The organism is Ottowia thiooxydans, assembly GCF_040548795.1.
Lineage (GTDB): Bacteria > Pseudomonadota > Gammaproteobacteria > Burkholderiales > Burkholderiaceae_C > Ottowia > Ottowia thiooxydans_A.
Window position 1 is genome coordinate 1 of the sequence record NZ_JBEPSH010000011.1, and the last position, 57,671, is coordinate 57,671.

49 protein-coding genes and 1 pseudogene (1 of these 50 running past the window's edge) are annotated in these 57,671 nt (G+C 59.1%); 26 read left to right on the forward strand and 24 right to left on the reverse strand.

The window, feature by feature from the left end; all coding sequences use genetic code 11:
• Positions 1 to 357 (forward strand): alpha/beta fold hydrolase (locus ABIE13_RS23365; protein WP_354447981.1); only part of this gene is annotated, 357 nt, incomplete at its 5' end.
• A 101-nt stretch (positions 358 to 458) separates the two neighbouring features.
• Here the strand turns inward: ABIE13_RS23365 and ABIE13_RS23370 are convergent.
• Positions 459 to 1,313 (reverse strand): LysR family transcriptional regulator, encoded by an 855-nt coding sequence (locus ABIE13_RS23370; protein ID WP_354447982.1) that lies wholly within the window; start codon positions 1,311 to 1,313, stop codon positions 459 to 461.
• 113 nt (positions 1,314 to 1,426) lie between these two features.
• Between ABIE13_RS23370 and ABIE13_RS23375 the strand changes: the two genes are divergently transcribed.
• Entirely contained in the window at positions 1,427 to 2,968 is a 1,542-nt protein-coding gene (locus ABIE13_RS23375; protein WP_354447984.1) for an MFS transporter, read from the forward strand.
• Between the two features lie 47 nt (positions 2,969 to 3,015).
• On the opposite strand, the gene ABIE13_RS23380 is transcribed toward ABIE13_RS23375, so the two are convergent.
• Both ABIE13_RS23380 and chrA read right to left on the reverse strand, forming a co-directional pair.
• On the reverse strand, positions 3,016 to 4,158 hold the full coding sequence (locus tag ABIE13_RS23380; RefSeq protein WP_354447986.1) for a hypothetical protein: 1,143 nt from the start codon (positions 4,156 to 4,158) through the stop codon (positions 3,016 to 3,018).
• Between the two features lie 356 nt (positions 4,159 to 4,514).
• Positions 4,515 to 5,681: a chromate efflux transporter gene (chrA, locus tag ABIE13_RS23385; RefSeq protein ID WP_354448251.1), complete on the reverse strand. Its 1,167-nt coding sequence runs from the start codon at positions 5,679 to 5,681 to the stop codon at positions 4,515 to 4,517.
• Between the two features lie 265 nt (positions 5,682 to 5,946).
• On the opposite strand from chrA, the gene ABIE13_RS23390 reads away from it, so the two are divergent.
• The 5 genes from ABIE13_RS23390 (at position 5,947) to ABIE13_RS23410 (ending at position 8,955) form a co-directional block, all read left to right on the forward strand.
• A complete protein-coding gene (locus ABIE13_RS23390) occupies positions 5,947 to 6,513 on the forward strand; it encodes a GbsR/MarR family transcriptional regulator (RefSeq protein ID WP_354447988.1) in 567 nt (188 codons plus the stop codon).
• A gap of 86 nt (positions 6,514 to 6,599) precedes the next feature.
• Positions 6,600 to 7,073 (forward strand): thiol-disulfide oxidoreductase DCC family protein, encoded by a 474-nt coding sequence (locus ABIE13_RS23395; RefSeq protein WP_354447990.1) that lies wholly within the window; start codon positions 6,600 to 6,602, stop codon positions 7,071 to 7,073.
• A 20-nt stretch (positions 7,074 to 7,093) separates the two neighbouring features.
• On the forward strand, positions 7,094 to 7,999 hold the full coding sequence (locus ABIE13_RS23400) for an NAD-dependent epimerase/dehydratase family protein (RefSeq protein ID WP_354447992.1): 906 nt from the start codon (positions 7,094 to 7,096) through the stop codon (positions 7,997 to 7,999).
• A gap of 3 nt (positions 8,000 to 8,002) precedes the next feature.
• Entirely contained in the window at positions 8,003 to 8,473 is a 471-nt protein-coding gene (locus tag ABIE13_RS23405) for a DoxX-like family protein (RefSeq protein WP_436278467.1), read from the forward strand.
• A gap of 5 nt (positions 8,474 to 8,478) precedes the next feature.
• Positions 8,479 to 8,955 (forward strand): DUF2269 family protein, encoded by a 477-nt coding sequence (locus tag ABIE13_RS23410; protein WP_354447994.1) that lies wholly within the window; start codon positions 8,479 to 8,481, stop codon positions 8,953 to 8,955.
• Positions 8,956 to 9,013: 58 nt separating this feature from the next.
• Here ABIE13_RS23410 and ABIE13_RS23415 read toward each other — a convergent pair whose 3' ends face one another.
• On the reverse strand, positions 9,014 to 10,108 hold the full coding sequence (locus tag ABIE13_RS23415; RefSeq protein ID WP_354447996.1) for a helix-turn-helix transcriptional regulator: 1,095 nt from the start codon (positions 10,106 to 10,108) through the stop codon (positions 9,014 to 9,016).
• 125 nt (positions 10,109 to 10,233) lie between these two features.
• On the opposite strand from ABIE13_RS23415, the gene ABIE13_RS23420 reads away from it, so the two are divergent.
• Entirely contained in the window at positions 10,234 to 10,674 is a 441-nt protein-coding gene (locus ABIE13_RS23420) for a hypothetical protein (RefSeq protein WP_354447998.1), read from the forward strand.
• Positions 10,675 to 10,714: 40 nt separating this feature from the next.
• Here the strand turns inward: ABIE13_RS23420 and ABIE13_RS23425 are convergent, their stop codons facing one another.
• A complete protein-coding gene (locus ABIE13_RS23425; protein WP_354448000.1) occupies positions 10,715 to 11,815 on the reverse strand; it encodes a helix-turn-helix transcriptional regulator in 1,101 nt (366 codons plus the stop codon).
• A 284-nt stretch (positions 11,816 to 12,099) separates the two neighbouring features.
• On the opposite strand from ABIE13_RS23425, the gene ABIE13_RS23430 reads away from it, so the two are divergent.
• Together ABIE13_RS23430 and ABIE13_RS23435 are read left to right on the forward strand one after the other, a co-directional pair.
• A complete protein-coding gene (locus ABIE13_RS23430) occupies positions 12,100 to 15,333 on the forward strand; it encodes a kelch repeat-containing protein (RefSeq protein ID WP_354448002.1) in 3,234 nt (1,077 codons plus the stop codon).
• A 157-nt stretch (positions 15,334 to 15,490) separates the two neighbouring features.
• On the forward strand, positions 15,491 to 18,676 hold the full coding sequence (locus tag ABIE13_RS23435) for an IPTL-CTERM sorting domain-containing protein (protein ID WP_354448004.1): 3,186 nt from the start codon (positions 15,491 to 15,493) through the stop codon (positions 18,674 to 18,676).
• A 36-nt stretch (positions 18,677 to 18,712) separates the two neighbouring features.
• On the opposite strand, the gene ABIE13_RS23440 is transcribed toward ABIE13_RS23435, so the two are convergent.
• Positions 18,713 to 19,669, reverse strand: a complete 957-nt coding sequence (locus ABIE13_RS23440) for a LysR family transcriptional regulator (protein ID WP_354448006.1) — start codon at positions 19,667 to 19,669, stop codon at positions 18,713 to 18,715.
• Between the two features lie 162 nt (positions 19,670 to 19,831).
• Between ABIE13_RS23440 and ABIE13_RS23445 the strand changes: the two genes are divergently transcribed.
• The 4 genes from ABIE13_RS23445 (at position 19,832) to ABIE13_RS23460 (ending at position 24,811) form a co-directional block, all read left to right on the forward strand.
• Positions 19,832 to 20,815: a Bug family tripartite tricarboxylate transporter substrate binding protein gene (locus ABIE13_RS23445; RefSeq protein WP_354448008.1), complete on the forward strand. Its 984-nt coding sequence runs from the start codon at positions 19,832 to 19,834 to the stop codon at positions 20,813 to 20,815.
• Positions 20,816 to 20,838: 23 nt separating this feature from the next.
• Positions 20,839 to 22,377: an amidase gene (locus tag ABIE13_RS23450; protein ID WP_354448010.1), complete on the forward strand. Its 1,539-nt coding sequence runs from the start codon at positions 20,839 to 20,841 to the stop codon at positions 22,375 to 22,377.
• Positions 22,378 to 22,457: 80 nt separating this feature from the next.
• Positions 22,458 to 23,768 (forward strand): aspartate aminotransferase family protein, encoded by a 1,311-nt coding sequence (locus tag ABIE13_RS23455; protein WP_354448012.1) that lies wholly within the window; start codon positions 22,458 to 22,460, stop codon positions 23,766 to 23,768.
• Between the two features lie 89 nt (positions 23,769 to 23,857).
• Complete coding sequence (locus ABIE13_RS23460; RefSeq protein WP_354448014.1) at positions 23,858 to 24,811, forward strand: 3-keto-5-aminohexanoate cleavage protein; 954 nt, start codon at positions 23,858 to 23,860, stop codon at positions 24,809 to 24,811.
• A gap of 10 nt (positions 24,812 to 24,821) precedes the next feature.
• Here the strand turns inward: ABIE13_RS23460 and map are convergent, their stop codons facing one another.
• Positions 24,822 to 25,598 (reverse strand): type I methionyl aminopeptidase, encoded by a 777-nt coding sequence (map, locus tag ABIE13_RS23465; RefSeq protein WP_354448016.1) that lies wholly within the window; start codon positions 25,596 to 25,598, stop codon positions 24,822 to 24,824.
• A complete protein-coding gene (locus ABIE13_RS23470; protein WP_354448018.1) occupies positions 25,595 to 25,807 on the reverse strand; it encodes a ParD-like family protein in 213 nt (70 codons plus the stop codon). Before ABIE13_RS23470 ends, map begins: the two co-directional genes overlap by 4 nt.
• 288 nt (positions 25,808 to 26,095) lie before the next feature.
• Here ABIE13_RS23470 and ABIE13_RS23475 point away from each other — a divergent pair, with 288 nt between their 5' ends.
• Positions 26,096 to 26,836 carry an META and DUF4377 domain-containing protein gene (locus ABIE13_RS23475; RefSeq protein ID WP_354448020.1) on the forward strand — a complete coding sequence of 247 codons (741 nt, stop codon included), beginning with the start codon at positions 26,096 to 26,098 and terminating at the stop codon, positions 26,834 to 26,836.
• Positions 26,837 to 26,918: 82 nt separating this feature from the next.
• On the opposite strand, the gene ABIE13_RS23480 is transcribed toward ABIE13_RS23475, so the two are convergent.
• Complete coding sequence (locus tag ABIE13_RS23480) at positions 26,919 to 27,809, reverse strand: LysR family transcriptional regulator (protein WP_354448022.1); 891 nt, start codon at positions 27,807 to 27,809, stop codon at positions 26,919 to 26,921.
• A gap of 98 nt (positions 27,810 to 27,907) precedes the next feature.
• Here ABIE13_RS23480 and ABIE13_RS23485 point away from each other — a divergent pair, with 98 nt between their 5' ends.
• Positions 27,908 to 28,711: a carbon-nitrogen hydrolase family protein gene (locus ABIE13_RS23485; protein WP_354448024.1), complete on the forward strand. Its 804-nt coding sequence runs from the start codon at positions 27,908 to 27,910 to the stop codon at positions 28,709 to 28,711.
• Between the two features lie 125 nt (positions 28,712 to 28,836).
• Positions 28,837 to 30,123, forward strand: coding sequence for an MFS transporter (locus ABIE13_RS23490; RefSeq protein WP_354448026.1), 1,287 nt, complete (start codon positions 28,837 to 28,839; stop codon positions 30,121 to 30,123).
• A 113-nt stretch (positions 30,124 to 30,236) separates the two neighbouring features.
• Here the strand turns inward: ABIE13_RS23490 and ABIE13_RS23495 are convergent, their stop codons facing one another.
• From ABIE13_RS23495 to ABIE13_RS23525, 7 genes are all read right to left on the reverse strand, one after another.
• Positions 30,237 to 31,214, reverse strand: a complete 978-nt coding sequence (locus ABIE13_RS23495; RefSeq protein ID WP_354448028.1) for a tripartite tricarboxylate transporter substrate binding protein — start codon at positions 31,212 to 31,214, stop codon at positions 30,237 to 30,239.
• 16 nt (positions 31,215 to 31,230) lie between these two features.
• Positions 31,231 to 31,575, reverse strand: a complete 345-nt coding sequence (locus ABIE13_RS23500; RefSeq protein WP_354448030.1) for a DUF4387 domain-containing protein — start codon at positions 31,573 to 31,575, stop codon at positions 31,231 to 31,233.
• Positions 31,576 to 31,600: 25 nt separating this feature from the next.
• Positions 31,601 to 32,962, reverse strand: coding sequence for an acyclic terpene utilization AtuA family protein (locus ABIE13_RS23505; protein WP_354448032.1), 1,362 nt, complete (start codon positions 32,960 to 32,962; stop codon positions 31,601 to 31,603).
• Positions 32,963 to 33,131: 169 nt separating this feature from the next.
• A complete protein-coding gene (locus ABIE13_RS23510; RefSeq protein ID WP_354448034.1) occupies positions 33,132 to 34,130 on the reverse strand; it encodes a sigma-54 interaction domain-containing protein in 999 nt (332 codons plus the stop codon).
• 142 nt (positions 34,131 to 34,272) lie between these two features.
• Complete coding sequence (gene trxC, locus ABIE13_RS23515; RefSeq protein ID WP_354448036.1) at positions 34,273 to 34,716, reverse strand: thioredoxin TrxC; 444 nt, start codon at positions 34,714 to 34,716, stop codon at positions 34,273 to 34,275.
• Between the two features lie 27 nt (positions 34,717 to 34,743).
• A complete protein-coding gene (locus ABIE13_RS23520; protein WP_354448038.1) occupies positions 34,744 to 35,073 on the reverse strand; it encodes a hypothetical protein in 330 nt (109 codons plus the stop codon).
• 66 nt (positions 35,074 to 35,139) lie between these two features.
• Positions 35,140 to 36,330, reverse strand: coding sequence for a PLP-dependent aminotransferase family protein (locus ABIE13_RS23525; RefSeq protein WP_436278473.1), 1,191 nt, complete (start codon positions 36,328 to 36,330; stop codon positions 35,140 to 35,142).
• Between the two features lie 165 nt (positions 36,331 to 36,495).
• Here ABIE13_RS23525 and nth point away from each other — a divergent pair, with 165 nt between their 5' ends.
• The 8 genes and pseudogenes from nth to ABIE13_RS23565 form a co-directional block, all read left to right on the forward strand.
• On the forward strand, positions 36,496 to 37,134 hold the full coding sequence (gene nth, locus ABIE13_RS23530) for an endonuclease III (RefSeq protein ID WP_354448042.1): 639 nt from the start codon (positions 36,496 to 36,498) through the stop codon (positions 37,132 to 37,134).
• A 190-nt stretch (positions 37,135 to 37,324) separates the two neighbouring features.
• Positions 37,325 to 38,674 (forward strand): NtaA/DmoA family FMN-dependent monooxygenase, encoded by a 1,350-nt coding sequence (locus ABIE13_RS23535; protein WP_354448044.1) that lies wholly within the window; start codon positions 37,325 to 37,327, stop codon positions 38,672 to 38,674.
• A complete protein-coding gene (locus ABIE13_RS23540; protein ID WP_354448045.1) occupies positions 38,667 to 39,530 on the forward strand; it encodes an ABC transporter ATP-binding protein in 864 nt (287 codons plus the stop codon). The genes ABIE13_RS23535 and ABIE13_RS23540 overlap by 8 nt, the downstream gene beginning before the upstream one ends.
• A 19-nt stretch (positions 39,531 to 39,549) precedes the next feature.
• Complete coding sequence (locus ABIE13_RS23545) at positions 39,550 to 40,332, forward strand: class II aldolase/adducin family protein (protein ID WP_354448047.1); 783 nt, start codon at positions 39,550 to 39,552, stop codon at positions 40,330 to 40,332.
• Positions 40,333 to 40,340: 8 nt separating this feature from the next.
• Complete coding sequence (locus ABIE13_RS23550; protein ID WP_354448049.1) at positions 40,341 to 41,162, forward strand: ABC transporter permease; 822 nt, start codon at positions 40,341 to 40,343, stop codon at positions 41,160 to 41,162.
• Between the two features lie 79 nt (positions 41,163 to 41,241).
• On the forward strand, positions 41,242 to 42,348 hold the full coding sequence (locus ABIE13_RS23555) for an ABC transporter substrate-binding protein (protein WP_354448051.1): 1,107 nt from the start codon (positions 41,242 to 41,244) through the stop codon (positions 42,346 to 42,348).
• A 194-nt stretch (positions 42,349 to 42,542) separates the two neighbouring features.
• A complete protein-coding gene (locus ABIE13_RS23560) occupies positions 42,543 to 43,868 on the forward strand; it encodes an LLM class flavin-dependent oxidoreductase (protein WP_354448053.1) in 1,326 nt (441 codons plus the stop codon).
• Positions 43,869 to 43,968: 100 nt separating this feature from the next.
• Positions 43,969 to 44,070: pseudogene (locus ABIE13_RS23565) on the forward strand (5-carboxymethyl-2-hydroxymuconate isomerase); the annotation flags it as partial.
• A gap of 77 nt (positions 44,071 to 44,147) precedes the next feature.
• Here ABIE13_RS23565 and rlmD read toward each other — a convergent pair.
• The 4 genes from rlmD to surE all read right to left on the reverse strand — a co-directional run bounded on the left by rlmD (position 44,148) and on the right by surE (position 48,585).
• Positions 44,148 to 45,641, reverse strand: a complete 1,494-nt coding sequence (gene rlmD / locus ABIE13_RS23570) for a 23S rRNA (uracil(1939)-C(5))-methyltransferase RlmD (protein WP_354448055.1) — start codon at positions 45,639 to 45,641, stop codon at positions 44,148 to 44,150.
• Positions 45,642 to 46,017: 376 nt separating this feature from the next.
• The gene (locus ABIE13_RS23575) at positions 46,018 to 46,959 is read right to left on the reverse strand and encodes a peptidoglycan DD-metalloendopeptidase family protein (protein ID WP_354448057.1); all 942 of its coding nucleotides are present in this window, start codon (positions 46,957 to 46,959) and stop codon (positions 46,018 to 46,020) included.
• 22 nt (positions 46,960 to 46,981) lie between these two features.
• Complete coding sequence (locus ABIE13_RS23580; protein ID WP_436278468.1) at positions 46,982 to 47,800, reverse strand: protein-L-isoaspartate(D-aspartate) O-methyltransferase; 819 nt, start codon at positions 47,798 to 47,800, stop codon at positions 46,982 to 46,984.
• Positions 47,800 to 48,585 carry a 5'/3'-nucleotidase SurE gene (surE, locus tag ABIE13_RS23585; RefSeq protein WP_354448059.1) on the reverse strand — a complete coding sequence of 262 codons (786 nt, stop codon included), beginning with the start codon at positions 48,583 to 48,585 and terminating at the stop codon, positions 47,800 to 47,802. Before surE ends, ABIE13_RS23580 begins: the two co-directional genes overlap by 1 nt.
• Before the next feature lie 145 nt (positions 48,586 to 48,730).
• On the opposite strand from surE, the gene ABIE13_RS23590 reads away from it, so the two are divergent.
• Complete coding sequence (locus ABIE13_RS23590) at positions 48,731 to 49,705, forward strand: NADPH:quinone oxidoreductase family protein (protein ID WP_354448061.1); 975 nt, start codon at positions 48,731 to 48,733, stop codon at positions 49,703 to 49,705.
• 525 nt (positions 49,706 to 50,230) lie between these two features.
• Here ABIE13_RS23590 and ABIE13_RS23595 read toward each other — a convergent pair.
• The 4 genes in view from ABIE13_RS23595 to ABIE13_RS23610 are tightly spaced (at most 49 nt apart) and all read right to left on the reverse strand, a layout consistent with a single transcriptional unit that may run on beyond the window.
• Positions 50,231 to 51,496 carry an MFS transporter gene (locus ABIE13_RS23595; RefSeq protein WP_354448063.1) on the reverse strand — a complete coding sequence of 422 codons (1,266 nt, stop codon included), beginning with the start codon at positions 51,494 to 51,496 and terminating at the stop codon, positions 50,231 to 50,233.
• Positions 51,493 to 52,926, reverse strand: a complete 1,434-nt coding sequence (locus ABIE13_RS23600) for an efflux transporter outer membrane subunit (protein WP_354448065.1) — start codon at positions 52,924 to 52,926, stop codon at positions 51,493 to 51,495. Before ABIE13_RS23600 ends, ABIE13_RS23595 begins: the two co-directional genes overlap by 4 nt.
• 49 nt (positions 52,927 to 52,975) lie before the next feature.
• Complete coding sequence (locus ABIE13_RS23605) at positions 52,976 to 56,356, reverse strand: efflux RND transporter permease subunit (protein ID WP_354448067.1); 3,381 nt, start codon at positions 56,354 to 56,356, stop codon at positions 52,976 to 52,978.
• A protein-coding gene (locus ABIE13_RS23610; protein WP_354448069.1) for an efflux RND transporter permease subunit crosses the window boundary here: on the reverse strand, positions 56,353 to 57,671 show its 3' portion. 1,861 nt of this gene lie beyond the right edge of the window; only the last 1,319 of its 3,180 coding nucleotides appear in the window; the start codon falls outside the window, past its right edge; it ends in the stop codon at positions 56,353 to 56,355. The genes ABIE13_RS23605 and ABIE13_RS23610 overlap by 4 nt, the downstream gene beginning before the upstream one ends.

A 57,671-nucleotide genomic window follows, 5' to 3' on the forward strand; every position in this document is an offset into this window, starting at 1 on the left:
CAATTCAACACCCTCCCCGTCGAGTTCAAGGAGTTGCACCCCTCTTACCGCGCCGGCAACCCCGCAGGCATGGCGGAGTGGCTCAGATTGAGCAAAGAATCGTTGGTGGAAAAAATCACGCCCACGCGTCCGTTTGCGCTCACGTGGGCAAGATTGGAGAGCATCAAGACACCTACCCTACTGATGACTGGCGATGGCGATTTGTACACACCGCCCGCGCTTCTTCGCATGCAGGCCTCGCATATGCCGCATGCAGATGTAGTGATCATCAAAGAAGCGGGACATTGCTCGAACTGGGAGCAGCCGGCAGCGTTCAACGAGGCAGTACTGGCGTTTATTAGACGGCACAAGGCTTGACCGACACACACCTGACGATCAACAGCTCACGTCTGTGGGTAACATAGCCTTCCACTGACTTCAAGTGAGTCTCTTGAATCAGGCGAGGCGAATAGATAGGACTAAGGGGTCCGCGCGAATGCGGACACGAGCCGCCCTAGTTCAGCGACTGCTGGACTAGGGTGCTCTTGTTCAGAATCAGACAGCACCAAGGTGTAATCAAGTTCTGGCAAAGGGGGCAGCCCATGCTTGACCCCTAGCGTCGTCATACCGGGTCGCAAATTGTCTTGGGTGAATGCCGTCACCGCCAGTCCGCTCAGCGCGACCGAGCGCATGTCCTGCAGGCTCGGTGAACTGAACGCACCATGCCAGGCAATCCCCGCGGCATTGAGTGAATCCACAGCGATATGCCTGCACACGCATGGTGGCGGCGAATAGGCCAGCGGCAAAGTACCTGACCATACAAAGTCTTCCGCTCCCGCCCACACCATGGGAACACGCCGAAGCAGTTGCCCTTGCCCGGTCCCTGCAGGCGATACCAAGACGGCAAGATCCAGCTCCCTATCACGCAGCATGGCGGGCAAATCCTGCGTCAAACCAACGCTGACCTCCAGCCGAACGCTGGGACAGCTGCGTGAAAACTGGCGAAGCAGCCGAGGCAAGCTCTCGCTGAGAAACCCCTCCGGCAAGCCGAAACGGACCGTTCCTTCTATGGGAGAGCTGCGAAAGTGTTGAGCCAGTGCGTCCTGGGCTTTCAGGATGCGCTGTGCAAGCCTCAGGAAATCCTCACCGTCTGCCGTCAAGCTGAGACGCCTGGTGGTGCGGTGAAGGAGCGGCCGCCCGACGATTTCTTCCAGCCGACGTATCTGGTGACTGACGGCCGATTGTGTGAGATGAAGCTGTTCGGCCGCGCGAGTAAAGCCCCCGGCCTGATGTACGCAGACGAAGGTATGCAGAAGGCTGGAGTCAAAAGTCATGGCCGCCTATTAATGAATCATGTAAATGAATACGGCGAAATTTAATCATTTGCGCCATGAGTTGAGAGTCTACAGAATGGCGGACTTTCCTTCTCATGCTCCTGCAAAAAAACATGCACCCCGCCCGAAACTCGCTGCTCACCCTCATGGCTGTTTGCCTGGCAGCCTTGATGTTTGGATTGGAAATATCCAGCGTGCCCATCATCCTGCCCGTATTGGAAGCAAAGCTCCACGCCAATTTTCAGGACCTGCAATGGATCATGAACGCCTACACCATCGCATGCACCAGTGTGCTGATGGCCACGGGGACACTGGCAGACCGCTATGGCCGTCGCAGGGTCTTCGCCCTCACGGTGCTGGCCTTCGGCTTGACGTCGCTGCTGTGTGGAATAGCCACCGAAACAACCACACTGATAGTGGCTCGCTTCCTTCAAGGGATGGCAGGCGGAGCCATGTTCATCTGCTCCATTGCGATCCTGTCATTCCAGTTCCCCGCGGGCCGTGAACGTGCACGTGCATTCGCAGTGTGGGGGGTGGTGGCGGGAATTGGCCTGGGCTTCGGCCCGGTCATTGGTGGCGCGATCGTGGCCCTTTCCAGTTGGCACTGGGTCTTCGTGGTTCATGCACCGTTGGCCGTGGTTTGCCTGGCCATGATCTGGACAGGGGTGGCGGAATCCCGTGATGCGCAGGCGAGGCATCAACCACTGGATATAGGCGGCATTCTGACGCTGAGCATCGCAGTGCTGGGGCTGACATCGCTCATCACGCAAGGGCAAAGTCTGGGTTGGGGCAGCCCAATAGCCTTGGGGCTGATGGTTGTCACAGCGATGAGCGTGGTCGGCTTCATCATCGCTGAGCGCACACATACACACCCTATGTTCGACTTCTCGGTGTTCAGCATTCGTGACTTCACCGGCGCAATCCTGGGCTGCGTCGGAATGAATTTCAGCTACTGGCCTTTCATGATTTATCTACCGCTGTATTTCACAGCTGGGTTCGGTATGGATGTCACTTCCGCCGGGCTGGCCCTGTTGGCCTATACCGTGCCCTTCCTGGTGATGCCACCGGTCGCCCAGTGGCTGCTGTTGCGCTATGACGCGCGTGTGGTGATTCCGGGGGGCCTCTTCTTGATTGGTCTGGGGTTTTTCCTGATGAAACTGGGCAGCCATTTCACCGGGCAGGGGCCATGGCCTGTACTGCCAGGCGCACTGTTGGCCGGTCTAGGCCTGGGTCTGACAACCACCCCAGCCACCAGCATGACAACCTCTGCGGTCCCCTCCCATCGCGCAGGCATGGCATCGGGCATGGATGTGAGCGCACGTCTCATCACCCTCGCACTCAATATTGCCGGGATGGGGTTGGTCTTGGTCGCAGGTCTGACAGCCGCCCTACAGAAAAATTTGGGGCTATCAATGGATGCAGCGCAAGTTCGCACCATTGCCGAACGTCTGGCTGGGGGCGACACAACCGCGGCCATGCAGGCGATGAGCGCGTTTGCGGATGCAGAGCACGCTAGCGTGATCGTCCAGGGGGCGATCACCCAAGGTTTCGGTTGGGTCATGCTGTACGGCGGTGTAGCGGCATGGATCACTGCAGCACTCAGCTGGGCGGTATTTCAAGGAACACGTGAAGTAACTGCCACCGGTGGTGCATAAGGCCGCTTGAGTTTTCGGCTGACGGCCATGCGCGGGGTTATAGCGAGTCACGGCGGACTCAGTGAATGAGGTGCCGTACGAAGTGCCGAATCAACAACTTCGATTGCGGCGCCCACGAGCGCACCGCGTGGCAGGTCGTCGTGGAAAAGGGCGGCAAGCGCTGGCACTTGCTTTGCAAGCGGCATTGCCATGACCCAGTGATCGGCATTGATGTATCCGAGTAACGCACTACCTGGCACGACTGCATCATCGGCGAGCAGTTGGCTGTCGTTATTGACGTCCCGCTCCGCCAGGCGGCTGTGGTTAAGGCGTAGCAATGGTGAGACCTTCTCGGGTAGCGGCGCACCAACGAGCGAGAAAAACGGTATGCGCGTGTCACGAAGCTTCTGGTGATGAGTAGTCCACCAAGCGTGCCGTACGCCGGGTCGAAGCGCTTCGAGTTCAGCGCCGTTGCCCACCGCGCAGCCGCCTATCGGCAGGCGCGTGACAAACGCGTCATAGATATCACGTAGCTCATCCGCCAGAGGACTGCCGCGCGCGGCACCGGCATAGCTGACGACCGCAGCGACGCGCTGTCGCGCGGGTGGGTGACGGACCAGCAGATCGAATACGTCGGGCAGACCCTTCGAGTACGCAAACACGATCAGGTGTTTGCCGTCGTGCGGCAGTGCGGCGATCTCTCCTGCGAGTTGCGTGGCATTTTGTTCGGTGCCGGCGCGCCCCTGGACACGCAGCAGATTAACCTCGAAGCCAGCGGCACTCAGTTCGTCGGCCACGTCAGCGAACGGCACAAGCCACTTCTCGGCGCAATCAGAGAACAAGCCGGGAACGAAAGCAATGCGGTAACGCGCTGCGAGGGACGCTGCGTTGCTGGCCGCATGGTGGCGCGCTACGGGTTCACCGGGCAAGCGCAAAAGTACATCTTCGCAGGCGCGTTCACCCGTGAGACGCGGGCACAACGCGTGCCTATACTCACCGCGCAGATCGCGGACGTGACCTTGTTTGGCGCGTGCGATGAGCTGCAAATCATCGCTCATGGATGCGGTTTGCACTGGGGCGCACCCAGTGAGCACCAAAGCGACAAGGCCAACGGAAAAACGCGCTGCGCTGCGCTTGATCCCACCCAGCAGGCCTGCTTTCCCTAGAAACAGCTTCAGACCGGTGTGGCCATCAGAACCTGTGCGGCTCATGACACCACGATCCCGCGTACTGCTGAAGTGTTTAATCAGCTTTGCCGCCGAATCCATGTCCAGCGAAACCCATGTTTTCACAGGTTCGGCACTGATTTTCCCCGAATGAATTGCGCGTGCCATCTCTAAGATACGACCGTGAAAAAATTGATCGGGTGTTCTGGTTTGCTCCATCATACCCATGCACTGAAGGTCAATTCATACGCGAACAGTCACAGAACCAACATGTGTCTGCATCGTCGGGGATGTACCGGGGCCAAGGTCATGCTTTATGCATGCGACTCAGTCGTTTGGCGCTGTGGTCGTTTGAATTCAATCTCCAACAATGAATTCACTGGCCCCCAAAAACCCGAGGCTCAATGCATCAACATCCACCCCACCCCCGCAGCAAGGACCACGACCAACGCCGGTGACAGGCGTCCATAAACCAGCAGGCCAAAGGCTGCGAGCGCCAATCCAAAATCGGCTCGGGAGTGAATGGCACTGGTCCATACCGGGTCATACAGTGCTGCCGCCAGCACACCCACGACGGCTGCGTTGATACCAGCCATAGAACGTTGCACGCCTGGACGCTGTCGCAGCGTCTCCCAGAATGGCAAAGCCCCGGCCACCATCAGGAACGCTGGAACAAAAATGACGACAAGCAGCGCCAAGCCGCCCCACCAGCCTTTCAAAGGACCCGTCATGACCGCCCCCAGATAGGCGGCGAAAGTGAACAAGGGGCCAGGCACGGCCTGAGCCGCGCCGTAACCGGCCAGAAAGGCATCGTTGGTGACCAGCCCGTCCGACACAACCGTTGTTTGCAGGAGGGGTAGCACCACATGTCCTCCTCCAAAAACGAGTGCCCCCGCCTGGTAGAACGAAGAGATGATTGAAACCGTGGGCTGCCGAACTATGGCAGCCAGAACGGGCAGCAGCAAGAGCAACAGGCCAAACACTAACAGCAGCAGAGCCCCTACCCGTTTACTGACACCATAGGAGCGGTGCTCGGCACTTGGAAAACTACCGAGTTGCAAGAACCACCTTCCCGCGATGGCCCCCACAACAATGGCGCTCACCTGACCCAAGGTGGTCGGCACTGCAAGCACCAGCAAGGCCGCAATGATGGCAATACACGCTCTTGATCGATCCGGACAAAGCGTCACTGACATGCCCCACACGGCCTGTGCAACCACAGCTACCGCCACAACCTTGAGCCCGTGTATCACACCGGACTGCGCCAGCCCGGCCCATTGCGTGACACCGAGAGCGAAGACGATGAGAAAGACGGCAGACGGAAGCGTGAAACCAAGCCATGCGCCAAGCGCCCCTGGCCAGCCCGCTCGCCCCAGCCCCAAAGCCATACCCACTTGGCTGCTCGCGGGGCCAGGCAAGAACTGGCAGAGTGCGACCAGATCCGAGTAACTCTTGTCGTCCAACCATGCCCGTCGCTCCACAAACTCTGTGCGGAAATAGCCAATGTGGGCCACAGGGCCGCCAAATGAGGTAAGGCCGAGCTTCAAGAACACCAGCAGCACCTCCATGAACGATCCTGGACGACGTGAGGATGCAGTGGCCGAGAGCGGCTGAAGCCTTAAATTGGCTTGATCTTCTCGCTCTTTGCTTTGGCTCATCGGGTCTCAGGGGGAATGCTGGTGACAACGCGGCATCTTACCCATGAGCTTTTACGAAGTCTGGTGTTCGGAAGAATCCAGCGCAACATGTGAACAAGCATCCGCTATCGACTCAGATACTGAGATTAATATAAATTTCTGTCTTGACAGAAATTTATGGAATAGAATTTCTCGCATGGAACTGAGTACGATTCAAAGGCAGTTTGTCCTGCACTGGGGTGAAATGGGTTCGCGCTGGGGCGTCAATCGCACCGTGGCACAGATTCACGCCTTGCTGTTCGTTCATGGGCAGCCGCTCAACGCAGAGCAACTGAGCGAAACCCTTGGGGTTGCTCGCTCGAACGTGAGCAATAGCCTGAAGGAATTGCAGGCCTGGGACTTGATCCGCGTTACGCATGTACTGGGCGACAGGCGCGACTTCTTTGAGACCAGCGTGGATGTATGGGAGCTTTTTCGCACCATAGTGCGAGAGCGCAAGGAGCGGGAATTTGATCCCACCATCCGCATGCTCTCCACTCTGGTGAAAAGCCCCGAATTCGATAGCGAAACTGCCGATGCACAAGACCGTATCCGCTCTACCCTGGATCTGATGAACAAGCTTGGAGCCTGGGCAGATGAAATGCTGCGCCTGTCGCCAGGCACGCTGGACAAGATCCTGGGCCTCGGCGCCAGCGTGCAGCGCTTTGTGCGCGGCTCATCGCCGTCCTCTGAGAAAGAAAGCAGCACTACCCTAAAACCTTAAGGTCCTACTCATGGCGGGATTCGTCCTGCCTATTTTTTCAGTGATAATTTCTGTTAATACAGAAATAACGAACAAAGGAAACTACCATGACAAATGCCATCACCTCGTTCCCTCTGACCTTGTACTACGACGCCAGTTGTCGTTTCTGCAATGCGGAGATGACCAACCTGATGCTGCGCAATACGCAAGGACGCCTTTGTTTCATCAACTGCGCAGAACCCGGCTTTCAAGGTGGTCCCGCTCCGCAGGAGCATTTGATGCGTTCCATTCACGGGGTGGATGCACAAGGCAGGGTCTTTGTCGGTGTGGACTGCCTGGCTCGCGCCTATGAGGGCATTGGCTGGACTTGGGCGCCTGGCGTATTCAAGTGGCCGGTGATTCACAGCTTAGCCAACCGCCTGTACCCTGTGATTGCGCGCAACCGCTACCGTATGCCTAAATGGCCGGTGGTGTGGATCCTTGAATCAGCCGCTCGGCGCGCCGCTGAACGTACTGCGCGCCACAGTGCCCGATGCCAAGGCGGGCGCTGTGACCTCGACGACCACATCCCTCACCATTGAGACAGCTTGAAGGAACCATCATGGCAGACAACCTTTCCTCCACTGGCCGCACTGTCTTGTTGTGCGGTGCCCAAGGTTTCATTGGACAAGCCCTGGCCCAACGGCTGAAAGCCAAAGGCTGGAACGTACGCGCTGGAAGCCGACGCAGCCAGCCACCTGTGGACTATGGTCGTCAGCTCAAGCCCGCTGATTGGTTTGCTCACCTTCAAGGGGTTCATGCGGTCATCAATGCAGTCGGGCATCTGCGCGGAAGCGCGCAGGCGCCGCTGGAGAGCATTCATGCCCAGGCCCCCATGGCCTTGTTCGATGCTTGCGCCGAGATGGGGATACGCCAGGTCATGCAACTCTCAGCCTTGGGAGTGGATGGCAACGAAACGCCCTATGCACGCACCAAGCGCGCCGCTGATCAGCATCTGCAAGCGCTGACGAATGCCGGTCGACTGGATGGGGTCATTGTGCGGCCGAGCGTCGTCATAGGTGCAGGGGGTGCCAGCACGCAGCTTTTCATGCGACTCTCACTGCTGCCCGTGCTGGCACTTCCGAAGCCCATGTTTGATCACCTCATTCAGCCGCTATGGGTGAATGACCTTGCCGACGCCATGCAGGCTCTGATGCAATCCGGCCAGACTGGGATCGTGGAATTGGGTGGTGCCGAGCGCTTGAGCATGGCCGCCATGATTGCCGGCCTTAGAGCTCAACGCGGCCTGCGCCCTGCCTTCGTGAGAGCCTTGCCCGACTGGGTGAGCCAGGCCAGCGCACGGCTTGGCGATGCCGTTCCGGCATCCCCCTGGTGCAGCGCCTCCCTTGTGTTGGCTTCGCATGACAACTGCTGTGATCCATCGGTGCTGCCGACCTGGCTGGGTCGTGATCCGGTCGCTGTAGAACACATGTTGCGTCATATCCAAGCGCAGTCCGGAAAGGATTGAGCTGTGAATCGAACTTTGTCCGGACGCCCCCAAGATGCGCAGTCGCAAGAACGGCTGCAGAGTGATTCACTTCACGCGCGGGTAACAAGTGGCGAGGTGCACCCTCTGCCCGCCTTGAGATGGGTTCGCTGGAGTCTGGTGTTTGTATGGCTGTTCACTGCTGTAGTGAGCGTTCATCAATGGAATGGGCAAAGCAGCGATCTTTTGCGTTCCGCAGGCGTTCCACTGGGGCCCTGGCATGACTGGTTGATCGGTGCTGGCGCCGCAATGGATCTTGTCATCGGGTTCTGGCTGTGGCTTCGCCCGTCGAAGATGGCCTATGCGATTGCCCTGACGGGCATGCTCGTGATGACGCTGGCGGCCACCGCGCTGCTGCCCGCCCTTTGGCTGCACCCCTTGGGGCCCTTGAGCAAGAACCTGCCTATCGCCGCGGCATTGTTGCTGTTGATGCAGGTGCACACCCCTAAGAAGTAAGCACCATGAACACCTATCTGGTTCTCAAGACCATTCACATTCTCTCCAGTGTTCTGTTGGTGGGCACAGGCTTTGGTTCAGCTTTCTACATGTTCTTTGCCAACCGCAGTGGCTCTGTACAAGCCCAGGCGGTGGTCAGCCGATTGGTGGTGCGCGCGGATTGGTGGTTCACGACTCCGGCAGTGATCATTCAGCCGCTATCTGGCTTGGCGATGATGCATATGGCAGGTTGGGCTTGGCACACTCCGTGGCTACTGCTGTCCATGGCGCTGTATGTACTTGCAGGCGCGTGCTGGATTCCCGTGGTGCTGATGCAGGTTCGGATGTCTCAGCTGGCAAGCGTAGCAGCCGAACAGGGCACGCCCATACCAGCTGCTTACGCGCAACTCGCACGGCGCTGGGAAGCGCTGGGCTACCCAGCGTTTATCGCCATGATGGCAGTGTATGCACTCATGGTAAACAAGCCGGCTCTGTGGAGTTAAAGGTTTTCGGCAGATCCGCCTTTAAGCGAGGGAGCCATTCTGCCCCTTGCTTCCATCATCAATTTGCCCACCCTAGCTGAGACAGAAACTCCTCGCGCCCCATGACTCCCAGGCGGTTGTAGAGCTGCCGTCGGTGGTACACAACTGTGTTGATACTGATGTCCATGCGCGCGGCAATCTGGGTTTCAGACAAGCCATACGCCAGCCACCAAGCCAGTTCCTGCTGACGCTGCGGAAGGCGCAACGCCTGCAACGCCCGCATCAAGCGCGTGCCGCGCGTCACACGCTGAGTGACGTGTATCGCTGCGGCATCTTCTGCACCATGCGCAGCTGCCAAGCGTGTAGCTTGCAACAAAAACCAACCATGGCTGTTGCGCACCTCAAGCTGAGGCTTCTGCTGCTGGGGGATGAAGGACTGAGGCGTGAGCCTGCGCAGCAACTCTTGCAATGCTGCAGGCAGTTCGGCACCGCGCCGCCAGCGCCATCCAAATGCCAGTGGCATCAACGCTTCGGCTTCGGGCGATATCCACAAAGGCTGGCCCTGCTGGGTAGCGATCAGCAGGCCCTGCGCATGCACTTCGCTGTCCTTGGTGTCGAGGTCGCAAGGCTCAAGGATGGCTGCCAGGCTGGCTTCAAGTGGGGCCAGAGAGGCCACCTCGTCCTGTGCGAAAGGCCTTGACCCCGCATGACGGTAAAAGATGAGGGTACCAATGCCCCGACCTTGCGGAGTACGCAGCACCAAACTGACCCAATGCGCCACATCGGCCGGGCGCAGCAGCACGTTATAGAAATCGCTGCGCAACAGTTCCCGGTAAGGCACTTTCAGCAGCTGTTCCAGCTGGTGCGGTCCATGTTCATGGCGCACGGCTTCGCCGAATTGGCGCAGGCTGCGTTGAAACAACCGGCGCTCGTCCTGCAGCATACGGGGATCGTAATAATCCGCCATCGCCGCCTGCAAAGCCGGGTTTTCCAGATAGGTCTCCAGCACACCTTCGCCGCCTTCATCCACGCCGGGATGGACGTAGGCCCCAGCGTCAAATCCTATCGACGGACGCAACGTTTGCAGCAGGGAGACGATGTGCTGCGGACCGCCGCCTGACAGGCTCGCCATGGTCTGCAGGCGTGCGAGGGATTGGAACGTAGATGAATTCACGGCCATGCAGAGCATGGTAATCCATTGTCATTGCCAGGTGCTTCCAAACCCTACCCCTGCGAGGTGGGGTGCAAACGCCCGTTGAAGATTAGGCTGGTTGATTTCCATTCTTGAACCCATCTCTCATGACTCTCTTCGCTCTTCTACGTTCGGTTTTCACCCTGACCATTGGCGTGGGCCTCTGGATGGCTGGTCAGGCCTTGGCCGCAGGTGGCACAGACCCGGCTCGTTTTCGGCTCACCCCTGCCCTGCTCGACAGAATGAACGCGCTGGAAGCTGAACTGAAGCACTCTGGCACAGCCGACAAACAGGGCGATGACGACGATGAAGCAGACGCTGAGTCCGTACAGGACATCGCGCGCAAGCTCGATGCGCAACCGCGCATACGCGCTGCGCTAGCGCGCCACAAGCTCACGAGTACTGAATATGCCACCGCTATGCTTGCGGCTTTGCATGCAGGGATGTATCTGGCCGTGGAAAAGGCCGCTGATCCGCGGGCCGCAGCCGCTATGACGCCAGAGCAACGCGCGAATATCGAGGTGATGCGCGTACGCCGCAAGAAGTAGCGATGGCATCGTTCAGATGCAGATGAGTCATCAGCATGGCCTAAGCCCGCCCCAGCTTACCCAGCAATTCTTGTCTATCCATCACCCCTAGCCGGTTGTAGAGCTGGCGTCGATGGTAGACCGCTGTATGAATACTGATGCCCATGCGCTGAGCGGTCTGCGTTTCTGACAAGCCACGCGCCAGCCACCAGGCCAGCTCATGCTGGCGCTGAGGTAAATCCAGCGCAAGTAGCGCTGCAAGCAGGCGCGTCCCCCGCGCCACACGGCGGGTGATGTGCAAGGCCACTGCCTCGGGGCTTTGTGTGTGGTCCGCAGCAGCCATGCGAGTCGCACGCACCGAAAACCATCCTTGCGCAGTCTGAAGCTCCAGTGCTGGCACCTCAAGAATCTCCGTCGTGTTCAAGCGCCGCAGCAGTTCGAGCAAGGCTGGAGGTAGCCCCATACCGTTGCGCCAACGCCACCGCCAACCGAACGCCATGGCCAGCAAGGCCTCCGTCTCTGGTGATAGCCAGAGTGGTTTCCCCGCTGGCGTGACCACCAGTAGCCCCTCGCCGTGGATTTCGCTTTGGTCTGAGTCGCATTCACCGCTTTGCAAGATGCGCGCCAGGTGGGGTTCCAGTCGCGCAACATTCGCCACGTCGTGAGGCGTGAACAAAGGTGACGTAGCTTCACGAAACAGGAACAGTGTGCCCACGCCAGCACCCTGCGGCGTGCGCAGGGTCAACTTCAAATACTCCGTGCCTTCGCCCGGGCGGGCCACCACATTGAAGAAATCGCTGCGCTGGAACTCGCGCAGGGGCACCTGGATCAACTCGCGCAGCAGCTTGGGACCATATTCATGGGCCACCGCGCCCGACAGGTCATGCGAACTCCGTCCCAGAACATGCCGCTCGCTTTGCAAGATGTGCGGCTCAAAGCTGTCAGCCACTACGTCAAGCAGTGGACCGTCCTGGACATAAGCGGCCACCGCGCCGTCGCTGCTGGGATAAAGCAGACCGCCAAAGTCAAATCGCACCACATGTGCCAGTTCGGCAAGCATGGGCTCAATAAGCCACACTCCCCCCATCTCGAGACTGGACATGCGATGCAGCCGTGCAAGTGCATGGCGAGCGGCTTGGCGGGTCGATCGTGAGGCAGGCATGACCCCAATCTAAAAGTTGCTGCAGCGTGCGTCAACGTCCCCCCCTCCCCCTGCGGGCCGTCTGCAACACCTACCCCCATCAGGTGGGGCGCCGTCGGGAAATCCTGAGTACCTTGTGCGGCCGGCATCTGATTCGCAGAGATTTCACCCCTTCATAAGCAGCTTCAAACGCCTGATGCAGGAGCTCTCAGGGCTTTATGAAGTACCCCGTTGTGGTAACCAGGAGCTGGCATCGACATAACGGCAAGGTGAATTTTTGCTCTGGACCCATCCAACAATTTTTCATGAGTTTTCTCCGCATGACCGTAGTAACCACGCCCCGCTTGAGCTTCGCGGCACTGATCATCACGCTGTTCGCAGTCACATCCGCCCAGGCGCAATGGGAAGGCGCAAATCCGATGCCTGAGATCCGCGCTCAACACACCGCCACCGTGCTGTCCAACGGCCAGGTGCTGGTAGTCGGCGGCAGTGCCAACCTGGTCAATCTGTCCGTATATGCCACGACCTCGCTTTACAACCCCGCTACGGGGCAATGGCGCGCCGGCCCGGATCTGGCTCAAGCCCGCCGAGCACACACGGCCACGCCGCTGCCCAATGGCACTGTGTTACTGGTGGGCGGCCTCACCAGCAGTGGCGGGCAAGTACCCCTGGCGAGCTCGAGCGTCCTCTTTGACCCGGGCGCAGGCGAACCGGGCGTTGGCGGATTCACCCCAACGACGACGACCCCCACCCTGCGCCGTGCGCGCCACACGGCCACGCTGCTGCCGAATGGGCAAGTTCTGGTGGTCGGCGGTCAGGGCATTGCGGGCCAGGCGGCACTGACCAGCACCGAGCTGTACGACCCCGCCACCGGCACCTGGACCAATGCCCCCTCGCTGCCCGGCAGCAGTTTTGGCAAACGCGATCACACGGCCACATTGCTGCGCGATGGGCGCGTGCTCGTCGTGGGCGGCGAAAGCAATCACGAGACCCCCACTCTCGACGCCTACCTGCGCGAGCTTGACGGTAGCTGGACCGGCGTTCCGCTACCTGCAGGCAACCATCGCACCCTGCACAGTGCCACCTTGTTGCCCGATGGCCGCGTGTTCGTGGCTGGCGGTTTAGACAACAACGGCGAAGCTCTGCGTACCAGCCATTTCTTCCACCCCTTGACCAACTCCTGGACGCAAGGTCCGCTGCTACTCGCAGCGCGTAGCCGCCATAGCGCCACTCTTCTGCCTGATGGCCGTGTTCTTTTAGCGGGTGGTCTGGGAACGGGCGCAGCGGCCATAGGCACCGCCGAAGTGCTTTCAACCGACGGCAACGCCATCACGCCAGCACCCACCACACTCGCGCTACAAGCCCGCCACAGCCATCACGCCCTGTTGCTGCCTGCCGGCGAAGTGCTGGTCACGGGCGGGGCCGATGCTTCCGGGGCCGCGCTGGGTAGCAGCCAGCGTTATGCCCCCCAGCCCCAGCCCACCGTCGCCAACGCGGGCGGTCTGGCAGGCTCGCAGTGGCGACTTTCCACAACACTGTCAGATGGCAGTGTGCTTGTCACCGGAGGTTCGCGCCCTGACGGCAACACCCCTATGCCAGCCCAGCGCTATGACCCGTCGACCAACACCTGGGCCAGCGTGGGCGCACCTTTCGTTGATGGCCGCGTCGAGGGCACCCAAACCCTGCTGGCCGATGGCCGCGTGCTGCTCACTGGCGGCCAACCAGGCCATGTCGGAAACGGTGTCTATGAGGCCGATTTATACAATCCCACCACCAGCGCCTGGAGCCGAGCCGCCACCGCCCCCCGGCGGCGCTGGGGTCACACCGCTACGCTGATGCCGGGGGGCAATGTGCTCGTAGCCGGCGGCCGCACATCGGGAAACCTCGCCGACATTTACCGCCCCGCGAGCAATGACTGGGTGCCTACCGCGGCCCTGCCAAGCTGGCGCAGCCGCCATAGCGCCACGCTGTTGAAAGATGGCCGAGTGATGGTGGCAGGCGGCAGAGGCAGCGACGGAACCTCTTTGTTGAGTAGCGTCGATATCTACGACCCCGCCACAGCGAGTTGGCAGTCTGGCCCTGGTCCCCTCGCCGGCCCGCGCAGCGGTCACAGCGCCACCCTGCTGCCCAGCGGCCAAGTGATGATTTCGGGCGGTGGTGGCGACAATCATCTGTACGACCCCGCGACAGGAGCCACGCAAATGCTCACTGGCGGCACCCGACGGGGCAACGGCTTCAGCATGCACAGCGCCACGCTGCTGCCCAATGGCCAGGTCTTGCTAGTGGGCGGACGCAGTACGGTGACATCCGCCTACGTCAATGCGATTACTCTGTGCAAGCCCTCCGCGCTGACCTGTGCGGATGTGGGAACAACCCCCAGTGCCATCGAAGACCACACCGCCGCCCTTCTGCCTGATGGCAGAGTGCTGATAGCAGGCGGCTACAGCGTAGCGCCCGCCGCCACCAGCACGTGGCTGATCGATCCTCGCACGCCCATCGGTGGCAATCGTGTACGCCCGGCCATCACTGGTGGGCCCAGCGCGATCGCCGCAGGCACGCCGCTGGTGCTGACAGGTGCGGCATTCATCGACGAGACCGAGGCCGGCCATGGGGCCACCTCCCAGGCAGCAAGCCACCTGCCCTTGCTGACCGTGCAGCGCATGGACGGCGGTTCGCTGCACTGGCTGCAACCCGCTGCAGCTGCCACGGCCAGCACCTTTACATCCATCCCTTTGCCTGCCAGCCTGCCCGCAGGTCAGTACCAGGCACACATATACACAGGCGGCATGAGGTCCGCCCCCTATGTGTTCAGGATGACCAGCTTCCCTGCACCTGGCGCGCCCACGCAAGCCAGCGCGCAACCTGGCAACAGCCAGGCCACCGTCACCTGGCAAGCACCCATCGGTCATCCGGCGGTGGCAAGCTACACCGTGACCGACCACACCCGAGGACATAGCTGCACCGTGGCCGCGCCCGCCAACACCTGCACCGTCCAGGGACTGACCAATGGCACGCCCTACACCTTTCTCGTCACGGCCACAGCGGCAGGAGGCGCCACCGCCACCAGCATCCCCACCGCGCCCGTAACGCCCAACGGCCCTGTTAACCCTGGCCTGGGTGCCCCCACAAACGTGGTAGCCACCGCGGGCAATGGCCGCGTCGCCCTGCGTTGGCAAGCACCCGCGCAGCTGCCTGGCAGCTTGGCACCCACGCACTACACGGTGGTGACTTCGCCCGGCCAGGCTGGGTGCGGCACGGTGCAGGCACCCGCCACCGCGTGCATGGTGACAGGTCTGGCCAATGGCACAACATACACCTTCGTTGTGCGCGCCCACGCCGCACAACTGACCCGCGACTCCTCGCCTTCAGCTCCGGTTACGCCTTCAACCGCAGCACCTGAACCCGCACCGGACGGCCTGGCACACGTGCCGGCGCTGGGAGCACCCGCGATCGGTCTGCTGGGTCTGGGGGCCGCGGGATTGGGCGCCCTGCGTTTGCGCCCCAAACGCAGGCGGGAGTGGCAGGCGCCCGTGCAGTAGCCGTGCAGCGTGGCACGCACGCACCACACAGGCTTGATGTGCATTCAAGACACGAAGACACTGCTGCATATGCACACTTGTTCCGTGAAAGCAACGAACGTCACAGGTGTGTCACCACACTTTGACATGCTCTCGGCTTTCATTTTCTGGAACTCGTATGCGACGCCTTCCTCTCGCCGCAGCAATGGCTTCTCTGCTGTGCTTTTCGATGCCATCGGCCTTTGCAGCGGGCAGTCTCGCCCTCTCGGGAACTCAACAAGCTCGCACTTCAGGCGCGAGCTTGGAAAAAGCGGGGCCAACGGATCAAGTCTATCTGGACCAATCCTTCACGAATGCGGCTGTGACCAGCCTGCCCACGGGCTGGCGTCTGCCGAGCTGGAATCGTGGCACGGTAACACTCGAGGCAGCGACGGGCAACCTGATCATCGATGGGCGGGCCAGTTCCTCTGCGATGACAGCCCTGATGCTGCCAAGCGCTTTGGAACCCCTCTCCAACTACCGCGTCGATATGGAGTTCACGATTGACGCAGCTCTGAACAACGATGCCACCCGCTGGGTCAGTGTGATGTACCGGGCATCGCCAGCCACGGGGACGGTCGCTTTCGAGCCCTATCATCAGTTCGCCATTCGACAAAACGCTACGGCCAGCAATGGCACCGAATTTGCGCTCCGCAGGGCAGCCGCCTGGACCGTCAGTAGCACCAAGTCATTTACAGAAGCGATAGACAAAGCCAAAACCTACAAAGCCACTGTAGTGGTGCATGGCAACCGCGTGCGCCAGTATCTGAATGGCGTGCTTCTTCATGACACTGTGATGACGTCTGGTTTGACAGCCGGCGGAGTGGGCATTCAGACTGCTGGCGCAGTGTTGCGTGTCAAAAACATCAAGGTGACTGAGCAGAGCGTGCCTTTGCCGGACCTCGACATGCCTGTGGCCGTTCAAGACACAGGAACGCTGGCCTCCATGGCACCGACACTTGCGCAAACGGTCAAAAACGGAACTTCTTTAAATGGATCAGGCGTTAGCAATGCTCTGCTGTCGCTCGACAGTTCCCTCAACCTGACAGACGCTGACGGTGCTTCGGCCGGAACACTACAAGCATTGTTCCAGCAAAGCTCTCGCAACACCATTCCGCTGCTTCGCATCAAGGATGCCGCCACGGTGGATGCCTTGGTGAACTTCTCTGAAAACATTCACAACCTGGCAGACCTGACACTTCTTTCGGCCGACGTCCCGCTATTGAAGCAAGCTCGGGCCTTACTGCCGAAAGTGCGCACAGCAGTGGACTTCACACAAAGGGAGCTCACCAACTCCACCCAGGATCTTCTCTTGATCAGCGGTGACACCAACCGCGCAGGTGCAAAGATCGCGCTGTTGCCTGCCTCATTGACTACCCGTGAACTTGTGCCTCGACTGCAGCGCTTGCTCATTACAGTCTGGACCAACGCTGAAGCTGCGAATGCGGTTCAAGCGGCTCAGATTCTTGCAACGGGCGTCAACGGTGTGGTTTCGCGTGATGCATCGCCCTATACAGAGGTGCTGGCCAAACTGCCTGCGAACACCTTGCTGCGCAAGCCCCTGGTCATCGGACATCGTGGCATGCCCAGCAGGGCTGACGAAAACACTTTGGAAGGAGCGAGACTGGCAGTTGACGCTGGCGCGGATGCAGTAGAAAACGATATCTACATCACGTCCGACGGCCACTTGGTGATCATGCACGACACCACCGTCAACCGCACGACCAATGGCACCGGGGCTGTGGAGGGCATGACTTTGGCGCAGCTGAAAGCGCTGAGCACCAAGGGCAACGGCTACAAAATACCGACCTTGCGCGAGTATTTTGAGGCGTTCAAGGCCAATCCCATCACGCATGTCATTGAGCTCAAGAGCAGCAACCCTCTGATCATTGAGCAACTCAAGAAAGAGATTGCAGAAGAAGGCGTTGCTGATCAATCGGTAGCCATCTCTTTCCTTTCCGATCAACTGAAACGAAGCGCCGAACAGATGCCCGAACTGACGGGAGGCTTTCTGAACAGCATCGCGGACAGCACTGACCTCTCCAACAGTGTGCGACAGGTACTGGATGCCACTCAGGCCAACTCTTCGACCTTCAACCCCAGCTTCGGCGCTATACGCAAAGCCACCATGGAGGAAGCCAAGCACCGAGGCGTCACCTTCTGGCCATGGACCATCAACGATGCCGCGACGTTCTACAAGTACTACAGTTGGGGTACCCACGGCATCACAACCGACCACGCCTATCTGGCCAGCAACTTTCCGGTGGAAGCCCGGGGCACTGCACCGACTGCCGCTCTGGAGCTGAATCAGTCAGTCAACCTGCAGGTGGAGTTAACAACTCAGACCCGGCAAACCCAGACGGCCATGGCCAATGAGTTCATCCATCTGGGAGGCACTGCCACCGCAATAAGGGGCGGCGATGGATCCCTGAGCTTCTCCAGCGCAGGAACTGCTTTTGTCATGCCTGGATACCGGCACCAGATGGATGCGACCTACAGCTACGTGATCATGGGTCAACCCCTATCGCTAGTGGTTGGTGATGGCACCAATGGAGTGATTGGCACACCCAACGCAACGGCCGCAGGCGACATCACGTGCAGCAGCGCTGTGCCGGGGCAATCCAGCACGTGTGAGGTGGTGGTTAAGCCTGGCTATCAACTCGTCGGTTTGTCTGAAAGCAGCAGCTGCCCCGCCGGGGCTTGGAACGAACACAGGACGGCCTATACCACCGGGCCTATCGCCACCCCGTGCCAAGTGCGGTTTGACTTTGCACCCCTACCCGCTACCGCATCTCTTGCGCCGGCCGGAAAACCGGGCGATGTTCAGGCTACGGTGAGCGGCGGAGGAAACGGCCTTTGGGCTTTCGATTCCACACAAGCTTTGTCTGTCCTGGCTGCTGCCAACCCGCCCGCAGGAGTGAGCTTTCCCTACGGTTTGGTCAGTCTGCAGTTGACGGGCGGTCAACCAGGTCAATCGGCCTCTGTGGAACTGACTTATCCAGAGCAGTTGCCAGCCAACGCCAAATATTACAAGTTCGGTAAAACTGCGGACAACACATTCGACCATTGGTATGCCTACCCGAACGCCGTCATCAGCGGAAACAAAGTCATACTGACTCTGACTGATGGTCAAATCGGAGATAACGACTTGAGCCCAAACGGCTCCATCCGTGATCCGGGAGGCATTGCACTTCTGGCTGAAGTGGCCGCTCCAGAAGACAACGCGCTCAAGCCTGTTCCAACTTTGGAGACCGGCGCTTTAGCCTTGCTTTCAGCCGCGCTGGGAATGCTCGGCTGGCGCCGCAAGCGGGTGAGCCAAGCCTGATTGCCCACGCGCGCCTGACTTGAGCCCGCCACCGGTTTATCCCTGGCGGGCTTTTCTGGAAACTGAAGCAGGTAGGCGCGCGCCGAGTACCAAGCCAATGTGATCGAGAAAGGCTTTGCAGGCCGCAGGCAAAGTCCGGCCTGCCATGGTCTGCACCTCGAAATGGCGTTCGTTCATCTCGCGGTCACGCAGCGCAATAGCCACTACGTCCTTGCTTTCAAGCAGACCTTTGAGGGCCTCCATACCGCAGAAGGTCACGCCACCGCCGGAAGCCGCGAATCGGATGAGGGGTCCGAGATGGTCGCAGGCAAATACGGTCTCGAAGTGCAAACCCTGGCGGCTGACGCTGATGTCCAGCAGTTGCCTGAGCGTTGTGAAATGATGAGGCAAGGCGACCGGGTACGCGGCGACCTGGGCCAATGAAAGCTCACGTTTTTTAGCCAGCGGGTGGCCTTTTCCCACGACGGCCAGGATGGGGGACGGGTGGCGAAACTCGACATTGATCCCGCGTTCGGACGACAGGCCTAAAGATATGCCGATGTCGATTTCTCCTTCTCGCACCATCTGCACAATTCTGGCCTGGGTGCTCACCTTGAGCGAGAAGCTGATTCCGCTGTAGCTGCGGCGAAACTCTGCCGCCAGAGGTGGAATGAACTCGTTGGCAAAACCTTCCGTGCTGGCAATTCGCACCGTCCCCATTCTCAAGCCGCGCAGCCCCTTGATGTCATCGGCGACTCGTTCGATCTCCTGCCATGCTCGCTTGGCGTGTACGGCCAAGAGCTCGCCAGCGGCATTGGGCACCATCCCTCGCGCCCGCCGCTCGAACAGCAGCGTGTCCAGCTCGCTCTCCAGCCGCGCAATATGCCGGCTGACTGCCGAAGGGGCCACTCCCAGGCGGTTAGCCGCCTCAGAGACTGACCCATGGCGCACCACCGCCAGGAAGTGGCGCAAGGCAGACTCCTGCAGCACACGGTTGTTCAATGTCTTGGGCATGCGTGACCTCGGTTGACAGGTAACTTTGCGAAATTCGCAACGATAAATTCTAAATATTGATATTGCTGAGGGTACTAACGTTCCCTACATTTCGCATAACAGCCTGGCTTAGCAAAAACCGCAGGGTCAGCTCATCAATCTCAACCCACGCCAAAGAACCTCATGAGACTGTCACTGCCCTCCATTGCTGGCCTATGCGTCACCGCTCTCAGCCTCGGCTCCTTTGTAGCACCCGTAGCGGCCCAAGACAATTTTCCCAACCGGCCGATCACGCTGGTGGTGCCCTACCCTGCTGGCGGTGGCGGTGATGCACAGGGGCGTCTGCTGGCGCAGAAGCTGGGCGACAGGCTGGGACAGAACGTCGTAGTAGACAACCGGCCGGGCGCAGGAACAGCCATTGGTGCCAGCTTCGTCTCCAAATCACGGCCTGATGGCTACACACTAATTTGGAGCAGCGCCTCTACCTTCACTTTCAACCCAGCCATCAGCGCCAACCTCTCGTACGACCCGGTCAAAGGCTTTGAGCCCATTGGCATGGGCAGCAACGTGGCCATGGTGCTGCTGGCGAATGTGAATACCCCCGTCAACGACGTCAAGGGCTTGGTGGCGGAACTCAAGGCCAACCCAAGCAAGTATTCCTATGCTTCATTCGGAAATGGCACCGCTGCTCATTTTGCGGGAGAGATGATGCTCGGCGCCATGGGCGCCAAGATGCTTCACGTGCCCTACAGAGGCAGTGCCCCTGCGATGACGGACTTGATCGGAGGCCAGATCAATTTTTCCATGGACACCGTGACGGCCGCCTTGCCTCAGCTCAAAGGCGGCAAGGTCAAGGCCATTGCCGTGACCTCTGCAAAGCGATCACCCCACCTGCCTGACGTTCCGACTCTGACTGAAAGCGGCTATCCGCTGGACGTGACTTCATGGGGCATGTTGGCAGCACCTCCGGGTCTGCCGCCTGCAGTGCGCGCCAAGCTCGAAAAAGCACTGGCTGAGACGATTGCAGACCCTCAAGTGCGTCAAGGCTTTGCTGCGCAAGGCGTGGACGCAGTGTTTTTAAGCGGCGCCAAGGCAGCCGCTCAGATCGAGCGCGAATTGCCCACTATGCGTGCCGTGGCCGCGCGGGCTGGCATTCAGGGCAATTGATAACCCAAAAGCTCGAACGCATCATGAGCAAAACTTCTACCAAGCTCGTCGAACACTCTGCCGTTGACCTGCGGCAGATGATCGCGGACAAGAGCATCTCGCCTGTCGAACTATTGGATGCCTGCATTGAGCGCATCGAGACCCTCAATCCGCTCGTCAACGCCATTACCGCCACTTGTCTTGACAGGGCGCGAGAAGAAGCACGTGCTGCTGAAAGAGCCGTATTGCAAGGTGGGCCCCTGGGTTTGCTGCACGGATTGCCCGTAGGGGTGAAGGACCTGGAGCCCACTGCAGGCCTGCTGACGACTTACGGATCACCGCTGTTTCGCGACCACGTACCCGCGCAAGATATAGAACTTGTCGCACGCTTGCGCCGCGCAGGCGGCATCGTGGCGGGCAAGACCAACGTGCCTGAAATGGGCGCTGGAGCGAATACTTTCAACCCGGTTTGGGGAGCGACCGGCAACCCCTTCAATGCCAACTTGAACGCTGGGGGGTCTTCTGGTGGTTCCGCCGCTGCGCTGGCATGCGACATGTTGCCCGTTTGCACGGGCTCCGACACCGGAGGTTCGCTGAGAATTCCTGCTGCGCACTGCGGCGTGGTGGGGCTGCGCCCTTCCCCGGGGGTCGTACCCAGCTCGCGCAGGCTCCTGGGTTGGTCTGCTCTTTCCGTGGTCGGGCCCATGGGGCGGACCGTGGACGAAGCCTGTCTGCAATTGGCGGCCACGGCCGGTGTCCACGCAAGCGACGCGCTCAGCTATCCGCTGGACCCGATGGCGTTCCTGCAACTGCCGGCTGCGGAGCTTGGAAAGCTTCGGGTAGCGTTCACCACAGATTTTGGCGTCTGTGATGTGGATGAAGAAATTCGCACGACCTTTGCAGAAAAAATCTCCGCCATGCGACATCTTTTCGCGCGATGCGATGAGGTCTCTCTGGAACTGGGCGACGTGCACCGCTGCTTCGACGTGCTCCGTACGGAAGCATTCGTGGCGGGCATGAAAGATGCCTATGAGAAAGACCCGAACAGCCTGGGTCCCAACCCACGTGCCAACTATGAGATGAGCGCCAGCATGGGACTGGTGGACGGCGTCTGGGCTCAAGTGGAACAAACGCGGATCTTGCAGCGGTTTCAAGCCATCTACAAAGACTACGACCTGCTTATCTCACCCACCACGCCGGTCTCCCCGTTTGCGTGGACGATGCCCTATGCGCGCTTTGTGCAAGGACGTGAACAGGCCAATTACTACCGCTGGCTGGCACTGACCTACGTCACCACGTTGACCACCCATCCATGCATCTCGCTGCCTTGCGGCACTGATGCCAAAGGCTTGCCGTTTGGCCTGCAGGTGGTGGGAACGTTCAGGGGCGATCTCACGCTGCTTTCAGCCGCGCGAGCAATGGAACAAGCGTTCGCTGGCAACGACCTGCTGCAACGCCCTCGCCCCGATCTGGCTCGTCTGAAGCCTGCTGTGCCGCCGCTGAACTCCAGCGTGACAGCACCGCCTCCAGGCAACTGGCGCGACCTTGACTCAGCCGGTAGCGGCGTTATTTCCGCCGTTTGAGTTTGCTCTTGCCCACTCCTGTGACTCCGGCCCCATCCGGTCTTTTCGATTTCTCAACGTCTCATAAAAATCTCCGCGCCATGGCAGTTACTACCGAAGACACCGCACTCGACACTCACTTGGCTCAATTGCAATCTGCTTTCATCGCGAAAAACCCAGCCAGCCAGCGCCAGTTTGAAACCCAGGCGCAATACATGCCGGGAGCCAACAGCCGCTCTGTGCTGTTCTACGCGCCATTTCCACTCACCATGGCCCGTGGCGAAGGCGCCTGCCTGTGGGACGCTGACGAGCACCGCTATAACGACTTCCTGGCAGAGTACACAGCCGGGGTTTACGGCCATTCAGCGCCAGAGATTCGGGATGCGGTTGCCACCGCCATGGCCAGTGGCATCAACCTCACAGGCCACAACCTGCTTGAAGGCCAGCTGGCCAAGCTCATCTGTGAACGGTTCCCTCAGGTGGAGCAACTGCGCTTTACCAACTCAGGCACTGAAGCCAATCTGATGGCCATCAACGCCGCGGTCCATTTCACCAAGCGCCCCAAGATCGTGGTGTTTTCCGGTGCCTACCACGGTGGCGTACTGACCTTCGGTGCCAAGCCGTCGCCCATTACGGTTCCCTATGACTTCGTGGTGCTGCCCTACAACGACGTGGCCGCGGCAGAAGCAGCGTTTGCAACACAAGGCCCGAAGATCGCTGCCGTATTGGTGGAACCCATGCTGGGAGCCGGCGGCTGCATTCCCGCGCACGCTGAATTCTTGAATGCACTGCGTCGTCTGACCACGCAAGCATGCGCCTTGATGATGATTGATGAGGTGATGACGTCACGCCTGGCTCCGCATGGCTTGGCTGCGGAGCACGGCATCACGCCCGACATGACCACTCTTGGCAAATACATTGGCGGCGGCATGTCTTTCGGGGCCTTCGGCGGAAGGGCCGACATCATGGCCATTTTTGACCCGCGTACAGGCTCCCTGGCTCATTCAGGCACCTTCAACAACAACGTGGTCACCATGGCTGCGGGGCTTGCTGGCCTGACCAAGCTCTACCCGCCCGCCGCGGCCGGCGCGCTCGCAGAGCGCGGTGCGGCGCTGCGCGAGCGCCTCAATGCGCGCTGCGCCAAAGCGGGCGTGGCCATGCAATTCACCGGCGTGGGCTCGGTGATGAACTCGCACTTCACATCCAACCCCATCTGCCGCCCTGAAGACGCTACCGGCTTCGACCCCAAGCTCCGCCAGCTGCTGTTCTTTCATCTGCTGGCCAACGGCATTTACACCGCACCGCGCGGCCTGGTGGTGCTTTCACTGCCGGTGACCGATGAGGCCATTGCCCGCTTTGAAGCAGCGGTGCAAAGCTTTCTGAGCACCTACGCCGACGTGCTGCCCAACTGAAATGCGGTATCCAGGGTGCGAGCAAAGGCCCAAGCTGAGACCAGTGCAGATCCACAGACGCATTTCCAGAACCAATTTCCAGAGACATCATGAGCAAACGCAAGGTCATCGTCACCATCGCGCCCACAGGCGGCATGGCACACAAGTCCCAGAACCCTCACCTGCCCACCCAGCCGGCGGAAATCGCAGACGATGTGATCCGTTGCTGGAATGCGGGCGCCAGTGTGGTGGCCCTGCATGCTCGCCGCCCCGATGACGGCGCCACCTGCAACCCCGACATATACCGCCACATGAATTCCCGCATACGCGCGGCTGGTTGCGATATTGTGCTGAACAACTCGACAGGCGGCGGTGTACACGGCGACATGATCCGCGAACTACCCGGAGGCCGCTGGGAGATTGCCTGGGAAGAGCGCATCAAAGGCATGGAGGCCGGCGCCGAGATGTGCACGCTGGACGCCACCACACTCAACCTGAGCTTTGGTGGCCGTGAAATCCTGATGGATACGCCCTTGTCGAAGGGACGTGAACTGGCCGCCGGCATGAAGGAGCGGGGTATCAAACCAGAGTGGGAAGTCTTCGCCCATACGCACATTCTCCAGGACGTGACCACGCTGATCGAGGAAGGTCACGACGATGGGCCTCACTTCATCAACCTGGTGATGAACGTGCACCGCAATTTCCAGAACGCGATGCCATTTTCACCGCGCTATTTGCAGCAGATGGTGGACGTGCTGCCCAGGAACAGCATTTTTTGCGTAAGCGGCATTGGAACTTCACAACTGGAAGCCAACGTGGCTGCGCTCCTGTTGGGCGGGCATGCGCGTGTAGGCCTTGAAGACAATCTTTACTATCGCCAAGGTGAATTGGCCACGAATGTCCAGCTCACAGAGCGCATTGTCAGGATCATTCGCGACATGGACATGGAACCCGCCACGCCTGAGGAAGCGCGCGAGATCATGGGCTTGCCACGCGTGAACGCACCGCTGCCCGAATTCTCGCCTGCCGCCATGGCACGGCCAGTCAAGGACCGTGGTCAGTGAGCCTGGCTGTCTATTGAACTGCGCACAATGGCTTTTCATCAGGGCGCAGGGTCAACACACGCACGCCCGATTTGGTGACGGCCACGGTATGCTCGAATTGCGCTGACAGCTTGCCATCCCGCGTGACCACCGCCCAGCCATCGGCCTCGGTACGGACTGCGCGGTTGCCTTGGTTAAGCATGGGCTCGATGGTGAACACCATGCCTTCTTGCAGGACTTGGCCAGTTCTGGGATGCCCATAGTGCAGCACCTGCGGCTCTTCATGCATTTCACGACCAATACCGTGTCCGCAGTATTCCCGCACGATGGTGTAGCCGTTTTTTTTGGCATGGCGCTCGATGGCATGCCCTACGTCACCAAGTGTTGCGCCGGGGCGGACAGCCGCTATGCCTTTCCATAGCGCCTGGTAGGTCACATCCACCAGGCGCTTGGCAGCATAGGAGACTTCTCCTACCAGATAGGTCTTGCTGGAATCCGCGATATAGCCATTCTTTTCCAGAGTGATGTCAAAGTTGACGATATCGCCCGAGTTCAGAACGTCCGATGCGGACGGCATGCCGTGGCAGACAACCTGGTTGATGGAAGCGTTGAGCACGTAGGGAAATCCGTACTGCCCCTTGCTGGCAGGCCGGGCTTGCAGATCCTCGACGATCATCTTCTCTACAAAATCATTCACCTGCATGGTGGACATGCCTGCCAGCGGCAACTGATCCACCGCCCGGAAAACCGATGCCAGCAAGCGTCCGCTTTCTGCCATGCGTTCAAGCTCTTCGGGCTGCTTGATCATGAGCGCAAACCACTGAGCTTTGGCGGTTGCACCCCCGCTGATCTCAGCTCTTCAGCCACGAGTTCCTGAAAGCTTCGATCAGGATTCATTTCGCACATCATGCCGATCCGGATCCAGAAGCCTGCTTGCGCGTTGATAGAGCGGTGCGAGACCGTGCACGCTTTGCGCAGTTGATCGTGCAGCTCATCGTCAATGTTCACGATTCCCATGTAATTACCTTTTCGCGTTTCCAACCATATCTGGAATATATATGAAACGTATATTCCTTGCAGTCAGTGCTTCTTGAGCCAAGCACCGTGCTCAGGCTTACAAATATTTGCCTGCTCAGGACCCTGTTCCTGGAAAGGAATTGCGGTATGGTCTCGACTGCAAAGTTATAGGGCTGCTCGCTCTTCATGACCACTCGTCGAAGGATGTCAAATATGCTCAAAATTCTGTCGGTTCTTACCTTGTCATCCCTGGTGGTAGCCTGTGCAACCACACAACAAGGAGCCGGTATGCCATCCGCCGCACCACCATCGGCTAGTAGCTCCGCCCAAGCTCCTACCAAAGCACCCTCCCCGTTGGCCGCCTACGAATGGGATCTGGCCAACGCCTACGACGCAGGCGGGCAGGCTGCCGCCGGCTGGAAGCTAAGCGGCAAGCCCGCTCTCCGACTGAATTTTGAGAACCGGAATTTGTCGGTAAAGAACCTGTGCAATGTGGTCGGGGCAGCGTATGCCATCGATGGTTCCAATTTGCGCGTTGAACGCGTGATCTCGACGATGCGTGCCTGTGCGGACAATGAGCTCATGGCGCTGGAACGCAAGGTGGCCACGCAATTGCCCACAGCCAAAAGCTATAGCCTCAAAAGCGGGGCAACACCCCAGTTGACTGTTCAATTCGCCGACGGCAGCCGTTGGGAACTGACTGGAACACCCACTGCAAGCACGCAGTATGGTGGACCTGGTGAACGTATGTTCCTTGAAGTGGCTCCCGAACGCGTCGCATGCTCGAACGGAGTGATGAAAGATGCTCAGTGTCTGCGTGTGCGCGTAGTCACCTACCGCGAAGACGGCGTCAAGCATCGCGTGGGCGCGTGGGAAAACTTCTACAACGAAATAGAGGGTTACACCCATGAACCCGGCATCCGCAACGTGCTGCGCGTGAATCGCTTTGTCCGCCAAAACGTGCCGGCGGACGCCTCCCGACACGTCTACGTGCTGGACATGGTTGTTGAATCTGAACGCGCGCGTTGAGCGGCTTCTTCGCGAAGCAGGTCACAGACAAAGACGTGCTCAGGTTTGAGCACGTCTTCTCAATCAACGCACCTGTTACGCATCAGAGCAACGATATAAATGCTGCGAGCGTCTGCGCGCTCTTGCTCACGCCAGGGCGAAAAACATAGCAGACCGGCAGCTCAATAGCGGTATCCAGAGGAACTGCCACCAGCGTGGTCGGTAGTTGATTCGCTATACCTTCACCGTAAAGACCGATGTGCTCGCTCTGAGCAATCGCCTCCAGCAGCAGCGGGGTGTCGTCTGCCTCGTAGGCAATACGCACTGAGGTGCCGCTAGCTTCAAACGCTGCAAAGATGATGGATCGAAAGATCCTCCATCGGGAGTCGTTTCCAATAGCAATCCCCCACTGTGCCAGTTCGCCCACTCTCAAGGTCTGCCGTGCCGCAAGGGGGTGGCTCGAAGAACACAAAGCGACCACGCGCTGAGTTTCCACCGCAAGGGCCTCAAGATGCAGCTTGCTCAAGGCATGCTCATCACGCAGGACGAAAGCGCCATGAAGGGTGCCTGCCTCCACCTCGAGGCAAGCTGCGTCGGACGAAAGAAGCTGCAAATTCAACGAAATCTGCGGATGGCGCAGCCCGAACTGGAATAGCTTCTGAGACATGCATCCATTGGACGCCTGTGCGGAATAGCCCAATACCAATTGCTCAGTGTTGCCGGCGGCCAGTTGCCTGCACTCCCGAAATGAGCGTTCCATGTCATGCAGCCACTGTTGAACACGGTGATGAAGCACTTGTCCTGCCGGCGTCAGCTGCGTGGATCGGGTGGTCCGTTCGAAGAGTTTGAAACCCAATTCGCTCTCGAGTTGGTTGATACCGCGGCTGAGAGCGGGTTGAGCCAATCCGGCTTCCAAGGCGGCCTGGTGGAAGTTGAGGGTGCGGCCCAGTTGCTCGAACATCTGTAATCGGCGTATGGATGGGAGGTTCTTCATTGATGATTATTATGTTATCAATTAAGCAAAAACTGGTATTGGACTTCGCTCATTTCCCCGTCTTAACATCAGTAGATCAGACATAAGAGGGAAATACTTTGAAGGTATCAATTTCTCAGTTCAAAAGCACGCCAGACATTGCCGCCAATCTGAAAAAAGCCGTGGATCACATCGGCCTCGCAGCGGCTGAAGGAGCCAGGGTCATTGCTTTTCCAGAAGCCAGCATGGTTGCATTTGAGTCCAGCAGGCAGGAGCTGCATACCCATGCAGAGAACTCGGCTGCATGGTTTGTCGAAGGCATCGCCAAATCAGCCGTGGCCCATGGAATAGACGTTCTTATTGGAATTTATGAACCCAGCGGCGAGCCGCGCTCCAGCAACGTCTTCGTTCATGTCAATGCGAAAGGGGAGATCGCTGGACGCTACGAAAAGGTGCATCTCTATGACGCATTCAGCTTCCAGGAATCAGCCAAGAACAGGCACGCTCCGCTGAAGCCGAATCATGACGAGGTGTATGTAGCCCACATCGACGGCGTCAAGTTTGGCATCCTCAACTGCTATGACCTCAGGTTTCCGGAGATTGCCCGGATTGCGATGGACAAGGGTGCCGATGCGCTCGTGTACGGTGCGGGCTGGATTGCCGGAAGCCTGAAGGAACTGCACTGGGACACTCTATTGCGAGCCCGCGCCATCGAAAACACCTGCTTCGTTCTCGCGCCTTGCCAGCCTCCGCCTGAGTCGGTAGGAATGAGCATGATTCTCGACCCCTCTGGCTTGACCGTGGCAGGCGTGGCAGAGCAGCAGGGCATCTGCACGGCCAACCTTGACCTCGAACGCCTCCAAACGGTACGGGAAGCATTGCCATCGCTAAAGCACCGCAGATACCGCATTGCACCGAACTGAGCACAGCCAGGTGACCGCCTGATCGCCCGGGTATTGGCCAGATCGATTGGCATCCATCTGAGCGCTCAGGTCGCGTTAACGCTCTCGAGGGCGTGCCATCTCATTCAGAAAAACCGGAGACATCCATGTCAACACAATCCAACAACAAGCGCGTTCTGTACTCCGCAGCTCTAGGGCAATTCGTAGAGTGGTATGACTTCGTGGTTTATGCCTACTCCGCCACTGTCATTGCAAAGCTCTTTTTCCCGACTGCCGATCCGAGCACTGCCCTGCTCTCGGCTTTCGCAGTCTACGGCGTGGGGTTTGTCATGCGGCCTCTTGGAGGCTTCATTTTTGGAAGCTTGGGGGATAGGTATGGACGAAGAGCGGTGCTGGCAGGAATTATCCTGGGCATGGGAGCTTCCACCGTCCTGATGGGACTTCTGCCCACCTATGCCCAGATCGGGATATGGGCGCCTATCTTGCTTGTGGTTCTGCGCTTGATACAGGGCTTGTCCGCTTCAGGGGAAACCATTGGCTCCAATTCGTTCGTTGCCGAACACGCACCACCTAACCGGCGAGGACTGCATGTAGCCTTTACGTATGCGTTCGCCAATTTGCCTCCCGTCGCCGCTGCGCTACTGATCTTGCTGCTCACCAGCCTCATGGGCAATCAAGCCTATGAGAGCTGGGGCTGGCGCATTCCTTTCCTGCTGGGTGGCCCGCTCGCATTGGTTGGCTTGTACATCAGGACCCAGGTTGACGAATCGCCGGCCTTTCAGAAAGCGCAAGCCTCTAACCAGATATCGAACAGCCCGGTCAAAGACGCCATGCGAGAGCAACGCAAACAAATGGCGTTCAGCTTCTGTCTAGCCGCCTTCTCCAGTCTGGCGTTCTACACCTTGTCTGGCTACTTTGTGTCGTACTTGACGGCCTCTGTGGGAATGAGCCGCACCGACGCCCTTACCGCCAACAGCGTTGCGATGGTGGTGGCATTTCTCTCCATGATCCTGAGCGGATACCTGTCCGATCTCGTTGGGCGCAAACCTATGCTGATCACCGGACTGCTATTCAATGCCTGCATCAGCATTCCGGCTTACATGCTGGCCGGACAGGCCACGCTGGTTTCCGCCATCCTTGGGCAATCTCTCTTGGCCATTGGTATGGGCCTCTTTTCAGGCCCCTTGGGCGCCGCACTACTTGAGCTGTTTCCCACCAAAACCCGATTCAGCGCCTCAGCCATCAGCTACAACCTGGCCTACACGATCTTCGGCGGTACCGCGCCACTGTTGGGCGCTTGGCTGGTGCTGAAAAGCGGGTCTTTGCTGGCGCCCGCATGGTACATGGTGGCCGTGTCGGTCGTCGTATTGCTGGTGACCCTGTCGCTGCCGGAGACATCCAAGCGCTCGCTGTTAGAAGCGGACCCTGGCTAATTCCAACAACCAAGGCACCGCTCAGTGCAAGTGCAGATGGGCATGGGCCCACTGCGCGATCTGCCAGGTGGGTCCGATCTGCTAAGTAGGTTCGATTTGCTAGGGGTGATCGTCTACTCAATCACGATCTTTTTCTCCATCGCAATCTTTTTCCACAAGGCAAGATCGCTTTTGATGCGTCTAGAGACTTCTTCTGGTGTGAGAGCCATGGGGGTGGCGCCATCTGGCTCCAACAAAGCCTTGACTTCCGGACTCTTTGCAATTTGAACGAGCTCGCGGTTAAGACGGGCTACCAACGCTGGTGGCATGGAGGCGGGCGCGAACAGGGCAACCCAGATGTCGGCCGAGTATCCCGGCACTACGCTCGACACCGGAGGCAGTTCTGAAAATACCGGATTGCCTTGAGCCGAGGTGATTGCCAAGGCGCGCACTTTTCCAGATTTGATTTGCGGTGCAATCGAGGTGTAGTTGGAGATCATCATGTCGATCTGTCCGCCAGCCATGTCCAGCAAGGCATTGGATGCACCTTTATAGGGGATGTGGGTCATCTTGAAGTGGGCAGCATCCGCCAACATCTCAGTGGCCAGGTGCGCGATGGAGCCAGTCCCCGAAGTGCCATAGGTCAGCGCACCCGGTTTGGCTTTGGCAGCCGCGATGAACTCTCCTATGGTCTTGACAGGCGTCTGCGCGCTCACTGCCAACAGCATCGGCCCATCGCCAATGAGCGCTACGGGAGAGAAGGCAGTCACCAGGTCATAAGGCAACTTCGGCTGAGTTGCAGCCGCAGTGAGAAACGTTGATGAAGTCAGCAGAAGGACTGATCCATCGCCCGGACTCTTGGCCACATAGTCAGCACCGATCACGCCTGCTGCGCCTGGCCTGTTTTCCACAATGACCGTGGTGCCCAATCGCTTGGCCAGCAATGGTGACACTGCCCGCGCTATGGCATCGTTGCTCGCCCCGGCCGAGAACGGGACGACAATCTTCATCAAGGCTGGAAGCTTTGGTTCGGCCTCCGGTTGCGCAGAGCAGAGCATGGGCAGACAACCCACTGCAAGAACCAAAAGGCGGCAAAGGTTAGAAACGACCATGATGATTTCCTGATCTCTAACGAACGTTGGAAGAAGTTTCGACCGGAATTGGCAGGTCTAGCAAAGGTGCGTACTGCTGGGCGCCGAAGATGTCACCATCTCCTGCACAACCGCTCGGCCTGTCGCGATAAATGGTGAATTTGATAGCGAGGCCGGGGTCATACTCCACGAAATCGCTGATGCGCGATGGATCAATCCGATAGAGAGTCGCCATGGACTGCCTTGTGATGGCCCCAGATCTCTTGACGCGCTCGTAGGTGTCGTGCTCACGGAAGATGATGTCGAAGGTGATCTTGTTGACACCGGCGTTCTTGCTTCTGATGGTCTTTGCCAGTTCGCAAAGTTTGGCTGCATTGGTCATTTGCTTGTCTCGTTGATTGGTTTGTTCAGACGCCGGCTTCGGTCATGTGGGTGGAAAACAGCTCCATGGGGTCAGCCACTTCTATCGTGTGGTTCAAGGTCCAGCGGTAAGCGGGACTGGCGTGCAGTACTTCATCAAGCGGAAAAGCCACGGAACCTGCGGTGCCTTTCACATCTGGCAGCCGGGCATAGAACATCTGGCGTAAGCCAATCATTGCCACCTCTTCTGCCATTTCACGGGTAGGCGCAACGCCTTGGACCATGACGCACAGTTCATGGCCCGGCTTGTCGCGCAAGGGCTCCAGTGGTCCCATGACGCCATCGCGGCCATAGACTGTGTAGTGCAGCTGATAACCCTCGCTGCCAAACCGCGCCTTGACCTGATCGCGCGCCCACCCAATCACGGCATCTACGTTGGCTACCGTGTAGGGATCTCGAATGCCGCATATGCCCACATACCGTTCACCAACCTTCCCTGCCCCTTCAAGCTTGACCTTGGTCTGCGTATCGGGGATAAAACGGGAGCCCGTGATGCGCGTGGTTCGCTCGCTGATTTGTTCGTAGTGGCAATGGGTCATGTCCAGTTTGCCACCTGCAAAGAACTCTTCATAGGGATTGGAGCGTTCATACATGGCATGGCCAGATACTGACGCAATCGTGCAGCGCTGCTGTGGATGCATGGCAGTCGCCCGAACATCGTCTTGCGAAATTTCACCCATGACGGTTTCCTTGCCTCCATACGGTTCTGCGCAAAATGAAGCGCATTCAAGGACCTTGCCGAGGTAGTAGGCGTTGTCAGCGGGAAAGCCGTGGTGCAGTGCGGGCGCTGCAAATACCGCAGCGTCTGAGCTTCGGCCTCCGATGATCACATCGGCGCCCTGCCCCAGGAGATGGAGGTAAGGATGCACACCTGCCATGGCGACAATCCGGTCCGTGGCATCCAGCTCGCTGAAGCTCAGATCCTGAAAGCCGTCCAAGCCGCGAACGGCCCCCCCTTTGTCCATACGGGCTCGCAAATCAGACTTGCTGACCTCGGAATAGAAATACCCCAGGCGGAATTTCGGCAGGCCGTGTTTCCGTGCCAGATCCTTGATGATGGACACGTACAGATCCACCCTGCTGTTGCTTCCTGTGTCACCGGCAGAGCCAATGACCATGGGCACTTTCAGCTTACGCGAGGCCAGAAGCATTTGCTCCAGATCATGCCGTTGCCAACTCTCAGGGCTGGTGGATGTGTCAGAACCCAGCGGCACCGGACCTACGTCATCGCTTCCTGAATCGGCGGCGATGTAGTCTGGCGCGGCCTTCACTCCTATCTCGAAGCTCTCCGTTCTCAGAGGGGCGAACCCTAGGTGTCCATTGGGGCAAATGATCTTGAGGGAATCCATGCTGTGTTTCTCGCTTTTTGTTTCGACGCGAGAACTAATGCAGCATTGATGCCAACTTCAAAAAAATAATAAATCCTTTAAATTCAACTGCTTGCACAAGCGCACCTATGCAAGACGCCATGAAATGCGCGTAAATTTACACACATTTGAAAAATTCCACGCACGGCTTTTAAAGGGAATTCATTTCCAGCTTTTGCATCTGATGCCGGAGTGCGTGACGGGTCAATCCCAGGCGAGCAGCGGCATCCCCCAAGTTTCCGCGGCATTCGGTGAGTACGTCGCCAATCAGTTGCTTTTGAAACTGTGCGGTAGCCACGTGATAGGGCTGCCCGGTTCCGCCTGCCCCAGAGGCTGCAGGCAGCGGGCGAGCGTTGCGGGCTTCACGGATGATGCGGTCCGGCAGGTGCTTCAACATGACCTGCTGACCATCTTCCAGAAGGCAGATCCGTTCTATCAAATTCTCAAGCTCACGCACATTTCCGGGCCAGGCATAACGACGAAACACGTCCTCCACCTCGGGATCGAGCTGGCTCATGCGACTGCCATAAACCTTATTGCACACGTCCAGATGGGCATGCGCCAGCATGAAAAGGTCGTCACCCCGCTCTCTGAGCGGCGGCAGATTGATGGAAACCACCTGCAGCCGGTAGTAGAGATCGTCGCGGAAGGCACCGGCCTTGACTTCTCCGAGAAGAATCTTATTCGTCGCGGCGATGAACCGAACATCAACGTCCGTGGTGCGAACGGAGCCCACGCGCCGGAAACGACGGGTGTCTAGCAGGGTGAGGAGTTTGGCTTGCATCACCATATCCAACTCCCGCACCTCGTCTAAAAACACCGTGCCACCGTCCGCAGACTCGATCAAACCCTGCTTATGACCCACGGCTCCTGTGAAGGCCCCCTTCTCATGCCCGAACAACTCGGATTCAAGCAATGGTCCAGGGATAGCCGCGCAGTTGATATCTACAAACGGAGCTGCCGTACGGCTGGAGGCATGATGCAAAAGACGCGCCACAAGCCCCTTTCCCGTACCTGTTTCGCCATAGATCAACACCGTCCTGGCCTTGCTCTGACCCACCCGATCAATCAGCTGGCGTAGGCGAACGATGGAGGGGTGCTCACCGATCAGGCGGGCGGATGGCGCGGTGCTGGGTTCAGGACGGTTCACCCCAAGAGAATACAGCCCCCTAGACTTTTGGGCCAATCAGTGGTGATGCCGGCCTGAGTTCATCTGCAAACCATATGCAAGGTATCCGGTGGCTGCATCTAATGAGGTTTTTCTGAAGCCGGCCTTCAGACGAGCCAGAGCCCTACCGAATCTGGGTCTTGGCCCACTGAGCGATCTGGGATGGAACAGTCATGGCACCCGCTTGCCGGGCAACTTCTTTCCCACCCATAAAAAGGGCCAGCGTGGGGATGCTGCGGATATTGAAGCGCGCACCCAAGGCCTGGGCCGCCTCCGTATTGACCTTGGCCACCCGAAATTGCGGCTCCAATTGCAAAGCCGCTTTTTCATACGCTGGGGCCATCATGCGACAAGGGCCGCACCAGGGTGCCCAGAAATCCACCAGAAGCGGAATATGACTGCGCATGAGGTGCTTATCAAAAGCTGCCTCGTTGTCCAGCACCACCGGACTCCCTGTGAACAGCGCCTGATGGCAACTGCCGCAATCGGGATGGCTGGTCAGATGATCTGTTTGCACCCGGTTGGTGGTATGGCAGTGCGGGCAAACAATGTGCAACGCTTCGCTCATGGTCTTGGCGGCCTCCTCAATAGCAGGTCAAATATCTGATGCGGACGCAGGCTCGTCCCGTCGGCGTGCACGCTCAATCGCTTCGCGGGCAGCCATCTCAGCCGCGGTGGCCGCTTCAAGCGGTGAGCGGCACAAGCCAGCTTCTGCGTAGTGGAGGTTTTCGTAGATCTCGGTCGCAGCGGGGCTTTGGTCGAGAAGGGAGCTCCAGTCCACGTCTGTATCGGTCAGCGCCTGCGACAGGCGCTCCACCACAGTGTGGTATTGGTGCGCATCTACCGACACGCGGCTTGCATCCAACCGTTCCAGCAACTGGGCCAGAACGGCGGTCGTTTGGGTAGGGGTTTGCAATGTTTTCATGTGACGCAGTTGGGGACTGGCTACATGAATGCAAGAGCAAAGCCTATGGGGGGGTGCTTGGCAGCTTCAAAGTGCTTGCGCCAGGCGGCCAACGCCTTCACGGATTCGGTCTTCGTCTGCAGTCGCAAAGGACAGACGCAGCGTGCTTAGATCGGGATTGGCGCAATAGAACGGCGCTCCGGGTACGAAGGCAACGCCTTTTTCAATAGCCTGACGAGCAAAGGTAGCGCCATCCTTGGTCTTGCCGTTGGCTCCGGTCAGCCGCGCCCACACGAACAAGCCGCCCTGCGGCGTGACGAAATCGATGGCATCACCCAGTTCGCTGCGAAGGGCGTCACACATGGTTTTGGCGCGTGCGCCATACACTTTGCGCACCCGGGCCAGCGTGGCAGGCATGTGGCCGCCTGCAAGATACTGAGCAGCGGTGGCCTGCGCAAAGGTGCTGGTATGCGCGTCGCTAAATTGCTTGCACATCACTGCCCTTGCGAGCAATTCCGCAGGGGCGACCATCCAGCCGACTCGCAAGCCTGGGCTCAGCACCTTGCTGAGTGAGCCGCAATGCACCAGCCAGTCCCGGCTACCCGGCACTTCGTGACTGAGCGCCAGCAGGCTGGGCGGAGGTGCCGCATTGAAATAGAGATCTCCGTAGGGGTCATCTTCTACGACAAGTGTCTGGTACTTCACCGCCAGTTCGAGCACACGCTTGCGACGCTCCAGGCTCAACAAGCCGCCACTGGGGTTGCCAAAGGTGGGGATAAGGTAGATGAACTTGGGTTTGTGCTGTTTGATGAGCTCTTCCAGTTCATCGACCTGCACGCCATCTGCATCAATCGGTGCACTGACCAGATCTGCCCCGTAGAGGCGAAAGCATTGGATGGTGGCCAGGAAGGTAGGACCCTCCACAATCACTTTGCTGCCGGGGTCGATAAGCGTCTTGCCGATCAGGTCAAGCGCCTGCTGGCTGCCTGTGGTCACGATCAACTGCTCAGGCGCCACGTTTTGCACGCCCTTTTGTGCCATGAAAGCGGCCAGCTGCTTGCGCAGGGGCTCATAGCCTTCCGTGGCGCCATACTGCAGCGCGCTACCGGGCTCTTCTGTCAAGGCCTTGTTCGCAGCCGCTGCGATGCCCGTGACATCGAACATAGCGCTGTCCGGGAATCCCCCCGCGAAACTGATGATGCCAGGCTTGCCCAGGAGCTTGAAAAGCTCACGAATGGCAGAAGTTTCCACATTGTCTAGGCGCTGGGCGAAGGGCAAGTTTGAGTTCGGCATGACAGTCATTCTTTATTGGAAGTGCGTATTGTCGCCAATCGCCAGGCGCGAGGTCTCAATAGAACCTGTCTTCGTGGCAAGATCCTGCCTTTCGCATCTTCCAGCCACCCGATAAAGGGTCCCCTGAGCATGGTCAGGGAGCCAAAGATCATGAACCCGCCCCAGATTGACCGTTTCTTCGCCGCCTTGCAAGCGGCCAATCCTGAACCGCAGAGTGAGCTGGAATTTTCCAGCGCGTTCGAGCTGCTTGCGGCAGTGCTGCTGTCAGCGCAGGCGACAGATATAAGCGTCAACAAGGCGACCCGGTTGCTTTTTCCGGTAGCCAACACACCCAGGCAAGTTCTGGCTCTGGGCCAGGAAGGCCTGGAGAGTTACATCAAGACGATTGGCCTATTCCGCAGCAAGGCCAAGCACCTGCTGGAGACGTGTCGCATTCTCATAGAGCGGCACGGCGGCGAAGTGCCGCGTACCCGCGAAGAACTGGAAGCGTTGCCGGGCGTGGGCCGCAAGACGGCCAACGTGGTGCTGAACGTGGCGTTTGGCGAGCCCACGATGGCAGTGGACACCCATATCTTCCGCATTGGGAACCGCACCGGCCTGGCGCCTGGCAAGACACCGCTGGAGGTGGAGCTGAAGCTGCTCAAACGCGTACCGGCGAAGTACATGGACCATGCACATCACTGGCTGATCTTGCTAGGTCGCTATGTTTGCCTGGCGCGCAAACCACAGTGCTGGCGCTGTGTGGCGGCGGCTGACTGCGACTTTTCACCGAAGACGCCAGCACCCTGAGCCCCTCAAGATCGATCCGTATGGTTATTGGACCACGCGTCCAGCCAAATGCCATCTTATATAGAATTTAAATAAACTAGTTCGTACAAGTTCTAAGTCTCCTTCCATAAATTTAATTCCTCAAGTTAAGCTGCGACTGTCAGTAAGAGCAGCCGAATTGACAGAATCAAATTTATATTGGAACTAGAAATTGACAAAGCAGACGCGCCAGTTGCACCTGGGATTCACCATATGGCCTTTTGGATTTCACCCTGCCGGTTGGCGCTTGCCTGACGCACGCACGGGCGCGGATATTGACCGAAATCTTTTCAAGAAATCTGCGCAAATCGCAGAAGCCGGGAAGTTTGATTTTTTCTTCATAGGCGACCGCGTTTCCTCTTCCACGGAACTACAGAACGAGCGCCCCAACCAGGTGCTTCGGCCCGAGGCCCTGACGCTGGCTGGATTCGTCGCTGGCGTCACCGAAAAAATCGGCATTGTGGTCACCACCAATGTCACCTATTCAGAGCCCTACAGCGTTGCCCGGGCCACGGCGACACTGGACCGCCTGAGCAATGGCCGAATAGGTTTGAATATAGTCACCGGAGAGGATAAATCGGCTGCACAAAACTATGGCAGAAAGGAACACTGGGACAATTCCTTACGTTATGAATGGGCAACAGAGTTTGTGGAGGTTGTTAAATCTTTGTGGGACACCTGGGAAGATGACGCCATATTGGGCAACAAGGAAAAACCATTTCTTGACACCAATAAGATTCACCAGATTTCTCATAAGGGGAAATTCTTTTCAGTTCAGGGCCCGCTGAATGTCGAACGTCCAATTCAAGGACAATTACCCATCGTCAATGCCGGCCGTTCAGACCATTCGATTGAACTAGGCGCTAAATATTCAGATATCAAGTTCACTGATTCGTCTACTTTGGGCTTTGACGGTGCAAAACAGGCTTATGCGCATCTGAAAAGCCGCGCCGCCGCCGCAGGCCGTAATCCTGATGAGCACTTCGTGATTCCAGGCATTGCGGTCTACACGGCGAAAACTTCCGAGCAAGCGCATGCGCTGTACCGCCAGGTGCAGCAATCGTGGCCTATACCCATTGACATCGACGCTCTCGCGCAAGGCCTGGGTGTGGCGCTGGATGGGGCGGAGCCCGCCACGCCCGTTTCGGAGGTTCCGGCGCTGTTGGCTGCGACTGGAAGCGCTGCAGAGCACCTGCGCACAGCGCGTTGGCTCTACGGAGAAGACAACATTTCACTCGCAGACCTGTTCCGCTACTACCGCCGGCATGAGATCTTCAAGGAAGTGGTGGGCAGTCCCACGGAGGTGGCCGATTTCATTCAGGAATGGTTTGAAGCCGGAGCCGCGGATGGCTTCATGATCTTTCCGCCCTATATGGACCGTGCTCTGGAAGACTTTGTGGAACTGGTCATTCCGGAATTGCAGGCACGCGGCCTTTTCAGGAAAGAATATTCAGGCTCTACCCTCCGGGAACACTTCAACCTGAGCCGCCCGGCCAACGTCCATGCAGCCAGCCATGGCTGAGACACCGGAAATCAGCTTTCGCCACGTCGGAAGAACTTATAGGGGCCGTAGTGGCTACACCGAGGCGCTACAGCACATTGATCTGTCGATTGCGCAAAACGAGTTTGTGTCTCTGGTGGGCCCCAGTGGCTGTGGAAAAAGTACGGCCCTCATGCTGATGGCAGGACTGGATCAACCAGATTCCGGCCAGGTGGAAGTTGAAGGCAAGAAAGTCATCGAGCCCAGCGACAGAGTAGGCATTGTCTTTCAGGACGCCACGCTTTTGCCATGGAAAAGTGTCATGGAGAACGTGCTTTATCCGGCGCGAATTCGCGGCATTCCCGTAAAACGCGTGGAGCCTCAAGCTGCGGCCCTTCTCGAGTTGCTTGGATTGGAGAGATTCAAGGACCGACTTCCACATGAATTGTCTGGAGGCATGAGGCAACGGGTGGGCATTTGCCGCGCCCTGGCCTATTCGCCTCGCGTTCTGCTTTTGGACGAACCTTTCAGCGCACTGGACGCGTTGACCCGCGACGAAATGAACCTGCTGCTGCTGGAGCTGACGGAGAGCCTGCGCCAGACCGTGGTGCTGATTACGCACAGCATTCAAGAAGCGCTGCTGCTGTCTGACCGGGTGCTGGTGATGTCAGCCCGGCCAGGGCGAATCATTGCTGATATTTCTGTGCCGTTTGAGCGGCCGCGCAGGCCTGCTGATGTCTTGCATTCGCCGGATTTCAGACACCTGGAAGCGCAGATCCGCGACCTGATTTCCGGCCATGAGCCAGGCAGTTCGGCACGCACGCCCAACGCTTTGTTCCGCCAGCGGCTGGAGAGCTTCCGTCAGCAAATCCAAACACAGACCCAGAACATCGTTTGAATCATTTCCCCACGAACTCATGAGCCAGACCATTCAAACAACTCGTTCCGTCGCCAGCCAGGTGTCTCCACAGGAATGGCAGACACGCGTGGCGCTGGCTGCCACCTACCGCCTGATGGCCCTGACCGGCGTCTTTGACCTGACTTACAACCACCTCTCCGCCAGGGTGCCCGCAGAGGATGAGGCGTACCTCATCAAGGGAGAGCAGCAGTTGTTTCGCGAGGTTACGGCCTCTTCCCTGGTGAAGTACGACTTCGCGGGTAAGCGCCTGCTGGATAGCCCCTATTCCATCAGCGCAGGCGGTCAGGTCATTCACGGCGGTGTTCTACAAGGTCGTCCTGATCTGCAAGCCGTATTTCATACCCACACGCCAGCCAACATGGCGCTGTCTGCACTGAAGGTGGGGCTTTTGCCCATCACTCAGCATGCGGTGCGCTTCCATGGCCATTTGGCCTATCACGACTTCGACGGATTCGAATTCGACGTGGCCGGGCGTGACCGCATTTTGGCCAGCCTGGGCGACAAGCAGTTTCTGGTGATGCGCAACCATGGGGTGCTGATTGGTGGCAGGACCATTCCTGAGGCATATGTGGAGCACCACTTTTTTGAGTATGCGGCGCAATCGCAGCTTGCGGCCCTCCAGGCGGCAGGCGGTGTGGACGGCATCGTGATTCCGCGCGAAGAAGTCTCTGTGCACGCTGCCAACCAAATTAGAGGGCGTGGCGGCATCACCGAGAAGAGCCGGGACTGGCCCGCACTCATCCGCTGGCTGGACGACGTCAGCCCTGAATACAAAACCTAGGTCGCGCCATGAGTATTGAGAAAGTGGCCACCCTGCGCTCCAAGAGCCTTGTACTGACCGCGCCGGCGTTCGATGGCTGGGAGCGCCTGCGCCGAATTGCGGTGCCTGCACTGACAGCGTTGTGCGCCCTGCTGCTGTGGGAATTTTCGTGCCGGTTCTTTGAAGTCTCCAAAGCCACGGCGCCCGCACCCAGCGATGTGGTGAGCGTGCTGTTTCGTGGCTATGAGGTGATCTGGCCGCACGCGGCTGCCACGTTGAGTGAGGTGGTACTGGGCTTCTTTTGCGCCACGACCTTGGGCCTGGTTCTCGCTTTTTTGATCACGCTCTACAAGCCAGTCAAAGAGGCGGTGTTCCCGAACCTCGTGCTGCTGCAATTCACACCCAAGATTGCGCTCGCACCGCTGTTCATTGTCTGGTTTGGCATAGAGACCGAATCGCGGGTGGCATTTTCCACCTTCATGGGCTTCTTTCCGGTCATGATTTCCACGATTACCGGCTTGTCTACCGCGCCGCCCCACCTGGTGCGGTTTGCCCAGTCCTTGCGCGCGACAAACTGGCAGATTTTCAAGACGCTGCGCGTTCCCACTGCGCTGCCCTACATCTTCAGCAGCAGCAAGATTGCTGTGTCCTTATCGCTGATCGGCATTGTGGTGGGCGAATTCATCACCTCTCAGCGTGGGCTGGGCTACCTGATTCTCTTCGCCTCATCCAAAGCCGACACGGCGCTGATCTTTGCTGCAGTGGTTTGTTTGAGCACCGGGGGCATGCTGCTCTTTGGCATCGTGGCCGCGGTTGAAAAAGTGGTGCTTCGAAAGTACCGCACCTTCTGAAAACAACCTTGCTTCGGCGTCGCGTCCTTGCGCGAATCCATGGCCCCCATTTCACCTAAAGCAACCGGAGTCCTATTGCATGATTGATAAGAACATAGTCCCTGGACGGGTCATATCCAACAGCAGGCGTCAGCTCGTCAAGGCACTGGCCCTGACGGCTGCCAGCACTTCGCTGCCCTCTTTTGCTCAGAGCCGCAAGTTGCGCAAGATACGCTTTGGCCTGCCTTATGTTCCGCAGGGCAGCACGCTTTACCCGCAGGTGGCACAGCAAACCGATATCTGGCGCAAGCGCGGATTGGATGTGGAACTCTTCAGCCACAAGGGATCGTTCCCGGCTCTGCAGAGCGTTGCTTCTGACAAACTGGATTTCGCCATTTCGCAGTTCCCGTCCCTGGTGCTGAGTGTTGCCAAGGGATTGCCGCTGCGCGGAGTGGCGATCACGTCATACACCAACGGCTGGGCCGTCGGGCTGCGCGATGACAGCCCAGTGCGCAAACCCTCAGACCTTTCCGGCCGGACCGTGGGGCGCACTCTTACGACCAGCGACAGCATATTTTTGCCAGAGTACCTGAGGCGCTCTGGCGTGGATCCGGAGAGTATCAAGTCCGTCAACTTTGACAACAGCACGCACGCCGTGATCAACAAGCTGGCTGAGGCCAACAGCACGGTGATCGGCAGTTCTGCGCCCGTTTATTTGTCCCAGGGCCTCAAGCCGCGCTATTTGCCTTACGCTGCGGTAGGTCTGGAAACCTATGGGCATACCCTGGTAACCAAGAACTCCATTCTGGAATCAGACCCCGAGCTGGTCCGCAACATTACTGAAGGCCTGCTGGAAGCAATCAAGATTGCATTGACAGAGCCTGACAGAGCGCTCAATTTGTTTTTCAAGGCCGCGCCTGAGGTCAAGCTCTCTTCCACCGGTCCAGAGTTCGCCAAGATTGGCCTGGGACTGTATCAACACATCGGCAATTCAGATGCTGCACGTCAGACCGGCCTGGGAACGGCGGACGCGAAGGAGCTGAAGGAATATACGGAGCTGATTGTCAAATTTCTGGGAGAGCCCAACACTCCCGTTCCGCCGATCACGCAAGCATTCGATTTTCGTTTTGCGGGGAAGACCACACTGAGTTCGCAGCAGTGGGCCGCAGCCACCGCTCGGGCTAAGCCTTACGCAACGTATTACTGACCCCCCTGAGGCGCTGGCGCGCCATCCCCCCCGAGGGGGACGCAGCCAGCTCCGCGGCTACTCACGGATGACCTGCTCCGCGGCCTTTTGGTGGGGGTATTGGATCCCCTGAGGCGCTGGCGCGCCGTAGCCGAGACGCCTCTTAGCTCGGAACGAATTGGTTGGGCAGTCTGACGATTATTTTTTGGATTTCAATGAGTACTTCTAAACCGCCCATTCGTCTGGGTCTGTTTCTTCTGGCGGATGGGCATCATGTGGCGGCTTGGCGCAGGCCGGGGCGCAGGCACAATCCGGCGACGGATCTGGGGCACTATCTGGAGATTGCGCGGCAGGCTGAAGCCGGGTTTCTGGATTTCCTGTTTGTGGCGGACTTTTTAGGAGTGCGCACGACTGACACAGCGGCTATCAGCCATTCGGCGCGCACTTTGGGGCTGGAGCCGCTGACTTTGCTTTCGGCCTTGGCCTCCGCCACAAAACACATTGGTTTGATCGCGACGGCGTCCACAACCTATAACGAGCCGTTTCATGTGGCCAGAAAGTTCGCTTCGCTGGACCTGATTAGCGAGGGGCGCGCGGGCTGGAATCTGGTGACCTCACAAAACGATCCAGAGGCTTGGAATTTTGGACACGAACGCCATGCCGCGCACGATTCACGCTACGACAGGGCGTCAGAATTTGCCGACGTGGTGCTGGGTCTTTGGAACAGCTGGCAACCCGATGCCATTGTGGATGACGCGGAAAACGGCGTTTTCCTGAACCCTGAGGGCCTGAGCGTGCTGGGCCACAAAGGTCACCACTTTTCAGTGCGCGGTCCTTTGGACATTGCGGCCTCACCTCAAGGCAGGCCAATCGTGGTGCAGGCGGGATCGTCTGACACCGGAGTGGCACTGGCAGTGCGGACTGCCGACATCGTGTTCACCGCCCAGCCCTCTGCGGACAGTGCCAAGGCGTTCTATGCCAAGGTGAAATCACGAGCCGCTGAGGCGGGTCGAGACCCAGGTAGCCTGTTGATCATGCCTGGCGTGGCACCAGTCATAGGCCAATCAAGGTCTCATGCGCAAGAGATCAAGGATGAACTTGATGCGCTGGTGCATCCTGCAGTGGGCCACCACCTGCTCTACAACGCCACGGGCGGAATGGATCTGTCAGCCTATCCACCAGACTCTCTTCTGCCTGATGCTTTGCCCGAAACCAACGGCAGCAAGAGCCGCCAGCAGGTGCTGTTGGAAGTCGCGCGGCGCGACAAGTTGACCATCCGCCAGCTCTACCTGATGCTGGCCGGTGCGCGTGGCCACCGCTATGTGATTGGCACTGCGCAAGACGTCGCGGACGAGTTGGAGCATATGCACCAGGACCAACAGGCTGATGGATTCAACATCATGCCGCTCACTCTTCCCGAAGGCCTGGGTGACTTCGTAGGCCAAGTGGTTCCGGAACTGCAGCGCCGCAAGCTGGTTCGCTCGGCGTACGAAGGTCGAACCTTGCGCGAGAACCTGGGGCTAAGGCCTGCTGGCAGCTAGGACAGCGGAGCTTTCAATGAAGTGCGAAGCAGTCATGGCTTCATAGGGCTCACGGCGACCCATTCCTCTCGAGGTTCTCCACCCAGGCCGCCTCACGCTTGCCCAACGGCCGGTCGGCGTGACGCTGCAGATAGACGAAAGTCCCGGCCAAGTCTTTGATGCCAAGCACAGCAGCTTGCATCCCTTGTTTGCGCGAGGTTGAGCCTAAAGACACCGGCTTGTCAAAGCTCGTGCAGCCAACGCCCTGCCCCTCGGGGCGGGGGCGCTTGCCTAAGGGCACTAGGCTAATTCAAACACGGCCATGCTCTCCACGTGGGCTGTGTGAGGGAACATATTAACCACACCGGCTGATACGCAGCGGTAGCCTGCCTGGTGCACCAGAAGACCTGCGTCTCGGGCCAGTGTGGCCGGATTGCAGCTCACATACACAATGCGTTTTGGAGGCTGCCAGTCGCGGGCATTTTCAGGCAGCGGCTCTGCGTCTTCGGCGCCGATGCGCGCTTGGTGAATGGCCGCTACCGCCTTGACAAGCGCAAAAGCGCCTTCGCGAGGAGGGTCCACCAGCCAGCGATCAGCATAGCCATCGGCTGCCAGCAGCTCCGCGGTCATATCGAAGAGGTTGCGAGCGACAAAGCTCGCATTCAATGCCAACGCCGGTACAGACGAGGCCCGGTTTCTCTCCAGGTTCTGATGCGCACGAGCCACCAGGGCTTCACTACCCTCAATCCCCAGCACCTCACCTGCCTGAGTGGCGATAGGCAAGGTGAAATTGCCCAAACCGCAGAACCAGTCGATGACCCGTTCATGGCTTTGCGCATCGAGCAGGCGAAGCGCGCGCGTGACCAGCACTCGGTTGATATGCGGGTTGACCTGGGTAAAGTCCGTCGGCTTGAACGGCATGGTGATGCCGAAGTCAGGCAAGGTGTAGGACAGCTCCGGTCCGCCTTCTTCCAGCAATTGGACGGTATCAGGCCCCTTGGGTTGTAGCCACCACTGCACTGCATGCTGCTTTCCGAAATCACGCAGTTTTTGGAGGTCTCCCGCGGAAAGCGGATCCAGATGGCGCAAGACCATAGCCGTGACGGAGTCACCCGCCGCGAGTTCGATCTGCGGGCAGGTCTGGCGCGCGTCCATGCCATAAATCAAGTCCCTCAGCGGGAGGAGAAGTGCACTCACGTACGGCGGCAATACGGGGCACTGCCGCATGTCGGCCACATATCGGCTCTTGCGCTCATGGAAGCCGATGAGCACCTGGCCTTTTTTCTCCACATAGCGTACGGACAATCGCGCGCGGTATCGGTAGCCCCAGGCCGGACCTTCAATGGGCCGCAAGATCAGTTCAGGCTTGACTTTGCCAAGGTGCCAAAGGTTGTCCTCGAGGACACGTTGCTTGACCGCCACCTGCGCGCTGGCGTCCAGATGCTGCATTTTGCAGCCGCCGCAAGCGCCCGCATGCAACCCAAAATTCGGACAACCCGGACGCACGCGCTGGCTGGATTCACGATGAATCTGAGTCAGCGTGGCGGCTTCCCAATTATTTTTCTTGCGATGGACGTTGGCCGAAACCAGTTCACCGGGCAAGGCGCCATCAATGAACACCACCTTGCCATCGGGGCGACGAGCAATGCCCTGGGCCTCGATGTCTAGCGACTCGACCCGCAGCCATCCCTCTGGCAAGGCCTCATCCGAGACCGGGAGGGCCACATCGTTTTCAACAACGGAGGTCACAGGCAATGACCTCGCAGGGCTTTTACCGAGGACGATGTTCGCCATGGGCAACGCAGGCCATCAGACGTGGGGGCCGCACCTGCGGCTAATTTTTTTGTCATGCCAATTCAAAAAGGGCGCGTAGCTTCACAACATAAACGTCCGCTGCAAAACCTGACCGAGCATGGACGTCGAAAATGGCGTCAAAAAACCTTGTGCTGCCCCGGCATCACATGAGTTTTCATGGCTCGGCTGAGAGTGCAGCCGACTGGGTACTCGTCCTCCAGCTTGCGGATAAGCCACCTTCAGGGACCAACCTCTCGCCCTGAGCCTGTCGAAGCGCTTCGACAGGTCTCATGGGAGAGAAAGTTAATCTTCAGGAAGCTGTATCCATCGCTAGCTCAAAGACAAAGCGGCGCGCCGCCGTTCGGTTGCGAGATGCTTACCGAGATGGCAGGTAACGCGTAGGATCGACAGGCTTGCCGGAACGGCGGATTTCGAAATGCAGCTTGACACGATCTGTGTCGCTAGAGCCCATTTCAGCAATCTTCTGGCCTTTTTTAACGCTTTGATCTTCTTTGACCAGCAACGCCTGATTGTGGGCATAGGCCGTCAGGAAAGTGTTGTTGTGCTTGAGGATGATGAGGTTGCCATAGCCGCGCAGACCGGAACCCGCGTAGACGACCCTGCCGTCAGCGGCCGCCAGGACGGGATCACCGGCCTTACCACCGATACCCACGCCCTTGTTTTTGGCTTCATCAAATCCGGCGATAACTGAACCACTGGCGGGCCAGATAAACGCCACATCATCGGCTCCGGCTGAGGGTGCGGGAGCAGGCGCCGGTGCTGGTGCGGACGCCGATGGCTGAGTGACCGGAGAGGGCGTGACGCCCGGTGTAGTCTGCGTCGCCACAGCCACACCCGGCTTGGGAGGGGTGCCGATGGCAGGTGCTGCGGTAACGGCACCTGCTGTAGGTGGAATCACGCGCATCACCTGGCCGACCTCGATGAGGTTCGGATTTTCGAGATTGTTCCAGCGAACGATATCGCGCCAGGGCTGATTGACCTCGGTAGCGATTTTCATGATGGTGTCGCCGGGCCGCACGGTATAGAAACCCGGTTTACCCGCATTTTCGGCACCTGGAAGCGTTGCGGGATCGACTGCGACCGTTGCAGGCCGGGGGGCACTGCTGACCCCGCGATCTTCGACTGGCGCTGGCGTGGTTGACGTAGTGCTGCAACCTGACAGCACGGCAGCAGCCACAAAAAGTGACGCGAGACCAGCTCGACTCCGAACATTCAGAGCCGGACGAATACCAGCCCGCTCCCCTTGGGAGGCAAGAAAAGCTGGGACAGCCCGGCCTTCTCCTGAGAAGAAAAACATAAACAAAACAATCCTTTGCGCGTTACGCGACACCCGATTTTAGGGGCACGAAGTTAACCGCTTCCAAAATAGTTTGCTGCACCCCTTGGCGAGACCTGTCCACGACCATCAGTGCCTGCTGACCAGGCGCCGTGGCAATGGGCGCTACCAAGCGGCCACCATAGGCAAGCTGCTCAATCCAGGCATCAGGAATGGCTTCTCCACCTGCAGCTGCAATGATGCCAGCATATGGCGCACCCTTGGCGAAACCAGCCATTCCGTCGCCCAGGATCAAGTGTACGTTGGCTATCCGCATGGGACGCAGATTGGCGCGGGCTTTTTCGTGCAAATCTCTCAAACGTTCAATGCTGTAGACCTCGCTGGCCACCTGGCCAAGCACCACCGCCTGATATCCACAGCCTGTGCCGACGTCCAGCACACGGCCAAGCTTGCCGTCCGGGCCACGCAGACCGCCCTGCATGAGCAATTCGATCATGCGGGCCACCACACTAGGCTTGGAAATAGTTTGCCCCAAGCCAATGGGTAGCGCCGTGTCTTCATAGGCCTGTGGCACCAGGGCGCCGTCGACGAATCGATGCCGGTCTACGGCACCCATCGCGCGCAAGACCTGAAGATCTCGAATGCCGGAATCAGCCAATTGCTGAACCATGCGAGCACGGGCTGGAATGCTGTCGCGCCCCGGCATCATGACGCCACCCGCCTCTGGAACAGAAACCGGCGCCGACGATGAAGAACCACCAGTCCCCGGCCTGCGTGCTGCCGGACGGGTTCCGGGCGCGTTGTACGTCTTGCCCATGTTATGGATGCGAGCGGGAAACCCCGGACGTGGAGGTGCTGCCATCAGTTTTTCGCCCCGCTGGTTGCGCTGGCGCCCCACATATGGCCCAGCCCCTGAGACCAGTAGCCCAGGGCGTCGTGGTCTGTCAGATCGACTTTCAATGGCGTAATAGCCACGTGGCCGTGCTCGGTAGCATGGAAATCGGTGCCGTCTGCGGCGTCAAACGCTGCTCCGGCGCTGCCTATCCAATACATGGTGTCCCCGCGTGGACTGGTCTGTGTAATGACCTTCTCAGCGGCGTGTCGCCGACCGAGTCGGCAAATCTTGGGCGCTTTGATCTGATCAAACGGCAGATTGGGAATATTCACGTTCAACAGCCATGGCTTGCCACCCTCCTGCTGATGCTGGCCAATTTTGGCCACCACGTCGCGTGCCGTGGCGGCAGCGGCGTCTATGTGGCCCCAGCCTTTTTCCACCTGGGAGAACGCAATGGCGGGTACGCCAAACAGATAGCCTTCCATGGCGGCACCCACGGTACCGGAGTAGATGGTGTCATCGCCCATATTGGCACCATTATTGATACCTGAAACGACGAGATCAGGCCGGTAGCCCAGCAAACCCGTCATGGCGATGTGCACGCAGTCGGCAGGAGTTCCGTTCACGTACCGGAACCCGTTGGCGGCCTGGTGCACATACAGCGGCGAATACAGCGTGAGCGAATTCGATTTGGCGCTGTTGTTGTGCTCGGGCGCGATCACCTCGACCTCGGCGATGTCCTTGAGCGCGTCATAGAGCGCCACAATGCCGGGAGCCTGGAAACCGTCGTCGTTGCAAAGCAGAATTTTCATGGGATAAGAATCAGATGCAACCGATTGTAGGGTGCCGCGGAGCCTCCACAACCCAGAAGGCCCCGTCGCGGCAGTGACATTCAAGCGATCTAGGCAGCTCCGTTGCTTTTATCATCACCCGCATTGACGGAAACTAGGAGACTTTATGCACGCTTGGCTTTGCGAGGACCCTGTAGGGGTTGATGCGCTCACATGGAAGGAATTGCCCACTCCCCAACCGGGCAAAGGCGAGGTGCTCATCCGGATCCAGGCAGCCAGCCTGAACTTTCCTGATCTTCTGATTGTTCAGAACAAATACCAGTTCAAGCCCAAACTGCCGTTCGTTCCAGGCTCCGAGTATGCCGGTGTGATTGAGGCCGTTGGGGAAGATGTGACCGAGCTGAAGGTGGGCCAGTCTGTGGCATGCCTGCCCGGCACAGGCGGGTTTGGTACGCACGCCTTGGCGCCAGCCAAGCTGTGCATGCCTTTGCCCCCCGGCTTTCCGCCTGCAGACGCGGCCGCTTTCATCATGATCTACGCTACCAGCCATCATGCATTGCTGGATCGCGGCCAGCTCAAGGCCGGCGAAACAGTGCTGGTGCTGGGTGCGGCGGGCGGCGTGGGCATGTCTGCGATCCAGATTGCCAAGCTGGCCGGCGCGAAGGTGATCGCCGCGGCGTCAACGGACGAGAAATGCGCCTTCTGCAAGGAGTTGGGTGCAGACGAGACCATCAACTACAGCACTCAGGATTTGCGCGAGCGCCTGAAAGAGCTGACGGCAGGCAAGGGTCCGGACATCATCTATGACCCGGTTGGGGGCGATTTCACCGAAAAAGCCTTCCGCTCCATCGCTTGGCGAGGCCGTCATTTGGTGATCGGCTTTGCCGCTGGCGATATCCCAGCGATCAAGATCAATCTGGCGCTGGTCAAAGGGGCCAGCATTGTGGGCGTGTTCTGGGGTGATTTTGCAAGCCGGGAGTCCAAGGCCAACGCGGCTGCTATGCAGGAGCTTGCCCAGTGGTACGCCCAAGGCAAGATCAAACCCTTGATCGACAGGCAAATGCCTATGAGTGAATTGAAGGCGGCTTATGAGCGGATGAATAGTCGGGAGGTGAAGGGTAAGTTGGTGATGGTGAATTAGGGGTTGGGGGATTCGAGAGGTGAAAGGCCCTCTCCCTTCCTTTTCCGGGAGAGGGATCGGCGGGGACGGCCAACCAGGGGGGCAAGCGGCGGTTGAGTTGTTGTCTGTGCTTTCTAATTACCTTCTGCTCTTTCATTGAGGTCGGAGGCCGGGGAGTGCGCCCGGCAGCGCAGCCACCTTCTTTTGCTCCGCCAAAAGAACCTGGCGCAAGAAAAGGCGGCCCCAAGTCCGCGTCCCTGCGCTGCGCTACGGGCAACCTCCGGTGCTCGTGCCCAAGGCGGTGCGGCAGAACTCGCGGCATTCGCTTCGCTCTCTCTGCTCAGACAGCTGCCGCAAGCTAGATCACGAAGCAAGAGCATCTTGCAGTGCTCTTGCCCGCCTTGGGCACTGCGCTCCTCAGCACGGCCAAAGGGGTTGGGAGCTTGACTCGGGCCATTGCTTCGCTCGGCCCTGGGATAGTCAGTCGCAAGCGAAATGGGTTCTAACCGGGTGAATGCGATGAGAGGGACTCTTTGGCTCTTTCCGTCAAACCCTTTCGCGTCCCTCGCCTATGGCATCCCGCCCTGCCAAAGTCGGAAACACCCTCACCCAGGCCAACGCTACCAACACGGTTCCTACACCGCCCATCACAACCGAACCCACCGGTCCTATCAGCGCCGCCGTGGCTCCCGACTCGAATTCACCGAGCTGATTGCTGGCGCCGATAAAGATGGAATTGACCGCGCTGACGCGCCCGCGCATGGCGTCGGGGGTCTCCAGTTGTACCAGTGTCTGCCGGATCACGACATTGACCATGTCGGCAGCGCCGGAAATAGCGAGCGCCACCAGAGACAAGGCAAAGCTTTCGGACAAACCAAACACCACCATGCAAACGCCAAATGCTCCTACGGACACCAGAAGAGTGCGCCCTACCCGCCTTTCTATAGGCCTGTGTGTGAGCCAGATGGACATGACCAGGGCGCCTACCGCAGGCGCGCCGCGCAACAGACCCAGCCCCCAGGGGCCAACATGAAGAATGTCTTTGGCGAAGATGGGCAGCAGCGCTACCGCTCCACCCAGCAAGACTGCGAACAGATCCAGAGAGACAGCGCCCAAGACTGGCTTGCGGTCCCAGATGAAACGCACACCTGCAAGCAAAGTGGCTACGGTCACAGGTTCCCTGGCTGGAGGGCGGTGGGTATAGCCCATTCGCGAGACCAGCACGCAGGCACCTGCGAACAGGAAAACGCAGGCGCCGTAGACCACCGGCATACCAGCCACAAAGAGCAAACCCCCTAGCGCAGGTCCTCCGATGACAGCCGCCTGCATGCCGGAAGATGAGAACGCCATGGCGCGGGAAAGAAGCCCTGGCGGGACCAGGAAAGGAATCAGCGCCTGCTGGGCGGGCATTTGAAAGGCGCGAACACAGCCCAGTAGCAAAGATAGGCCAAGGAGCAAGCCACGCGAGTCGTGGCCGGCAAGGTGCGCGGCCAGCAACACGAGCGCCACGACGCCTTGCATACCCAGGCAAATCGCAAGAATGAACCCCCGGTGGTGCTGATCCACTACATGGCCAGCCACCAAGGCCAGCAGCAGTGCGGGCGCGAACTGGTATAGACCGACCAGGCCCAGGTCCCAGGCACTGCCGGTGAGGTCGTACATATGCCACCCAATGGCCACCATCAACATTTGGGCGGCTGCTGTACCCAGCAAGCGGGCGTACCAAAGGCGCATGAAGGGGCGCTCGCGCCTCAATTCTGCAAAAGCCGATTCGCGCACTTCCGCGTTTTTAAGGGGTGGTGGGGTGTTCATGGGGTAGCAACTGCTTCCCATGGCGCCTGCCAGCCTCCGCCTAACGCCTGAATCAAGCCTACCGCCGCCTGTTGCCGCTGCAATTGAAGCTGCAACAGAGCGCGCCGCTGAGACAGCGCTGTGGCCTGAGCGGTTACCACAGCGGTATAGGCCGACAGGCCTGCCTGGTAGCTGTTCAACACCTGCTGCTCAACGCGCGCGGCAGCGTCAGCGGCCTGGCGGGTTTGATCGGTCTGGACAGCCAGGGTTTGCAAGGTGGTCAACTGATCTTCAACCTGCCCCATGGCGGCCAGCGCCGTTTGTCGGTAGCTCGCAATAGCGGCGTCGCGCGCAGCCATGGTCTGATCAACCCTGGCCTGGCGTGCACCTGCGTCGAACAAAGTTTCAGCAACCGACAAGCCCAGTGACCAAAGAAGATTGGAAGCTGAAAACAGGTTGCTGACAGGAAAGCCTGTGCTCGGCCCGCCGGAGGCACTGAGTGTCAAATTGGGGAAAAAGGCCGAGCGTGCCACACCAATCTGCAAGTTGGCGGCGGCCACTGAGCGCTCCGCGCGAGCTATGTCGGGCCTGCGCAGCAACAAGGTAGAGGGCACCCCGACAGGTACTTCAGGCACAACGCCCACCCACTGCTGCGCTTCAACTGAAAAGTCTGCGGGAGTCTGACCCACCAGCAAGGCGATAGCATGCTCATAAATGGCGCGACTGCGGCCGAGCGCGGTGCGGTTGGCCTGCGCGCTCAGAAGTGTTGCCTGCGCCTGTAAAAGATCAGTGCGAGCAGCCACACCAGCGTCATAGCGGTTTTGGGTAATCTGGGTACTGCGTTCATACGCCGTGACGGTGTCGTCCAGCAGGGCGATCTCGGCATCAGCCTCACGCAAGGCAAAGTAGGCAGCGGCCAGGCTGCCTTGCGCAGAAAGCCTTGCGTTGGCCAAGTCAGCCTGGCTGGCTTGCACGTTGGCGGCCTGTGCTCTGGCGGCATCGCCAAGACGCCCCCAGAGATCGGGGGCCCAACTGGCGGACAAGCTGGCAGAAAGGGAGCTGCCGGAGCCTGTGGATCCGCCCCCACCCGAACGCTGCACGCCCCCTTGAACACCCAAGGTGGGCCACAGCGCAGCCTGCTGCTGAGTCAAAAGAGCCTGGGCCTGGGCCACATTGGCCACCGCCAGGGCAAGGTTCTGATTGGAAATGTCCACCCGCTCCATGAGACCTGCCAGCACCGGATCCTGAAAGAGCGTCCACCATTGGCCCGCATCCCAGGAGCGGGCCGCGTCGGCGCTGACCCACCCTTCAGCGGTAGGGGCGTTTTTCCAGGACGCAGAAACCTCAAGCGGCGCAGAGGGGTCTCTCGGCGCCATGCTGCAGGCTCCCACCAGCAAGAGCAAACCCAGAGATAGGCCCTGGGTGATGATTCGATAAGTCGTGACTGCCATGATGAAGCTATTTCTTGAAATCTGCGGCGTTCGGAGCAGGAGCGCCTTCTCAGATAGTGGCCTCGCGCGCCAGATGGGTCTCATCAGGCTGACGGCGGCGCAGTTTATCGAGCAGCACATACACCACAGGTGTGGTCAGAAGTGTGAGCAATTGGCTCGCTATCAAACCACCGATGATGGTCACGCCCAGGGGCTGGCGCAGCTCGGAGCCTTGACCAAAGCCAATGGCCAGGGGAAGCGCACCCAGCCCGGCGGCCAATGTCGTCATCATGATGGGCCGCAAGCGGAGCAGACAGGCCTCTCGCACTGCCTGAGCGGCCGTAAGGCCACGCGCGCGCTCGGCCTCCAGAGCAAAGTCGATGATCAGAATGGCATTTTTTTTGACAAGCCCGATCAGCAGGAACACGCCGATCAAGGCCATGATGGAAAAATCCATGCGCATGGCCATGAGCGCCAAAAATGCACCAAAGCCGGCGGAGGGCAAGGTGGTGAGCACCGTGATCGGATGGATGAGGCTTTCGTAGAGTATCCCCAGCACCAGATAGATCACCACGATGGCAGCGATGATGAGAATGGTCTGCTCGGACTGGGTTTTCTGAGCGGCTGCAGCGGCACCACTGAAAGAGCCCCTGACATTATTGGGCATGCCAATCTCGGCCTGGTCCTCCAGCACGGCCTCTCGGCCCTGAGCCAGTGACACACCTTCGGCAAGATCGAACGAAATGGTGGCAGAAAGCTCACCGCCGTCGTGAAACACCGACGTAGGCACGGCCCTCTCCGAGAAGGATGCAAATGCCGACAGGGGCACCATGGTGGCTGCCGTCTGAGCCAGTGCCTGTCCGGTGGAGGCGTTGCGTTGGCCGGGGTTGGCTGAGGTACGCGTGCTGCTGGACGAGGTGCTGCTGGCCGCAGCGCTTCCCGTCGTCATATTGGCCGTGATCGCTTGCGCGGTATTGGGCAGCGAAAACATGGTGTTTTGCGGTGCGGTCTGGAACACGCTGGGGGAAGTAGCGGCTGCAGCAGACACGGCCAGCGTCACCGGCACCAGCACGTCGCGCAGCACCACGGGGGATGTGGCATAGCGGGGTGCCCACTCCATCACCACCGAATACTGATTGAGATCCTGATACATGGTCGCCACCGTCCGCTGTCCGAAGGCGTCATAGAGGGCCGCATTCACACTGGTCTGGCTGATGCCTAGCTGAGCGGCCTGATCGCGGTTGATGTTGACAAAAGTCTCTACGCCGTTGTCAGATTGGTCGTCATCGATGTCCACCAGGCGCTCGTCCTGCTTCAGACGTTCGGAGAGTTTTGTCGTCCATGTGCGCAGGTCATCTGCGTTGTCTCCTGTCAGCGTGTATTGGTAGGTCGAGTTGCTGCTTCGCCCACCCATTCGCAATTCCTGCACCGGGCCCAAAAACACCCGCAGGCCGGTGATACCCTGCATCTGGGGCCTGAGCCGATTGATGACCTGCCGCGTCGTCTCGCGCCCTGTGGCTCCGCCGCGCTGGCCATTAGGCTTGAGCGCCGCAGCTAGAAATCCGCCCCCCGTTCGGCTGCCGCCGGCAAATGCCACCACGGTGCCTACGGCAGGGTCTCGTCTGATGATTTCCACAACCTGCGCTAGTTTGTCGCCCATGGCCTCGGATGAGATGCTCTGGTCGGCACGCAGGCCACCGATCATCTGGCCGTTGTCCTGCTCCGGAAAATAGCCTTTGGGAATATGCGTGAACAGATAGACGTTGAGCCCCACCACCACCAGAAGAACCAGCATCACCGCCCAGGGCGCGGCAAGTGAGGCATCGAGCGCGCGGGCATAGATGCGCGTCATCCAGGACTGTCTGGCCGGTGCGGCGGTAGATGGCCCGCCCCCCAGCCAGACCGGAAATCGCGCGCGCAAACGCTGCGCCAGACTCAGACGAGGGGTGGCATCCCTGGCTCCCACTCTGAGCAGCATGGCACACATCATGGGTGTGGTGGTCAGAGACACCACCAACGAAATCATCACCGCAGCTGAGAGTGTGACGGCGAATTCCCTGAACAGCCGCCCGGGCTGCCCTCCCATGAACAACAAGGGAATAAATACGGCAACCAGTGAGAGGCTGATGGTGAGCACTGTGAAGCCCACCTCGCGAGCGCCGCGCAAGGCGGCTTCACGGCGTGGCATGCCCTCTTCCATGTGGCGTGAAGTGTTTTCCAGCACCACGATGGCGTCGTCCACCACAAAGCCCGTCGCCACGGTCAGCGCCATCAGCGTCAGGTTATTGAGTGAAAAACCGCACAGGTACATCACCCCGAATGTTCCCAGCAGCGACACCACTGTAGCCACAGCGGGAATGACAGCGGCACGCAGCGTGCGCAAAAAAAGCCCCACCACAAGCACCACCAGAATCACGGCAATGACAAGCGTGAATTCCACCTCCATCACGGATGCACGGATGGAGCCAGTACGATCGATGGCGACGTCCAGATTGATGTCCTGCGGCAGTTGCGCACGCAAGATGGGCAGGAGCGCATCGATAGCATCTGCCGTTTCGATCAGATTGGCGCCAGGCTCCTGCGTGACATTGACCACGATGGCCGGGGCGCCATTGAAGAGCCCCCGCGTTCTCGTGTTCTCCACGCTGTCAGTGACCTCGGCAATATCAGAGAGTCGAACCTGGTTGTTGCCGCGAGAGGCGATGATCAGGTGGCGATAATCGGCAGCGCGCAGGCCAGGTGCGGGCGTCAGGACTTGCAGGGCGCGGCTGTCGGAACCGCTTCCGACTTCGATCAGTCCCTTGGGGCGGTTGGCATTATTGGACTGAAGAGCAGCGCGCACATCTTCTGCCGAAATCCCCAGATCCTGCATTGAAAAGGGATTGAGCTCGACGCGCACTGCCGGCAGTGAAGATCCTCCCAGCTCAACGTCCCCCACCCCGTCCACTTGCAAAAGCCGCTGGCTGATGACATTGGAGACTGCATCGTATATCTGGCCTGGCGTACGCGTGGTAGACGTCAGAGCCAATATCAGAAACGGCTGCGATGCGGGGTTGGCCTTGCGGTAGGTGGGATTGGAGCGTAGATCGGCTGGCAAATCAACGCGGGCCGCGTTGATCGCAGCCTGCACCTCACGTGCGGCGCTGTCGATATTTCTATCCAGATCGAATTGCAGCGTCACGCGGGCTGAACCGGTCTGACTTCGGGAGGTCATCTCATTGACCCCCGCAATGACACCGAGAGTGCGCTCCAGTGGAGTGGCCACCGAGCGCGCCATGTCAGCCGGTGAAGCGCCCGACATATTGGCGCTGACTGAAATCACAGGAAAATCCACAGCAGGCAGACGCGCCACCGGCAGCAGGAAAAAAGCGCCTATCCCCAGCAGCGCCAGCCCCAGGGTCAACAAGACCGTGGCGATGGGCCGCTCAATGAAAGGGCGCGAGAGGTTCACAGCCTTGGAGCCTCTGGGTAGGTCTCAGCTGGCTCTTGCAAGCGCTCAGGACCGCGGCTAGTTCCCAAGCTGCGCCCCAATCTATCGAACGCCAAATAAACCACCGGCGTTGTGAATAGAGTCAACAACTGACTCAGCACCAAGCCGCCAAAAATGGCAATCCCCAGGGGTCTGCGCAATTCGGCGCCATCACCGACACTGAACATGAGCGGAAGCGCCGCCGCCATGGCGGCCAGCGTGGTCATCAAGATAGGCCGGAACCGCAGAAGTGCAGCCTGATGAATCGCTTCGCGGGGGCTCATTCCCCTCCCCCGCTCGGCCTCAATAGCGAAGTCAATCATCATGATCGCGTTTTTCTTCACGATGCCGATCAGCAGAATCAGGCCGATGACGCCCACCACGTCGAGTTCGCGCCCGCTCATCCAAAGCGCCAGCAAAGCACCCACTCCGGCTGAAGGCAAGGTAGAAAGTATGGTGAGCGGATGCACATAGCTCTCATACAAGACGCCCAGCACGATGTACACGCAAATGACCGCCGCCAGAATAAGCCAAAGCTGGTTGGATAGAGAGCTTTCATAAGCGCCCGATGCGCCAGTGAGCCGAAGCCGGATCCCTTCAGGCAGCCCCGCCTGGCTCGCAGCGGCGCGCACCGCCGATACTGCAGTACCCAGTGACACGCCCGGCGCCGTGTCAAAACCCACTGTGGCGGCAGGATACTGCGCCACTCTCACCACTTGAGACAAAGCGCTTTGCTCCCGCACCGTGGCAAACGAGGAAAGCGGTGTGGTGCTGCCGCTGCCTGTACGGACCGGCAGATTCAAGAGCGCGTGCAAAGTCGTCGCCTCATCGCGCTGAGCTTCCAGAATGACCCGGTATTGGTTGGTGTCCGTAAAGATGGTGGAAACAATCCGTTGGCCAAACGCGTTATAGAGCGTGTTGTCCAGCGCGCTGGCGGTCACGCCCAGCCGGGCCGCGGTGTCGCGGTTGATGTCGATGTAGGCAGTCAGGCTTCTGGCCCCTGCATCGGTCATGGAGTTGCGCACTTCTGGCACGGACTGCAAAGCTTGAGCCAGACGTTGCGCCCAGTCATTGACCAGAGCCGTATCTACACCTTCAAGAGCGAAACGATACTGTGTGGGGCCCGACTCACTGTCCACGGTCAGGTCCTGAGTCGGTTGCAGGTAAATTGAAACACCTGGCGTCGACTGCAGGACACTCAAGCGCAGGCGCTGCATGATGCTGTCCTGGCTATCTCCCAGAACGCCTTGCGGGCGCAGGTTCACAATCAGGCGGCCTGCACTCAGCATCGTATTGT

Bases quoted from the DNA above. Each gene is read 5' to 3' on its own strand.
- ABIE13_RS23370 (WP_354447982.1), bottom strand. From the start codon at position 1,313: ATGACTTTTGACTCCAGCCTTCTGCATACCTTCGTCTGCGTACATCAG.
- ABIE13_RS23375 (WP_354447984.1), top strand. From the start codon at position 1,427: ATGCACCCCGCCCGAAACTCGCTGCTCACCCTCATGGCTGTTTGCCTG.
- ABIE13_RS23380 (WP_354447986.1), bottom strand. From the start codon at position 4,158: ATGAGCCGCACAGGTTCTGATGGCCACACCGGTCTGAAGCTGTTTCTA.
- chrA (WP_354448251.1), bottom strand. From the start codon at position 5,681: ATGGAGGTGCTGCTGGTGTTCTTGAAGCTCGGCCTTACCTCATTTGGC.
- ABIE13_RS23390 (WP_354447988.1), top strand. From the start codon at position 5,947: ATGGAACTGAGTACGATTCAAAGGCAGTTTGTCCTGCACTGGGGTGAA.
- ABIE13_RS23395 (WP_354447990.1), top strand. From the start codon at position 6,600: ATGACAAATGCCATCACCTCGTTCCCTCTGACCTTGTACTACGACGCC.
- ABIE13_RS23400 (WP_354447992.1), top strand. From the start codon at position 7,094: ATGGCAGACAACCTTTCCTCCACTGGCCGCACTGTCTTGTTGTGCGGT.
- ABIE13_RS23410 (WP_354447994.1), top strand. From the start codon at position 8,479: ATGAACACCTATCTGGTTCTCAAGACCATTCACATTCTCTCCAGTGTT.
- ABIE13_RS23420 (WP_354447998.1), top strand. From the start codon at position 10,234: ATGACTCTCTTCGCTCTTCTACGTTCGGTTTTCACCCTGACCATTGGC.
- ABIE13_RS23425 (WP_354448000.1), bottom strand. From the start codon at position 11,815: ATGCCTGCCTCACGATCGACCCGCCAAGCCGCTCGCCATGCACTTGCA.
- ABIE13_RS23430 (WP_354448002.1), top strand. From the start codon at position 12,100: ATGAGTTTTCTCCGCATGACCGTAGTAACCACGCCCCGCTTGAGCTTC.
- ABIE13_RS23435 (WP_354448004.1), top strand. From the start codon at position 15,491: ATGCGACGCCTTCCTCTCGCCGCAGCAATGGCTTCTCTGCTGTGCTTT.
- ABIE13_RS23440 (WP_354448006.1), bottom strand. From the start codon at position 19,669: ATGCCCAAGACATTGAACAACCGTGTGCTGCAGGAGTCTGCCTTGCGC.
- ABIE13_RS23445 (WP_354448008.1), top strand. From the start codon at position 19,832: ATGAGACTGTCACTGCCCTCCATTGCTGGCCTATGCGTCACCGCTCTC.
- ABIE13_RS23450 (WP_354448010.1), top strand. From the start codon at position 20,839: ATGAGCAAAACTTCTACCAAGCTCGTCGAACACTCTGCCGTTGACCTG.
- ABIE13_RS23455 (WP_354448012.1), top strand. From the start codon at position 22,458: ATGGCAGTTACTACCGAAGACACCGCACTCGACACTCACTTGGCTCAA.
- ABIE13_RS23460 (WP_354448014.1), top strand. From the start codon at position 23,858: ATGAGCAAACGCAAGGTCATCGTCACCATCGCGCCCACAGGCGGCATG.
- map (WP_354448016.1), bottom strand. From the start codon at position 25,598: ATGATCAAGCAGCCCGAAGAGCTTGAACGCATGGCAGAAAGCGGACGC.
- ABIE13_RS23470 (WP_354448018.1), bottom strand. From the start codon at position 25,807: ATGGGAATCGTGAACATTGACGATGAGCTGCACGATCAACTGCGCAAA.
- ABIE13_RS23475 (WP_354448020.1), top strand. From the start codon at position 26,096: ATGCCATCCGCCGCACCACCATCGGCTAGTAGCTCCGCCCAAGCTCCT.
- ABIE13_RS23480 (WP_354448022.1), bottom strand. From the start codon at position 27,809: ATGAAGAACCTCCCATCCATACGCCGATTACAGATGTTCGAGCAACTG.
- ABIE13_RS23490 (WP_354448026.1), top strand. From the start codon at position 28,837: ATGTCAACACAATCCAACAACAAGCGCGTTCTGTACTCCGCAGCTCTA.
- ABIE13_RS23495 (WP_354448028.1), bottom strand. From the start codon at position 31,214: ATGGTCGTTTCTAACCTTTGCCGCCTTTTGGTTCTTGCAGTGGGTTGT.
- ABIE13_RS23500 (WP_354448030.1), bottom strand. From the start codon at position 31,575: ATGACCAATGCAGCCAAACTTTGCGAACTGGCAAAGACCATCAGAAGC.
- ABIE13_RS23505 (WP_354448032.1), bottom strand. From the start codon at position 32,962: ATGGATTCCCTCAAGATCATTTGCCCCAATGGACACCTAGGGTTCGCC.
- trxC (WP_354448036.1), bottom strand. From the start codon at position 34,716: ATGAGCGAAGCGTTGCACATTGTTTGCCCGCACTGCCATACCACCAAC.
- ABIE13_RS23520 (WP_354448038.1), bottom strand. From the start codon at position 35,073: ATGAAAACATTGCAAACCCCTACCCAAACGACCGCCGTTCTGGCCCAG.
- nth (WP_354448042.1), top strand. From the start codon at position 36,496: ATGAACCCGCCCCAGATTGACCGTTTCTTCGCCGCCTTGCAAGCGGCC.
- ABIE13_RS23540 (WP_354448045.1), top strand. From the start codon at position 38,667: ATGGCTGAGACACCGGAAATCAGCTTTCGCCACGTCGGAAGAACTTAT.
- ABIE13_RS23545 (WP_354448047.1), top strand. From the start codon at position 39,550: ATGAGCCAGACCATTCAAACAACTCGTTCCGTCGCCAGCCAGGTGTCT.
- ABIE13_RS23550 (WP_354448049.1), top strand. From the start codon at position 40,341: ATGAGTATTGAGAAAGTGGCCACCCTGCGCTCCAAGAGCCTTGTACTG.
- ABIE13_RS23555 (WP_354448051.1), top strand. From the start codon at position 41,242: ATGATTGATAAGAACATAGTCCCTGGACGGGTCATATCCAACAGCAGG.
- ABIE13_RS23560 (WP_354448053.1), top strand. From the start codon at position 42,543: ATGAGTACTTCTAAACCGCCCATTCGTCTGGGTCTGTTTCTTCTGGCG.
- rlmD (WP_354448055.1), bottom strand. From the start codon at position 45,641: ATGGCGAACATCGTCCTCGGTAAAAGCCCTGCGAGGTCATTGCCTGTG.
- ABIE13_RS23575 (WP_354448057.1), bottom strand. From the start codon at position 46,959: ATGTTTTTCTTCTCAGGAGAAGGCCGGGCTGTCCCAGCTTTTCTTGCC.
- ABIE13_RS23580 (WP_436278468.1), bottom strand. From the start codon at position 47,800: ATGGCAGCACCTCCACGTCCGGGGTTTCCCGCTCGCATCCATAACATG.
- surE (WP_354448059.1), bottom strand. From the start codon at position 48,585: ATGAAAATTCTGCTTTGCAACGACGACGGTTTCCAGGCTCCCGGCATT.
- ABIE13_RS23590 (WP_354448061.1), top strand. From the start codon at position 48,731: ATGCACGCTTGGCTTTGCGAGGACCCTGTAGGGGTTGATGCGCTCACA.
- ABIE13_RS23595 (WP_354448063.1), bottom strand. From the start codon at position 51,496: ATGAACACCCCACCACCCCTTAAAAACGCGGAAGTGCGCGAATCGGCT.
- ABIE13_RS23600 (WP_354448065.1), bottom strand. From the start codon at position 52,926: ATGGCAGTCACGACTTATCGAATCATCACCCAGGGCCTATCTCTGGGT.